We start from the raw sequence: 54,191 nt of genomic DNA, 5'->3' as shown, positions 1-54,191 counted from the left end.
CGGCCAGTACGACTGGACCGGCGATCCCAAGCTCAACGGCAACACCTACGAATGGGACATCGTTGCCACCGCCGACAACTGGCGCAAGACCCACAATTTCCGCCACCACACCTACACCAACGTGCGTGGCATGGACGATGACATCGGCTATGGCCTGCTGCGCATCTTCCCGGAACAGCGCTGGAAGCCGTTCTACCTGCTGCAGCCGATCATCGCCCCGATCTTCGCGCTGCTGTTCCAGTGGGGCGTGGCGGCGCAGGACCTGCGCCTGGGGCGCTGGTTCAAGGGCCGCATCAGCAGCCGTGCGATGTGGCTGCAGACCCGTCCGGTGGCCCGCAAGATGATCCGCCAGGTGCTGAAGGACTACGTGTTCTTCCCGCTGCTGGCCGGTCCGTTCTTCCTGCCGGTGATGCTGGGCAACATGGTGGCCAACGGCCTGCGCAACATCTGGACCTATGTGATCATCTTCTGCGGCCACTTCACCGCCGAATCGGAAACCTTCCCGAAGGAATGCCTGCGCAATGAATCGCGTGGCCACTGGTACCTGCGCCAGCTGCGCGGTTCGTCCAACATCAGCGGCGGTTTCGTGATCAACGTGCTGTCGGGCAACCTCAGCCACCAGATCGAGCACCACTTCTACCCGGACCTGCCGGCCAACCGCTATGCGGCCATCGCCAAGGAAGTGAAGGACATCTGCCGGCGCTACGGCCAGCACTACAACAACGGCTCGCTGCCGCGGCAGTTCACCCAGGTGGTCTGGCGCATCCTGCGCCACGCGTTCCCGAGCAAGCCGCGCCGCCTGCCGATGCCGGACATCATGCCGGCACCGGCGTCGGCCAACGCCGGCTGAGTCTTCAGCCGGCCTTCGCCAACAGCGCAGGTGAATCGCGATCGAGCCTGCGCAGGAACACCTGCATTTCCCTGCGGGCCTGCTGGTCGCCCTTGCTGCCGGCCACGCTGAGCCCGCGCTGCCACGCTTCGCGCGCCGCCTGCGGCTGGCCACCAGCCAGCCAGGCCTTGCCCAGCAGCTTCCACGCCGCCGAATAGTCCGGGTCCAGCACCACGCAGCGGCCCAGATGGGTGGCTGCGCGCACCGGGTCGCCGGCATCCAGCCAGCTCTTGCCCAGGCCAAAGCGCAGCAGTGCGCTGTCCTTGCCGGCGGCAAGCATCCTCTCCAGCGTTTCGATGTCCATCAGCGCACCTCCAGCAGGGTTTCCACCGGTCCCGCCTGGAAGCGGCCGCGATGGAACAGCAGTGGTGCACCGCCTGCTTCCTGCACATCGACAATGCGCCCGGCCAGCAACAGGTGATCGCCGACCGGCCACTGCGCGTGGCGGGTGCAGGTGAGATGGATCACGGCACCGGCGATACGCGGTGGCGCATCTTCGCCGTCGTCCAGCAAGGGCACATCGGTGAATCGATGGCGCACCTGCGGATCGGCGAATCGGCGCGCCAGGGCTTCCTGGCCAGCGCCGAGCACGCTGATCGCAAAGCGGGTGGCGCGCTGGAACGTGGACAGGCTCTGCGCATGCAGGGCGAGGTTCCACAGCACCAGTGGCGGCTGCAGCGAGATCGGCACGAACGAGTTGATGGTCAGCCCCTGCGGTTTTCCCTGTGCGTCGCGGGCGCAGACGATCGCCACGCCGGTAGGGAAATGGCCGAGCAACCGCCGCAGCGCACGCGGTGGCAGGCTGACCGATGGCACCGGTGCCGGAGCGGGGAACACCCCCGCCCACGGCCCGGCGTATGCACCGGAGTCCGCGTTCATGCGGCCCTGGCCTGGCGGTAGCGCCGGCCGACCTCGGCCCAGTTGATGAGGTTGAAGAACGCGCCGATGTAGTCCGGGCGACGGTTCTGGTAATGCAGGTAGTAGGCGTGTTCCCAGACATCCAGGGCAAGGATCGGGGTGTTGCCGGAGGCGCCCACCGCCGCGCCCATCAGCGGGCTGTCCTGGTTGGCGCTGCTCTCGACCTGCAGGCGGCCCTGGTGATCGACGGTGAGCCACGCCCAGCCGCTGCCGAAACGGGTCTGCGCCGCTTTGCTGAATGCCTCCTTGAAGGCGTCGTAGCCACCGAGGTCGCGATCGATGGCCGCGGCAAGCTCGTCATCGGCGGTGCCGCCATTGGCGCTGAGCACGGTCCAGAACAGGCTGTGGTTGGCGTGGCCGCCGCCGTTGTTGCGCACTGCACCGCGGATCGATTCGGGCAGGGCGTCGAGGTCGGCGATCAGGATTTCCACCGGCTGTGCCGGCAGGCCCGCCTGTTCCAGCGCGGCATTGAGGTTGTTGACGTAGGCCTGGTGATGCTTGCTGTGATGGATTTCCATCGTGCGCGCATCGAAGTGCGGCTCGAGGGCGTCGTAGGCATAGGGGAGGGCGGGAAGCGAGTACGGCATCGGGACAGTCTCCGTGGGGAAGGCCAGGGGTATGGCCGTGGGGAGACTGTTATCGCACCTCAACATTGGTTGAGGTCAAGCGGGGTGATGAAAAGAGGGCGCTGCCGGCGCGTTGACTGTCCCGGGATCGCGTGGGCGGATGGGCCCATGCAGGACGGGTCCACGCGCCGGCGCGGAGGCGACGTCAAAGGCGAGAGCAGAAGCAGCAGGGTAGTGCCGGCCAGCGGTCGGCACTACCGCCATCCGTCGAATCCTGCGTCTGGCGTCAGCTCAACCATTCCTTGCAGCCGCTATCAACCTGCTCACCACAGGCCGCCTGCATCCGCTGCTGCAGCCGCGCCAGCGTGTCCGCACCCTTGTGCTTGGCGCTCCACGCCTGCAGCTGTCCGGCCAGCCGTTCGAAGCGCTGACGCGTGCGCTGGTGGTAGCCGGACGGCTGCTTGTCCAGCTCGGCGATCAAGGCCTCGGTGGCCTGCTCGATACGCGGTGCATCATCGGGTGCCAACCGCAGCAGGCCTTCCACGTACAGCACGCCCCACTGCACGCGCGTGGCAGGGCCCTGCGCGCCTTCATAGGCACGCTTCAGCCATTCCAGGGCGCCGGCGGTATCACCACGCTGCTCGGCCAGTTCGGCCAGCTCCGGCATGTAGTAGTAAGGCTGCTCGCTGCGCTTCAGCTCTGCCAGCAGCAAGGCCTCGGCGCCTGCATCATCATCGACCTGACGCAGCGCGTAGACGGCACTGCTGATGGTGGCCTGGCGCGCGTGTGCATCGGTGGCTGCGGCATCGGCGGCGGCCACGCGCTGCTTTACGCGCTGCACCAGTGCTGCCGACAGCGGGCCTTCAGGCTGCTGCTGGCGTGCCAGCGCCAACTCGGTCAACGCACGTGACAAGGCATCGTCTGCGCGATCACCACGCGCGGCGTCGGCACGTTCCAGCGCGACCAGCAACTGCTGGCCAAGGGCATTGCTGCTGGCCGGACCAGCGCTGGCCTGCTTGACCAGCCCGGCGCCGGCATACCCCAGCAGCTCGCGGTTGCGACGTACCTCCGCCGGTTGTGCCAGCACCGCCTGCAACAGTTCGCGTACCTGGGTGGGCGCTGCCGTCGGTTTCCCGGCGGTAGCCAAGGCGAGCAGCGCGAAGCGACGCTGCAGCGCAGGCTCGGGTGCGGCCTTGGCCAGCTGCTGCAGCACGTCTTGGGCGCTGCGCTTGCCAGCCAGGCGGTTGGCATCCACCTCCCAGCCGTAATCGCCCAGTACCTGCCAGTCTTCGGCGCCAAGCGTGGCCGGCGTCGCCAGCGCGGTCGCAAGTGTTTCGGCGACAGCGCTGCGGCGGCTGGCGGCGACGGTCAGGGCCCGGGTCAGTTCGGCCGCGTCGTTGCCGCCGGCCACGCGGGTGATTTCGTTGCGCTGCGGGTCGAGCACGATCAGGGTTGGATAGCCGCGCACGCCGAAGCGTTCGCCCCATGCCTGCGCGCCTTCTTCGTCGCCGTCCAGGTAGACCGGCACGAATTTGCCGGTCAGTGCGATGAAGGCCGGATCCTTGAACAGCCCCGCCTTGAGCTGGTTGCACGGCGGGCACCACACCGCGCCCCAGTACAGCAGCACCGGCTTGCCACTCTCGGCGGCTTCGTTGAAGGCATCATCCACGTCGCCCTGGCGCCAGGCGATGGCGGAGGCCGGGGCGGTCGATGCCGCCTTCGCCGTCGGTACCGGCGCGGACGCGGGGGAGCAGGCGCTCAGGGCCGAGGCCAACAGCAACAGGGAAAGCGCGACGCGCATCGGCAGCATCTCAAAGGGCAGGGTGGTGGGCCATTGTAGGAACGGTCGGGGTGCTGGCTGATGCAGTTTGCTTATGTCGCACGCGCAGCACGGCATGTGGGCGGGGTATCAGTGCGGACCAGGGGGCGCAGCCACCGCAGCGGGCACCGCCAACACCAGCGGCTGGTAGATCAGGCCGTGGTACTCGCCGACGTCGCCATCCAGCACGAACCCATAGTGTTCGTAGGCCGGCACCGCGTTGAGCGAGGCGCGCACGGTCATCTGCGGGCCGCGTACCTGCGGCAGCACCGACTGCAGCAGGGCACGACCGATGCCTTGCCCCTGCAGCTTCGGCGCGACGAACAGCATCGCCAGGTGCTGGCCCGCCTTCAGTTCCACCACGCCGACCACACGACCCTCCTGTTCGGCCACCAGGATGTGGTTGTCACCCTGCAGGCGCTCGGCGAACGCGCTGGCTGCGGCCACGTTGCCGAAGGTGGCGATGCCCTCGGCGGTAAGCATGGGCGCAACGGCTGCAGTGAAGGCCGCCATGCACACCGCGCTGATCGCGGGCAGGTCATCGACGTGGGCGGGACGGATCCTGGGCATGCGCTGTACTTCCTGTTGTGGGACGCCATCAATGCCCCACGCTAAGCTGGCGGCATGACTGATTTCAATCCTGCCCATGCACGTCTGTTTCCAGAGCAGGGCTTGAGCCTTGGCCTGATGACGCCGGTGGCCGCACGCGGCCTGGCCGATCCGCATGAGGCGCGCCGCGTCGCGCGGCTCGCCGACGATCTGGGTTTTGCCGCGTTGTGGACCCGCGATGTGCCGTTGATGGTGCCGCAGGGGCCGGATGCGACCGCCAGTGCGCTGGATGATCCGTTCCTGTGGCTGGGGATGCTGGCCGCGGCGACCGAGCGCATCGTGATCGGCACTGCGGCCATCGTGCTGCCGTTGCGGCAACCGCTGCAGGTGGCGAAATCGGCGCTGACGCTGGACCGGATCAGCGGTGGACGCTTCGTGCTGGGGCTGGGCTCGGGTGATCGACCAGAAGAGTTCGCGGCCTTCGGCGAGGACCTACAGGGCAGGGCGGGCACCTTCCGCGAGCGCTGGTCGCTGCTGCGTGCGGCGCTGTCCCCCGAACCCTCCGAGCGCGCGCCGGTGTTGCAGGCAACCGGTGGATACGACGTACTTCCCGCGCCGGCAAGGCGCATTCCGATGCTGGTGGTCGGTACTGCGCGGCAGAGCCTGCAGTGGATCGCACGCGAGGCCGAAGGCTGGGCGACCTATCACCGCGAAGAGACCGCGCAGGAAGGGCGCATCGGTCTGTGGCAGCAGGCGCTGGCCCAGAGCGGCGGCGCGCCCAAGCCATTCGTGCAGTCGATGCTGCTGGACCTGCAGGCCGATCCAACTGCGCCGGCGGAGCCGCTGCCGCTGGGCCTGAAGGTGGGCCGCGATGGCCTGCGCGCGTACCTGCAACGCGTACACGCGCAGGGTGTGGCGCATGTGATGTTCAACCTGGTGGACAACGGCCGGCCGGTGGACGACGTACTGGGCGAGATAGGCGAGCACGTCCTGCCCGATACGCTTCGGTAGGTGTCCACCTTGGTGGACACAGCTCTACCGTTCGCCGGGCATGGCCCGGCGCCACCCTCGGTGTTCGGATCGTTCGCATCTGCGTATCATTCGCATTTGATATCCAGCGCTGGAGCCCTGCGTGACCCACCGTAACCCGCTGCACCCGACCGGGCGCCTGTTCGCCGTCGTCGCCTTCATCGAGGCCATCACCTGGGCCGGGCTGCTGGCCGGCATGTGGCTCAAGTACGGCCCGCAGGCCAACGTGGCGCTGGTGAAGCTGTTCGGGCCGCTGCATGGCGTGGCGTTCCTGGTCTACGTGGCGGTGACTCTGTTTGCGGCGCTGCGCCTGCGCTGGCCATGGTGGGCAACGGGGCTGGCCTTGCTGGCTGCGATTCCGCCGCTGGTGACCCTGCCGCTGGAGTGGTGGTTCAAGCGTCGCGGCCTGCTGTCGGTGCGCGCAGGGCAGTGATGCACCCGCAGGTGCGTGCCCGTTAAGCGAATGGGTATCAAATGCAAATGCGAGCCGTTATCATTTAAGGATGGTGTCGCCGCCTGACAGGGCGACGTCGCGCGGGGTGCGGATGCGCCCGGCGTTCCCTCCCTGGTTACGGTTGGTGTTCCATGCATGCACGTCCCGTGGTTCCCGGCTTGCCGGCGCTGGTGTTGGCTGCCCTGATCGGCACCATGGCGATGATGTCCTTCGTCGCCGTCATCGGCCCGGTGGTCCGCCTGCTGGGCCTGTCCGAATGGCATGCCGGTCTATCGGTTACGGCCGCGGGCGTGTTGTGGATGCTGGCCGCGCGCCCCTGGGGCCAGCTCAGCGACCGCATCGGCCGCAAGCGCGTGCTGATGCTGGCGATGAGTGCCTACACCGTGGTCTACATCGCGCTGGCGGTGTTCATCGATGTCGCGCTGCAGACAATACCGCCGGTGCTGGTCTCGGTGCTGGTGCTGGTCGGTGCGCGTGGCCTGATCGGCCTGTTCTACGCGGCCGTGCCGCCGACCGCTGCCGCGCTGATCGCCGACAAGGCACCCACCGGCCAACGTGCGAAATTCCTCGCCCGCCTGGGCAGCGCCAACGCGCTGGGAATGGTGCTGGGTCCGGCTGCTGCCGGATGGCTTGCCTACAAGAACCTGCCGCTGGCGCTGTACGTGGCTGCGCTGTTGCCGCTGCTCGCGCTGGGCCTGCTGGCATGGCGCCTGCCGGCCACGCCGCCGGTGGCAGCCGCACACAGCCGCAACCGCGTACCGCTGTCGCGCCTCGACCCGCGGCTGCGCCTGCCGCAGATGGCCGCGTTCGTGGCGATGGTGTCGGTGACCATCGCCCAGGTCACGGTCGGCTTCTTCGCCATTGATCGCTTCGGCCTGGATGCAGCCGAAGGTGCACGCATGGCCGGCATCGCACTGACTGCAGTCGGCGTGGGCCTGATCCTCGCGCAGGGGCTGGTGATGAAACTGGACGTTCATCCCCGGCGCTGGATCATCCTCGGCGCACTGATCGCAGGCATCGGCTTTGCGTCGGTGGCGGCGGTGCAGCAGACCTGGCAGTTGCCGGCGGCCTACGCGCTTGCAGCGTTCGGCATGGGCTTCGTGTTCCCCTCGTTCCAGGCGTTGGCCGCCGACGCGGTGCAGGCGCACGAACAGGGGGCGGCGGCCGGCACCGTCGCGGCGGCGCAGGGGCTGGGCATGGTGGCCGGGCCGATGCTCGGCACCCTGTTGTATCGCGGCGGCGCCAGCCTGCCTTACCTGCTGGTCGGCGTGCTGCTGCTGGTGCTGTGCGTGCTGGCCGCAGCGTATCGGATGAAGGAGACCCCATGAACGATTCCCTGATGCAGGGCGCGTGGCCGGAGGCTGCGTCGATGCTGCCCGAGCCCGCCGCCGAAGCGTCGCTGTTCCTGCTGCGGCAGGCCGATCAGCAGATGCACGCGCGCGGCTGCCGCGCACCCTTGCCGACCGGTGTGCTGGCGACGCTGGCCGAGCGCGTGGCGACGTTCTTCGCGCAGCAGCGCGGTGGGCCGGGCCTGCTGGTCGGCGCGGTGCCGTTCGAGCCGCGCGCCGATGATGCGTTGTACCAGCCCGAGCGCCTGCTGCCGGCGTTGCCCGTGCAGTCGCAGGCGGCGCCGGCGCTGTCCGGAGCGCTGACTGCCGAGCCCTCGGCGCAGGCGTATGCAGCGGCCGTGGCCGACGCGGTCAGCGCGATGCGCGCGCCGGACCCGGAGCTGCACAAGGTGGTACTGGCGCGCAGCCTGTTGGCGCACACGCAGCAGGCGCTGTCACCGGAAATGCTGCTGGCCCGCCTCGGCACCGATCCTTCGGTGGCGACCTACGCCGTGCCGCTGCCGATGGACGTTGGCCAGGCGCCGGCATGGCTGGTGGGGGCGACACCGGAGCTGCTGCTGCGCAAACGCGGGGCGCAGGTGCTGTCGCATCCGCTGGCCGGTTCGGCCAGGCGCAGTGCCGATCCGGTTGCGGACGAGCGCGCCGCGCAGGCGTTGCTGGCATCGGCGAAGGATCATGACGAACACCGGCATGTGGTCGATGCCATTGTCGCTGGCCTCTCGCCCTGGTGCAGCCATATCGAAGCGCAGCCACGCCCGGTGCTGCACGCCACCGCCAGCATGTGGCATCTGGGTACGCGCATCCACGCCACGCTGAAGGACGTTGCCACGTCGGCGGCGACCCTGCTGGCCGAGCTGCATCCCACCCCGGCCGTCTGCGGTACCCCGCGGCTGCAGGCACTGCAGCGCATCCGTGCGCTGGAACCGGTGCCGCGCGGCTTCTATGCCGGCGCGGTGGGCTGGCTGGATGCACAGGGGGACGGCGACTGGTATGTGGCGATCCGCTGCGCGCGCCTGCAGGGCACCCAGCTGCGCCTGTATGCCGGCGCCGGCATCGTCGCCGACTCGCAGCCCGAGGCCGAAGTGGCCGAAACCGCCGCCAAGTTTGCTGCCCTGCTCAACGCATTGGGTGTGCAGGACCCGCTGTCCCTGATCGAGGTATCCGCATGACGCCGTCCACCTTTGATTCGCGCCTGCCGCTGCAGCAGCAATGGCCTGAAGCGCTGGTCGCTCGCTATCGGGCCGCAGGTCATTGGCGTGGCGAAACCTTCCCGCGTTTCCTGCGCGAACGCGCCGAGCGCCATGCCGATGACATCGCGGTGGTGGCTGGCGATGTGCGCCTGAGCTATGCGCAGCTCTGGCATGAGGCCGGGCGCATCGGCGCCGGGCTGCTGGCGCTGGGCCTGCAACCCGGCGAGCGCGTGCTGGTGCAGCTGGGCAATACGGCCGGTTTCATCGCAACGGTCTGTGGCCTGTTCCGCGCCGGGCTGGTGCCGGTGTACGCGCTGCCCGCACATCGCATCACCGAGCTGGCCCACTTTGCACGCAAGGCCGAGGCCAGTGCCTACATCAGCACCGATGTCCATGAAGGCTTCGATCATCGTGCCCTGGCGCGCGCGCTGCAGGCAGAAGTGCCGGCGGTACGCCACGTGCTGATCGACGGCGATGCGGCCGAGTTCGTCGCGCTGGAATCGCTGCAGGGCGATCGCTGCCAGCTGCCGGCCGATCCTGATCCGCAGTCGGTGGCGTTCCTGCAGATCTCCGGCGGCAGCACCGGGCTGTCAAAGCTCATTCCGCGCACGCACGACGATTACATCTACTCGTTCCGCGCCAGCAACGAAATCTGTGGCATCGACCGCGACAGCGTGTACCTGGTTGCGCTGCCGGCAGCACACAACTTCCCGATGAGCTCGCCGGGTTTCTTCGGTGCGCTGTACGCCGGCGCCCGCGTGGTACTCAGCCCGGGCCCCGGCCCGGATGCGGCGTTTCCGTTGATCGCGCGCGAGAAGGTGACCTGCTGTGGACTGGTGCCGCCCCTGGCGCTGCTGTGGGCGCAGGCCGCGGCGACCAGCAGGCACGATCTGTCCAGCCTGCAGGTGCTGCAGGTCGGGGGAGCGAAGCTGGTGCCGGAAGCCGCGCGACGGGTCATCGATGGCCTCGGTTGCACGTTGCAGCAGGTGTTCGGCATGGCCGAAGGCCTGGTCAACTACACCCGGCTGGATGACCCGCAGGACCTGGTCGTCGCCTGCCAGGGCAGGCCGATCAGCGAGGATGATGAAGTGCGCGTGGTCGACGACCACGACCAGCCCGTTGCCGAAGGCGAGGTCGGTCATCTGCTCACGCGCGGTCCGTACACCATCCGCAGTTACCACAATGACGCGGCGGCCAACGCGCGCTCGTTCACCGACGACGGCTTCTACCGCACCGGCGACCGCGTGCAGCAGCTGCCCGGCGGCTATCTGGTGGTGCAGGGCCGTGCCGGCGACCACATCAACCGGGCGGGCGAGAAGATCTCCGCCGAGGAGATCGAAGACCATCTGCTGGCCCATCCCGGCGTGTTCGACGCCGCCGTGGTCTCCATTCCTGACGACTACCTGGGCGAGCGCAGCTGTGCCTTCGTGATCCAGCAGGGCGAGGCCATCAAGGCGCCGGCGCTGAAGGCGTGGATGCGCGGGCGTGGCCTGGCCGCGTTCAAGGTGCCCGATCAGATTGTTTTCGTGGACAGTTTCGACACCACGGCGGTTGGCAAGATCAGCCGCCGCGAACTGCGCGCGCAGCTGCGCGCGCGTCATCTGCAACAGACAGGAGGAACGCGCTGATGGCGCTGCCCCGCATTACCCCGTATTCCCTGCCGACCGCTGCGGAACTGCCGCAGGCGCGAGGCGCCTGGCGCCCCCAGCGTGATCGTGTTGCCTTGCTGGTACACGACATGCAGCGCTATTTCCTCGCCGCATTCGACGCGGGCAACGCGCCGCTGCAGCCGGCGGTGGACAACATCGCGCGCCTGCTGGGACATTGCCGTACGCACGGCATTCCGGTGTTCTACACCGCCCAGCACGGCGACCAGGACCGCCGCGACCGCGGTCTGCAGGCAGACCTGTGGGGCCCGGGCATGGGCCGGCGTGCCGACCACGAGCCGATCATCGACGCACTCGCGCCGCAGCCGGGCGAGCATGTGCTGGTCAAGCACCGCTACAGCGCGTTCCAGCGCAGCAATCTGGAAACGCTGATGCGCGTGCGCGGCCGCGACCAGCTACTGATCACCGGCGTCTACGCGCATATCGGATGCACCGCGACGGCGGTGGAGGCGTTCCAGCGTGACATCGAGACGTTCATCGCTGCCGATGCCGTGGCCGATTTCTCGCGTGCCGACCATGACCATGCGCTGCACTGGATCGCCCGCACCTGCGGCGTACCGATGACCACCGACCAGCTGCTGGAGGCAATGTGATGAACGCGACGACCGAAACCCTGACCCTGGAGCGCATGCGCGCCGACGTCGCCCGCGTGCTGGACTGCCAAGCGTCTGACATCGGCGATGATGACAACCTGATCGATCTGGATCTGGATTCGATGCGCATGCTGGGGCTGGTGCTGGCCTGGGGCAACACCGGGCTGCCACTGGAGTTCGCGCAGCTGGCTGAGCACACCACGCTGCGCCAGTGGTGGGCGGTGGTGCAGCAGCTGCAGGCTGCGCAGACGGCATGAGCGGATCGCCGCTGCCGCTGACCGAGGCGCAGGCAGGGTTGTGGTTTGCCCAGCGGCTGGCACCGCAGAATCCTGCATTCAATACCGCGCACGCGGCGTGGATCGAGGGTTCGCTGGATGTGCCGGCGTTCACCGCTGCCGCCAACCAGGCCGCCGTCGAGGCCGAGGCGCTGGCGTTGCGTTTCGCCGAGGCCGAGGACGGCCAGCCCGTGCAATGGCACGATCCCGCGCGGGTGCCATTGCTGCAGCTGCGCGATGTCGCCGCGGCCGATGATCCGCAGCAGACGGCGCGTGCGACGATGCTGGCTGACCGCTGCAGCGCGGTCGACCCGACCCGCGACCGGCTGAGCCAGCAGGTGCTGTTCGACCTGGGTGGCCAGCGCTGGGCCTGGTACCTGCGCGTGCATCACCTGGCCACCGATGGCTATGGCATGGCGCTGTTCACTGACCGCGTCTGCGCCCTGTATGCGGGCCGAACCGGTAGTGCGCTGCCAGGGTTGGCGGGCGTGCTGGCCGATGATGCCAGCTACCGCAGTGATGCGCGCCGCGACGTCGACCGGCAGTGGTGGTTGCAGGCATTGCAGGGCGCCCCGGCCTCCACCGGCCTGGCCGGCACCGCCGCGGCCAGTGACGATGCAATGCGCTGGGTGCAGCCGGTGGACCCCGCGTTGCGCGAGCGCCTGCTGCAGGTCTCGGCATCGTGGCTGCAGCCGTGGCCGGATGTGCTTGCCGCGTTGGCCGCCGAGTATGTGCGTCGCATGAGCGCGTCCGAGGAAGTCGTGCTCGGGGTGCCGTACATGGCGCGGCTTGGCAACGCGGCGGCGCGGGTGCCGGCGATGGTGATGAACGTGCTGCCGCTGCGGGTAGCGGGCGGCGAGGGCGGCGTCGAGGAATTCTGCCGGTGCATCGGGCGCCAGCTCAGCCAGAGCCGCAAGCATGGGCGCTATCGTGGCGAACAGCTGCGTCGTGACCTCGGCCTGGTCGGTGCACAGCACCGTCTGCATGGGCCGTTGATCAACGTGCAGCCGTTCTACAAGCCGCTTGCGCTGCCGGGTGTGCAGGCCTCACTGGAAGTGCTGAGCACCGGCCCGGTCGACGACCTGACACTGGGCTTCCGTGGCGATGGACAGACCCTGCTGGATCTGGAGATTGAAGCAAACCCGGCCCTGTATGGCCTGGATGACATGAAGGCGCATGCCCGGCGGCTGCTGCATTTCGTGTCGGCCGCGCTGCTGGCCGAAGACATCGCGACGGTGCCACTGGCCACGCCGGAAGAATCCAAGCAGGTCGTGCATGGCTTCAATGCCACCACGCATGCGCTGCCTGGCACCACCCTGGTCGAACTGTTGCAGCAGGGCATGGACCGCGATCCGTCGGCAGCGGCGCTGGTGTTCGGCGATACGACGCTGGACCATGCTGCGCTGGAGGCCCGCAGCTTCGCCCTGGCCGCGCAGCTGCGCTCGCTGGGCGTGGGCCCGGGCACGGTCGTTGCCGTAGCGCTGCCGCGTTCGCTGGAACTGGTGGTTGCGTTGCTGGCGGTGCTGCGTGCAGGCGGCGCGTACCTGCCACTGGACCTTGCCCATCCAGCGGAGCGCCTGGCGCGCATCCTGGCGTCGGCGCAACCGGTCTGCGTATTGGCAGAGGCCGGCGTGCAATCCCGTCTTTCAGATGTGCCGGTGCTGCCGCCGGAGCAGTGGACCGACCTGAGCTTTGCCGCACCCTGGCCGGGCCCGATGGGCGACGATGCGGCCTATGTGATCTATACCTCCGGTTCGACCGGCGAGCCCAAGGGCGTGGTGATCGAACACCGCGCCATCGTCAATCGCCTGCTGTGGATGCGCGAGCACTATGGCATTGGTGCCGACGACCGGATTCTGCAGAAGACCCCGGCAACGTTCGACGTATCGGTCTGGGAATTCTTCCTGCCACTGCTGTGCGGCGCGACGCTGGTGTTGGCGGGGCCGGACGCACACCGCGACCCGACCGAGCTGGCGCGATTGATCCGCGTCCATGGTGTCACCACCGCACATTTCGTACCGTCGATGCTGGATGCGTTCCTGGCGGCACCGGCCTCACAGGACCTGCGGCTGCGGCGCGTGTTCACCAGTGGCGAGGCGCTGGATGCCGCGCTGCGCGACCGCTTCCACGCGAGAATGCAATCCGAACTGCACAACCTGTACGGGCCGACCGAAGCGGCAGTGGATGTGAGCTGGTGGCCGGCGTCGGCCGATGACCGCTCGCGCCCGGTGCCGATCGGTTTCCCGGTCTGGAACACCCGCCTGTATGTGCTGGACGCACGGATGCAGCCCTTGCCGGTGGGCGTGGCCGGTGACCTGTACCTCGGCGGTGTGCAGTTGGCGCGCGGCTATCTCGGCCGCGACGACCTGACGGCCGAGCGCTTCCTGGCGGATCCGTTCCTGCCGGGTGAGCGCATCTACCGCACCGGCGACGTGGCACGCTGGCGGGCCGACGGTGCGGTCGACTACCTGGGGCGCAGCGACCATCAGGTAAAGCTGCGCGGCCTGCGCATCGAACTTGGCGAGATTGAAGCCGCGTTGCGCGAGCTGCCTGGAATGGACCGGGTGGAAGTACTGTTGCGCGATGATCTACCCGGCGAGGCGCGGCTGGTCGCCTATGTGCCGACGGTGCTGCTCGATGCAGCGGCGCTGCGCAGCCATCTGCTGGCGCGGGTGCCGGACTACATGGTGCCGTCTGCGTTCGTGGGCGTGGATCAGTGGCCGGTGACCGCCAATGGTAAGCTGGACCGGTCTGCGCTGCCGAAACCGCCGCAGCAGGACGTTGCGGGGCAGGCGCCGCGTACGCCGCTGGAGCAGGAACTGGCCGGGCTGTTCGCACAGGCGCTGGGGCGCGAACTGCCGGTGGCGGTTGATGTGGATTTCTTCAGCGTCGGAGGCGACTCCCTGTCGGCCGTGCACCTGCTGCTGGCCATCGAGCAGCGCTGGCGTTGCGAGCTGGGGCTGGGCGCGCTGTTCGCGCAGCCGACCGTAGCCGCGCTGGCGGCACGCATTGCCGAGCCGCCCGCACGCGCCGATCACGCGCTGGGGCCGGTGATTGCGCTGTCGGCATCCGACGAGGCAACCGCAGCCCCCCTGTTCGTGCTGCACCCGGCAGGCGGCATTGCCTGGAACTATCGCGCACTGGCCCGGGCGCTGCAGCCAACGCGCGCGGTGTACGGGCTTCAGTCGCCCGCGCTCGATGCCACGCAATCGCTGCCAGGCAGCATCGAGGCCATGGCCAATGACTATGTGCAGCGGGTGATCACGCTGCAGCCACAGGGGCCGATCCATCTGCTCGGCTGGTCGGTGGGGGGCATCCTCGCCCAGGCGATGGCCGTGCGCCTGCACGAGATCGGTCGCGAGGTCGGCGAACTGGTGCTGCTCGATGCCTATCCCAGCGAATGCTGGCGTGCCGAACCGGAGCCCGACCCGATCGCGGCGCTGCGGGCGCTGTTGGCCATCGCCGGGCATGACCCGGACGCGCATCCGGAACTGGACGATCGCGAGCGCATCCTCGCCTTCCTGCGGCGCGGCGGCAGCGCGCTGGGCAGCCTGCCCGAGGTGGTGCTCGACGGCGTGGTACGGGCGGTGACCGGAACCAATCGACTGATCCGCGAACACCAGCACCGACCCTTCGTCGGAACGCTGGCGCATGTGCGGGCCGGACGCGATCATCAGGCACGGCCGCAGTTGCAGTCCGCGCTATGGAAGGCACATGCGCTGCAGGTGGATGCCATCGAGCTGCCGTTCCTGCACGCCGAACTGACCGGGCGTGATGCGGTGGCGCAGCTGGCACCGTGGTTGTCGGCGCGGCTGCAGCAGTGGGACAGGCAACAGGAGAGCGCAACATGCAGCTGACGGGTTTTGAAGGAAATGTGGCGCTGGTGACCGGCGCAGCCGGCGGTATCGGTGCGGCGCTGGTCGGGCAACTGCTGGACGCGGGGTGCCGGGTCGTGGCAACCGATCGCGAGCGACCTGCGCTGGCAGCCGACGATGGTCGCGTGCAGGCTTTCGCACTGGACGTCACCGACGGCGCGGCCGTGGACGCGCTGGTAAACGAGGTGGAAGCCACGGTGGGACCGATCATGTTGGCGGCCAGCGTGGCGGGCGTGCTGCATGTCGGCGAGGTCGTGGACACTCGTGACGCGGATTGGCGCAGGGTGTTCGCGGTCAATGCCGATGGTGTGTTCCATGTGGGCCGCGCACTGGCACGAGTGATGTCGCCGCGCCGGCAAGGTGCCATCGTGACCGTCAGTTCCAACGCGGCGGGCGTGCCACGGCATGGCATGGCCGCCTATGCCGCGTCGAAGGCGGCGGCGACGATGTTCACCCGTTGCCTGGGCCTGGAGCTGGCACCGTTGGGCATCCGCTGCAACATCGTTGCGCCGGGCTCCACGCTGACCCCGATGCAGACCGGCATGTGGGAAGACGAGCAGGGCGCGGCACGGGTGATCGCCGGCAATCCGGCCACCTACAAGGCGGGCATCCCCTTGCGCAAGCTGGCCACGCCGGAGGACATCGCACAGGCAGTGATGTTCCTGCTGTCCGAGCAGGCCGGGCACGTGGCGATGAGTGACCTGTATGTGGACGGTGGCGCTACGCTGCGCGGGTGACGGGGCCGGGCGCCGCCGGGCGGGGTTCATGGGTTGCCGGCCAGCGGCCGGCACTACCAAGGGGAGTTCCTTGTCCGGTAGTGCCGGCCGCTGGCCGGCAACCCCAGCAGACTGTCAGCAACATCCTCATGCAATGCTGCGCTGTTCCCCGACAGCCAGCGATGTCTGCCTGATCCACGATGGGCCATGAGCAGCGATCTCCTGCGCCACGGGCGGCGCTCCATCATCGGTCAGGTATATGTGCTGGCCACGACAACATGCCAGCGCCGCCGACGCTTTGAATGCGGCGCTACGGCAGGTTGCGTCTCCAGCCAGTTTGAGGAACTGGAGCGACAAGGCCTGGTCCAGTCACTGGCATGGGTGGTGATGCCGGATCATGTGCATTGGATGTTGCAATTGCATGCGTCGGAGCTGTCGGGCATCGCCCGTCGGTTCAAGTCATCCAGCGCGTTGGCGTTGAATCGGCTGACCGGTCATCGTGGCGCGGTCTGGCAGTCCGGGTACTTCGATCATGCGGTCAGGGCAGAGGAATCGTTGCATCGCCAGGCTCTGTATATCCTGGGAAATTCCATTCGAGCGGGCCTGGCCAGGGCGATTGGCCAGTATCCCTATGCGTGGTCGATCTGGTAGTGCCGGCCGCTGGCCGGCAACCAGGCGGTGTTTCCGGAGATTCATGAGGCTGCCGGCCAGCGGCCGGCACTACCACCGGTCGGGGTTTGTGAAGTTGCCGGCCAGCGGCCGGCACTACGGCAGGGTGAGCCGATACACCAGCACCCGGTTGTCGTTGTCGTACGCACTGTCGCAGTGCTCGCCCTGCATGCGGCAGTTGCGGGCGGTGAAGTCGTTGTCGTTGCCGATCAGCAGTAGTACGTCGTTCGGGTGCTCTGGATCAAGCGCCGGCAACACGTCCATTGCTTCCCACTTCTCCGACAGCAATCCCGGGTGAGGGCCACGTCCTGTATCCATGTCCAGCCCGGCCCGGGCCAGCTGCGGCCGGTCGAGCAGATTCAGCACCTCTTTGACGTTGGCGGGCACGATGCCGGTTTTCAACATGGCGTCAGCCGGATCGGCCAGCACCGATGCCGTGCCGGTCTCATAGGCCGTGTCCACCAGATTGGAGGCCTGCGCCACGTTCACCAGCAGCACCGATTTATAGACGATCGGGTCGTCGCCATCCTTGCCCAGGCCATTGCCATCGCGCGCCAGCATCAGGAAACGCTCGTTGTCCAGTGCACGCAGCTCGCTCTGCGCAGCGGTACGGTCGAGCTTGCCTTTGCCGTCGTGGGCGTAGGCAGGCAGGATCATCACATGGTGGCCTACCGGTTGCGTCGGCGTCGGGTTGCTGGACACGTCGTAGACCAGCACGCGGGTGTTGATGCGGCCGGCGGCATTGCCTGCCGCGCTGTCCTGCATCAGCGCGCTCTGCAGGGCAACGAACAGCCGTGTGCCGTCGGGCGACAGGCCCATGCCTTCCACGCCCTGGTTGTTGCGGCGCCCGGTCTGCGGCGGAGCCAATGATCCAAAGGCAGGCTTGCCATCACGTTGTGGCTGGATCGCCTGCGGCGGCACGATCACGCCCTGCAGCTGCCCCTGTGCGTCGAAGTAGTAGACATTGGCGGTGTACTCGTCGCCGATGTAGAAGTGACCGTCTGCGGTGAACTGCAGCGATTCGGCATCAAGTGCGACCTTGCCGGCCCCCGCGCCCACGGCCGGCGAGGGCAGCACCACGCCACGCTGGATGATGGTGTGGTCACCGGGGTCGGCACCGGTGAATGGCTGGCCGTTGTAGTCCTTCAGCACCAGCCCCTTTTCCGGCTTCATCGTCAGCGTGCCGAAGCTCTCTGGCTTGTCCGCCGGCCAGTCGATGCGCAGCTGCATGCGCTCCAGGCGGCCGGCGTAGTCGTAGAACAGGCCGGCCTCCGGATCGTTGCGACCGCGGTCGGGCAGGGTCCACAGCACCCCTTCATAGCCACGCGCGGTACGCCGCCACGTGCCCGGCTGTACCGCCAACGACGAGAACGAGCCCAGCGTATCGCCGAGGAAGTCCACGGTGCCGGCCGGCAATCGTCCGGCGGCGACCAATCCCTTGTCCACGTAGGCAAAGCCGGCCACCTGTACGATGCGGGGCGGTGCACCGGTAGCTTCATGCGGTGCGTTGTAGCCGCTGGCCGAGAGCGCGGCCAACAGCAGGGCAGTAACGGACATCAATGGACTCCTCGGCCGGCGATCAGAAGCGGACGTCGATGGTACCGAACACCTGGCGCGGTGCCGACGCATGGAACACATACAGTTTGCCGGCCGGGTCGCTGGGGGCGAACACGCTCGAGTCCAGGTTGCTGGCGTAGCGCTTGTCACCCACGTTGGTCACGTTCAGCGACAGGCGCATGCCCTTGGCGAAGCCAACCTGACCGAAATCGTAGCCACCGGCCAGGTCGAACACGGTGAAGCCACCAAAGCCCTGGTCGTTGGTATAGGTGTAGAAGCGTTCGCCGGTGTACTTGCCGCGCAGGCTGGCGAACCAGCCGTTGTCGCGCCAGGTGATTTCGGTGGCCAGCAGCTGCTTGGGCGTGTCGGTCTGGATCTTGCCCTTGATCTGCTGCTCGACGCCGGCCTGGGTGTAGTTGGAGGCATACGTCGAGCGGTTCAGCGACGCCGAGGTGTACCAGCTGAAGTGCTCGTTCGGTGTCCACAGCACGGTCAGTTCGGCACCGCGGCTGTCGACGCCGCCGACATTGTAGAAACGGTTGCCGCAGGTGGGGCCGACCGGCTGCCGGGAATCGCAGGGGTTGTACTGCAGCAGGCGATTGTCAAAGCGCACGCTGTAGGCAGCGACCGATGCCTGCAACGTATCGGTGACGAAGCGATAGCCCGCCTCCAGCGAGCGTGATTCTTCCGGCTTCAGGTTGCCCTGCGCGTTCCAGGTGGCCTGGCTGACCGCCTGCGGGCCGAGTTTGAAGCCGCCCTGGAACATGGCGATGTTCTCGGCGTAGCTGGCGAACACTTCGTGATGCTCGCTGAGGCGGAAGTTGGCGCCCACGCTGGGCAGGAAATTCCTGCTGGCCTTCAGCGATCCGGTGGCGAACTGGTTGTTCGAGCTCGGCAGGATCGGTGTCTTCGCATCGCCCGGCAGCGCCTGTGCATCGGAGGTGGCGTGCGGGCTCTTGGCGCCGAACTCCAGGGTCAGGCGGTCATCGAGCAGGCGCCAGGTGTCCTTCAGGAAGAACTGGTGGGTCTTCCAGCGCGTACGCTGGGCGAACACGCCCACATCCGAGGGCAGGGTGTTCATGCCGCTCAGGTCGCGTGGACCGTCCACCGCCGTCTGGTAGCGTTCGGCGCTGCTGGTGTTGCGTTCGTACCAGAGGCCACCTTCGAGGCGGTGTGCGCCCAGCTCCCAATCGAAGGACAGCGTGCCGCCATCGCGGTCGATGGTGTAGATGGTGTTGCGGAAGATGATCGGGATTTCCTGCGCGGTGCCTTTGTTGGACCACGCACCGCTGTTCCAGTTGTGGCCTTCGCCGCGGTCATCGTGGTGGTAGGCCAGTGCCCGCAGGCTGAAGCCATCGGCCAGGAAGAAATCACCGGCCAGGTAGTACAGGTTGTCATCGCGCAGGATCTGCCCGGCGGTGAATGCGCCGTCGGCGTCCTTGTCCGGACCGCTGTTGTCGCACTTCTTCGCGTTGAGGCTGGCGGTGTTGCAGTAGGCCTTGGCCACGGCCTTGTTCCAGTCCGGTGCGTAGCCGCCCCAGTCCCAGCCCAGGCCGCGGGACATCTCGTCCTTGGACAGGTAGAAGTAGTCTGCCTGGCTGGTCCGCGAGGTGTCGACGAAACCTGTGATCTGGCCGCTGCCGAAGTTCCACACGCCCTTGGCGTTGAACTGCTTGGTAGTGGATGTGTTGTACGCGGTCTGGTCGTTCCACAGGTCCGAGACCGCGTTCATGCCCGATACGTAGCCGGAGAATCCGTTGTACTCGCCGCTGTCCACGCGCACGAAGGTGCGACGGTTGGCATCGCTGCCGAAGGTCTGTACCACGCGGCCGCCCAGTTCCTGCGCCGGGCGGTCGGAGGTATAGGAAATGGTGCCGCCGAGGTTGCTGGTGGACGGCGTGCCGAGGCTGCCGATGCCCACCGCCAGTTCGGCGCCCGCCATGTTCTCGCTGATCAGCGCACGGTTGATGGTCAGGCCGTTGTAGTTGTTGTACGCACCATCGCCCAGCGGCACGCCGTCCAGCGTGTAGCCCAGGCGGGTGGAGTTGAAACCGCGCAGGCTCAGGGTCATCGACTGTTCGTTGGTGCCCAGCGCGTCGGCCGACTGCGCGTTGACGCCGGGCAGCAGGTTGAGCGTCTTCTGCAGGCTGGTACCCGGCGGCAGGATGTCCAGGTTCTCGCGGGTGATGCGCTGCACTTGGCGCGCCTCGCCACTGCCGATGACTGACACCGCATCGAGTTCGGTGGCCGACGGCGCCTGCTGCGCCCACGCGGTCGATGCAAGGGCCAAGGACAACGCAGAAGCCAACAGGGTCTTGGTCATGGAACAGGCACTCAGGCAGGCGCGAGCCGCCGCATGGAAGCGGAGCTCAGGCAGATGAAAGGGGAAGCACGCGATGCGATCACGGGCGCGTTGGGCGCCGCGCGATCAACGTGAAAATGGTGCGCTAGACAGATGACTGTCTGGTGACATGGTCAACTGCGGACATCACGCGCGGGTAGTGCCGGCCGCTGGCCGGCAGCTGCGGGATGCTGCGGAGGGTTCATGAGGCTGCCGGCCAGCGGCCGGCACTACCGCTATCCGTCAACCTGCGTTGCGCGGCTTGCGTGTGCGTTTGGGCTTGGCTGCATCACCGCTGCTGGCGGCACCATCCTGCAACGCCTGCAGCCACGACAGCGTATCGACATAGTCGATGAAGTGGCGCAGATACCCGGGGCTGGTCGCCTGCATCGTGTCCAGCATGCGCTGCACCAGCACCGCCGAGTTCAGCGGGCCACCATCCGCCGGGGCTTCGGTGCGCAGCGAGCGGCGCACCTGAAGTTCGCTGCGCAGCTCGGACCACTCGTGCCGCACATCCTCCAGCATCGGTATCTGCGGGTAGTGCGGCAGCGCGCGCGAGCCAGCATCCAGATCGCGCACCAGGGCACGCAATCCCTCCAAAGGCGCGGACTCAGCTGCCATTGCCGTTCTTCTCGCCCGGCGCAGCAGCCTTGGGCTTGGGAATAGGCGCGATCTCAACGCGGCGGTTGCGCGCGCGGCCATCTTCGCTGGCATTGGAGCTGACCGGCTGCTCGCTGCCGAACGCCGCGGCGAACACCGCATCGGCCGGTACGCCGTCGGCGATCAGGGTACGGGTCACCGTCAGCGACCGCTGTGCGGACAGCTCCCAGTTGTCGGCGAAGCGGCGGTTGCCTTCCCGCACCGGTGCGTCATCGGTGAAACCGCTGACCATCAGGATCTCTTCGCGCGTGCCGAGATAGGCCGCCAGCGGCGCGGCCAGGCTGCGCAGCAGTTCCTGGCCTTCCGGCTGCAGCTGGTCGGAGTTCAGCGCGAACAGAACGCTGCCGCTGATGCCGATGCGGCCATTCACCAGCGTCACCCGGCCGGCGGCGAGCGGGCCGGCCAGCGCCTGCTCCAGTGTCTGCAGGCGCTTGGCTTCGGCCTGGCGCTGCTTGACCTCCTGGTCCAGGCGCTGCGACAGCTCCAGCTGCACGGCGACCACGCCGACCAGGATCAGCACGAACGCGCCCAGCAGCACTGACATCAGATCGCCGAATGCCGCCCAGATCGGGGCGTGTGAGCCGCCGTTGACCTCCAGCTCGTCGCTCATGCGCTGCCGGCCTTGCCGCGGCGCGCGGCCAGCTGCTGCAGTTCTTCCATCACCTGCTTCTGCGACAGCAGGCTGAGGTCGACCACCTCGCGCGCCTGCGCCACGTAATACGCCAACTGCTCATCGCTGCGCGCCAGCGAGGCGTCCAGCGCACCGCCAATCTGCTCCAGGCGCCCGGAGAGCTCTGCTGAAGCGGTGCCGAACTGCGCGACGGCAGAACCGAAGGTGCCGGCCAGCTGGCCCACTTCACCGGCACTGCCATTGAGCAACGTGGCGATTCCATCGAGCTTGCCGGTCTCGGCCGCGATATGGTCGCTGAAACGGTTACCGACGCGTTCCAGCAGTTCGGCCGAGCCTCCGACCAGTGCATCTACAGCGGTGCGCTGCTCGTGCGAGGCGTGGTTGATCGCGTCCAGCAGGGTCTGCACGGTGGCCAGCAGGTGGCCGCGTTCTTCCAGCATCTTGTTGTCGCGCACCAGGCTTTCGGACAGGGTGCTGCGCAGTTCGTTGATGACCTCGGCGGCGGCCTTCGGTGCCGCGGCCGCAGTCTGCAGCAGGGTGGACACTTCGGCCAGCGTGGCGCTGGCCTGGGCACGGCCGTTCTCGCCGATCTGCTGCGCGGTCTGTGCCAACGTGTCGCAGACCTGCTGCTGCTGTTCGGCAAGGCGCTGGCCATTGGCCTGCAGGCGCTCGGCCAGATCGGCCGAAACGCTCTGCAACGCATCGCTCCAGCGCTGCAGGCGCTGTTCATCGCCTGCCAGCAGCTGGGCCTGCAACGCCGCGTGCGCCTGCTGCAGCTCGGTACTTACCGCGTCCCAACGCAGCTGGCGCTGCTGTTCGCGTGCATCCAGGCCCGCCAGCAGTTCGGCATGCGCCGTGGCGGTGGCGGCCTGTGCGGCCTGCCAATCCTGCAAGCGCTGTTGCTCGTGTTCCTGCAGCAGCGACTGGCCGGCGGCGTGGCGTTCATCCAGTGCCTGCAGCAGCGCCTGCGCACGATCATCCAGGTGGCTGCTGGCATGCTGCAGCGCCTGCTGCTGGCGCTCGACAAGTTCACTGTTCAATGCATGCTGCTGTTCGGCAGCAGCGCGCCAGGCCTCGGCGTTGCTGCTGGCATCGGCCTGCAGGCGCTCGCCGATGCGTGCCACCAGGGCTTCGCCCTGCGTGCTCTGGCCTTCGCTGAAGGACTGCAGATGCTGGCGCAGTTCGGCAACCAGCGCCTGCTGCGCGCCGGTCTGCTCGGCCACTACCTTGGCCCAGCTCGCTTCGGTCGCCACGCGGCTGCGCTCGAAGCCCTCGGCCAGACCATTCAACTGCTGCTGCACTGCCTGTTCGACGCGCGAATGCAGCGCCTGGCCGTGGCTGGCCAGACCGGCCAAGGTGGTTTCGGCCATCGGTTGCAGCGCGCCACCAATGGCCGCGGCACTGGCTTCTGCACCTTCGCGCAACGACTGCTGCAGCGAGGTGGCCAGGCGTTCCTGCAACGCCTGGCTCTGCGTCAGGAACTCAGCCTGACCGGCCAGCAGGCGCTCATTGGCGGCCGCGCTGTGCTGTTCGAAGGTGCTGGTCATCGCCTGCAGGCGATCGATCAGCGTAGGCAGCGCCGCAGACTGCGACTGCAGCAGGCGCAGCGACTCGGCACGCTGCCAGGCTTGCGAATACGGATGCAGGTCAGTGGCGATGGCGCGGTCCAGCTGCTGCACCACCTGCAGGCGGTCGCGGCGCAGCAGTGCCGACAGCAGGCCCAGCATGGCCGAGCTGGCCACGCCGGCGATGGACGTGCCGAAGGCCACCGCCAGGCCCTGCACCGGCGAGGCCAGCGAGCCGCGGATGGCTGCCATGTCAGTAGCGCTCTGCAGCGCCAGGCCGGTGCCGCGCAGGGTGTCCATCATGCCCAGCAGCGTGCCGAGCATGCCCAGCAGCACCAGCAGGCCTACCAGATAGGGCGTCAGCACCGGCGAGGGCAGGGCGGTGCGTTCGCCTTCCACGCGCAGGCGCACGGCATTGCGCAGGCCCAGCGGCACACGCTCCAGCCACGGTGCCAGGCTTTCCTTGGCCAGCGAAAGGTCAGCCAGTGCGGCGCGCAGGCCATTGCTGGCCTGCCGGTAGCGGTACAGCTCCACGCCACCGGCGATGTAGCAGGCTGCGATGATCGCTGCCACGGCTGCACCCAGCGGGTGCACCGAGACATAGCCGACGCCGATCCAGCACACGGCCAGCAGGCCAGCAAGGAAGACAAGGACGTGGAAAACAGTTCTGGACATGGTGTTCCGGTCAGTGTGAGCGCAGGGCGGCAAGCAGCCCCTGGATCGGGTGGAAGCGCAGTTGCAGCTCGGCGAGCAGCAGCGTGCGCATGTCGTGGCGGAAGGACGCGCGCCAGCCGGGCTGGCCGTGCACGCGTTCGAATCGGGCACCCAGCACCGCCGGGGCGGTGGCAAGCAGGCTGTGTTCGCGCGGGCTCAAGGTCTGTTCCATCACCGCATCGACCTCGGCCAGCCGCGCCAGCTCCGGTGACGCCTGCACCAGCTGGTCGCGCAGGCGGCCGCGCAGGCGGCCGGTAGCGGTCTGGATGGCCTGCTGCAGCACCCGGTAGCGCTGCCGCAACGAAGCGAAGTTCGGCGCGGCGGCGGCCTCGGCCAGGTCCAGCAGACGCTCGGCCTCGGCATCCTCGCTCAGCGAGGCCAACAGGCTCGCTTCGGCCTGGGCGCAATCGGCCAGCAGGTCATCCAGCGCTTCGGCGGCCTCGGCCGGTTCAGCCAGGCGGCCATCCAGCGCCCCGGCAAGGGCCACGGCACGGCTCCAGTCCACCCACTGGCCGAGGCGATCGGTCAGGGCGGGACTGGAGGCCGGCATCGCGCCGTCGCTGAGACGGGCGAGCAGACGGAGGAAGTCCGGTCCATCCACGACCGGCTGCGCTGCGTTCGCCATCAAGAGAGTGGGGGCCAAAAACCGTTGATTTTACAACCAGATGAGGCCGGCCGTATGAAGGCGGGGGCGAGGGGCAGCACCGATCGGGCCACAAGGCTTAAAATGGTCGGCTGTACCACCGCACCCCGACTTCTGGAGCTTGAGATGACCGTTGCGCAGTTCTACCCGATCGGCACCCCCGGACAGCCCTGGGGCGATGCCGAACGCGCGCAGTGGCGGGCCCGCCAGCAGCGGCAGCGCAGCTACCACGAAGACGTGGTGACCGCGCTGGAACGGCTGGACGAGCGCTTCGACGTGGTGCAGTACGGCCAGTTGGACTACGCCCCGGACCACTACCCGCTGTTTGCGGTGGTGAACCACGACTGGAACCCGGCCCTGCCGACCGCGCTGGTCACCGGCGGCGTGCATGGCTACGAAACCAGCGGCGTGCATGGCGCCCTGCAGTTCCTGGAGCAGCACGCCGAGCGCTACCTGGGCCGCTTCAACCTGATCGTGGCCCCGTGCGTGAGCCCGTGGGGCTATGAGCGCATCCAGCGCTGGAACCCCAACGCCATCGATCCCAACCGCAGTTTCCGTGACGGCGGCCTGATCGAAGAAGCCGCCTCGTTGATGCGCTGGGTGGCCGAACGCAAGGCCAACATCCGGGTACATCTGGACCTGCACGAGACCACCGACAGCGATCTGCACGAGTTCGACCCGGCCCGCTGCGCCCGCGACGGCAAGCCGTTCGAGCGCGACACCATTCCCGATGGCTTCTATGTGATCGGCAACAGCGAAGACCCGCAGCACGAATTCCAGAAGGCGCTGATCGCCGCCGTGGCTCCGATCACCCACATTGCCCCGGCCGACGCCGAAGGCAATCTGGTGGGCATGCCGCTGCAGTCGCTTGGCGTGGTGTGGGGCGAGTCGCGTTCCATTGGCGCATGCGCTGGCTTCACCGATGCGCTGTATGCCACCACCACCGAGGTGTACCCGGACAGCCCGCGCACCAACCCGCAGGAATGCAACGACGCCCAGGTGGCAGCGGTGTGCGCGGGGTTGGATTTCGCCCTGGCCAACTGATCGGGTGTCGCATTGCGGCGCCGAGCCTTTGCTCGGCCGCTGCGGTGCGCAGCCGGGCCAGTCAGTTCCTTCTGCCCGCCGACGACGGCTGTTGGGCGCGTCGACCAAGCCGGGCGCCGACGGCAGCCGGCCATCGCGCACAGGTGCCGTCTTCGCCACGAGCATGGCTTCACGGCCCGCGAGCGATGCAATCGCGATGATGTTCTCTCCAGCGAAGCTGCGTGAGACACCATCGGGAATGCTCCAGAATCTGCTTCACCTTGCACCTCTGATCACCGCTGCCATGACCTGCGTAACGGCGCTGATCTGGGTGGTCTATCTGAGCGTGTTCCTGCGCAGCTACCGCCGCCAGCAACGGCCATCCATTCTGATCACCTCCGGTGCGGGCAAGCATCTGGATGCGCACTGTTTTGTGACCAACCTTGGGTTGGAGCCGGTGTATCTGCTGGATGTGGTCATCGATCTGATCGAGCCTGGCGGCAAGGTCGTCCGCGCAGTCATTCCCGAGCGCACTGAACATTGGAACAACGCTGTCCCCGGAGAGGAGGAGGACATCCGGCGCGCCACCAACGTGGGGCCCCTCAGCAGCGGCGGAGAACGCGACCTGGGTCGCTTCCGCACGCTCATCGACCGTGCCGGCACTGAGAACCCGGACATCAAGGCGGATATCGCCTTCACCAGCCTGGAGGTGACCGTGGTCATCGTGACCGCCAGCCAGGCTGAGCTCTGTGGCGCCTCGCGCTGCTACCGCATCGACCACGCTGTGGAAGGCGCGCCCTGTCTCATGGCCAAGACCATCAAGGCCAAGCAGCTGCAGGGGTGGTTGGCACGCAGGACCCTGACGCGTCTGTTGAGTGCCCAGCTCAGGGCCAGCGGCGAAAGCTGAAGCGCCGCCCGTCCACCTGGAGGCCCGATCGCGGCAACTCTCCGCCGTTCAGTGCATCACGATCCCGTGAACATCCTCGCGACGCGGCACGCACCTTGTTGAACCGTTCACTGCCCCAGCGCCAGGCGATGCATCCGGTCATCGGCTTGCGGCGTATGTCCTCATGCACGCAACGCTGTTGCCCTGCTGCTACCGATGCCCTGCATTCCCGCATGGCTGCAAGGCGGTGCAGTGACGGCAGCGAACGTTGCGCACTTCCCAGCCCGGTTGGGCTATCAACGAGGACACGAACATGCGTACCCAGATCCAGCGCCTGACCCTTGCCGCCACCGTCGCGGTTGCCTGCGCAACTGCTCCGGCCGCCTTTGCCGCCGACAACCCGATGGTCGGTGGCGTGCCGATGTACGCGAACAAGACCATTGTTGAAAACGCCTCCACCGCCCAGAACCTGAGCACCCTGGTGACTGCGGTGAAGGCGGCCGGGCTCGTTGACACGCTCAGCGGCAAGGGCCCGTTCACCGTATTTGCTCCCGACAACCAGGCCTTCGCCAAGCTGCCCGCAGGCACCGTGGAAACGCTGCTGAAGCCTGAGAACAAGGCCAAGCTGACCCAGGTCCTGACCTATCACGTGGTGCCGGGCACCTACACTTCCACCCAGCTGACCGCCGCAGCGCGCAGCCACGGCGGCAGCAGCACGCTGAAAACTGTGCAGGGTGAAGCGCTGACGGTGAAGCTGCAGGATGGCAAAGTCTGGGTGGTCGACGCCAAAGGCGGCAAGTCTGCAGTAACCACCGCCGACGTGAGGCAGTCCAACGGCGTGGTGCATGTGGTCGATTCGGTGCTGATGCCGAAGTAAGCCCAGGGCCACAGCATCGATGGCAGTGCGGGAGCGGCTGGTTTCACAGGCCAGCCGCTCACGATGCCGGCGCGGCATCGGCGTTGTGCCCGCCTGGATCCACCCGTGGCGGGGTTGCGCGGCGGTCCGGCCACGATACGTGTCAGCAGCGGACCGAGAGATGCGCTGACACGGTCGTTGCTCAACAGCTGCTTGAATGAACCTGCTTGGTGGATGTTTGGTGGCACAGCAACGCGCGTCCGTTGCAGTTCTGTACGCCTGGGTGCCGGTGATGGCGGACTACCACTTCAGATAGTGCATCAGCGACGGCGATGGCGAAATGTCCTTCGGCGCAGGCGGCTTCGATGCAGGTGGCACGGCGGGTTGGGTCAGGTTGCAGGTGTTCCTGTGCCGATACATCGCCAGGATCGGCCGTATCGCAGCGATGCGATAGAACGGCAGGCATTCCTGTGGGTAGGCCGGTCCCATGTCATCGAACCAGACCGCAATGCGGCCGTCGCGGGTGCGTGCATTGGGCACATAGGTGTGGCCAGCCACGGTGTCTATCGTGACCTCCAGCCTGGCGACCTTCATGCTGGATGTCAGCATTCCCATCTCCGAACCGGCGCGCAGTTCGGAGGTCGCCTGCACGCTAAAGGTATGCTGCCCCGGTGGCAGGTGGTAGCTGGGCGTGCGCAATCCGTTCACCGACGTACCATCGATGGTGAAGACATTCAGCGCCAACTCGCGTTCGGGGTAGATTCCCTGCCCAGAGATGACCACCTGTTGTTCGGCCGGAAGCCGCGCGCTCCCCAACATTGCCGGATTCTTCAACGTGCAGCCGGTGGCACCGAAGACCATGATGGCTGCGGCCACGCACAGAGGAACGGTACGGCCTTGCTTGGCGTACATCATTCAAGTGATCCCTGGTTGTGCCCAGCGCTCCCCGCCAGGTCCGCGCCACTCTACCGCAGGCAATGGAAATGCGGCAGTGTTCTATGGCGCGACAAGCGTGGTCGATTCCGGGGCGGCAGCCGGTCCCGCCCAGCCCCCACCCAGCGCCAGGAACAGATCCACCTGACGGTCCCCCAGCTGCGCGCGCGATGCTGCCAGCGCAGACTCTGCATCGGCCAGCGCGGCCTCGGCAGACAGCACGTCGATGAAGTCGATCCTGCCGAACCGGTACAACTGCCCGGCCTGGTCGCTCGCATGTGCCGCGTCGTCGCGGGCGAGGGCAAGGCTGTGCTCGCGATCGATCTCCTGCGCGTAGGCCGACAGCACGGTTTCGGTCTGCCGCAGCGCGTCCAGCACCACGCCATCGAACGATGCCAGCGTGGCATCGGCGTTGGCGCCGGCCGCATCGATCCGCGCCCGGGTTGCGCGACGGTTCGGCCAGCGCCACGACAGCAGCGGCCCGATGGACGCGCCGACGCTGTCGCTGCTAAGCAGCTGCTTGAATGAACCTGCCGTGCCGGCGGACGCGCCGATGCTCACCTGTGGGTACAGGGCTGCCGTTTCCACGCCGATCATCGCGGTGGCCGCCGCGAGGCTGCGCTCGGCCGCGCGGATATCCGGGCGGCGCTGGATCAGCTGGCCACCATCGCCGACCGGGACCGGTTGCTGCAGGCGCGGCGGCTGTTGGCAATTGGCGACGTCCTGCGGATAGTCGGCCGGTACGCGTCCCATCAGCGCCGCCAGCGCGAACAGGGCCGCCTGCCGTTCGGCAACCAGATGCGGCACCGCCGCCGCACTGCGGTTGGCCGCCGCGCTTGCCCGGCTGACGTCGAACTCGGTTCCGCGTCCGCCGGCCGCCAAGCGGGTGGTGGCGTCCAGCGTAGCGCGCTGCGTAGCGAGCACCCGCTGCGTCGCCGCCAGGGTGAGGTTGGTCGAACAGATGCCGACATAAGCGCGGGTGACGGCGGCGGCGACCACCACCCGCACCTGGTCACGTGCCGCAGCGACGGCCTCTGCATCGGCGCTGGCTGCTTCGATACCGCGGCGGATGCCACCCGCCAGGTCCAAGGGGTAGGACAGATGGATGCCGAGCGAATATACCTGCGGTGGCGAGGTGGGCGAGGTGTATCCCCCGGCATGGTCCAGCGTGGCCGATGCATCTGCGTCGGTGCTTGCCGAGCCCTCGGCCCGGTACTGCAGCACCATCGCCGTGGCGCGGCGCAGGTTGGCATCAGCCGCGCGCAGATCGGTGTTGGCTCGCAGTGCTTCGCTGACGTAGGCATCAAGCCGTGGATCGTCATACAGCTGCCACCAGCGGTCCGGCAGCTCGGCCTGTGCGTAGGCCGCCTGGTGGCTCGATACGAATGCGCGGCGGGCTGCCGGGGCGGCGGCAACCGCGTTGGCCGGCAGCGTGTAGTCCGGGCCGGACACGCAGCCGGCCAGCGACAGCGCACAGGCGAGCACGCTCACGCGTGATGCGGTGCCGATCACTTGCAGGCTCCCTGCGCGCGCGGCGTGATGGTCACGCTGGCGGTCCTGCCGACGATCAGGCGCGTATCCGGTGCCACGTCGTCCAAGTGGATGCGCACCGGGATCCGCTGCGCCAGCCGCACCCAGGTATACGTTGACGCAACCGATGGCAGCAGGTTGTGGGTGCTCGCGCGCTGGTCGTCGGCAATGCCGGCGGCGATGCTCTCCACATGCCCATGCACGTCGCGGCCATCGCCCATCAGGCGGGCGACAGCGGCATCGCCTTCATTGATGCAGTTGAGCTTGGTTTCTTCGAAATAGCCTTCGACCCGGAGGCTGGCGCCGTCGATCAGCGCCAGCGCTTGGGCACCTGGCTGCAGGAAGTCGCCCGGGTGCAGGTCCAGGTTGGTGACGATGCCATCGGCGCTGGCGCGCACTTCGGTGCGCTGCACGTTCAGCAGCGCCACCCGCCGCTCCGCTCGGGCCTGTGCAAGACCGGCCACTTCGGTATCGACCTTGGCGGCATTGCGTTCCCGCGTTTCCGAAGCCACCAGGTTGCCCAGCGCGATGTCCCGCTTCGATTCACGGCGGGCAAGGGCAAGCGTGGCCTGCGCGCTGTTCACTGCGGCATCGGCCTTGTCCAGCGCGGCGGCGTAGCGTGGCTGGTCCAGCACCAGCAGCAGCTGCCCGGCTTTCACCCGCTGGTTATCCTGCACCAGCACTTGTGTGACCAGCCCGCCCATGTCCGACGCCACGCGGATCACATCGGCGCGCACGCGGCCGTCGCGCGTCCACGGCTGCGCTTCGTAGCGGCTCCACAGGGACAGCGCCGCGATGACGGCAACGGCGAACAGGCAGAGCGTTGCGCTCCAGCGGCCAATGACACTCAACAGGTGCTTCATTTCAGTTTCTCAAGCAGGGGCGCGAGCTGGATCAGCAGCTCCGCCAGGATCACGAACAGCGAAAGGCCCACCAGCGGGCGATAGGCGAACATCCGGTACAGGCCGAGGCTTGCCAGCAGCCGCGAGGCCACCATCGACAGCGCCAGCGCGACGAGCGCCACCGCCAGCAGGCCGGGAACGAATACGCCGTCAATGGAGATATCGGAGAACATCGACTCAGTCCCCATGTACGATCAACGGAGCGATCAGGTCGCGGCGCAGGCCGCAGAGCAGCGGAAGAACACGTTCGGATGCGCCGTTGTTGCCAGCGATGATCACCTCGCGTGTGCGCTCGAGTGATTCCAGCAGCGGCGTATCCACTGTGCGGCATGTGGAGGCACGGATACGGAAGTGGGCGGACGCGCTGTGCAGCAACTGGGCCAGGCAGTCGTGGCTGCGGCGATCATTCAACGCCCCGCCAATTACGCGCAGTTCGGCCACGGCACTGGCCGCGCGCATGTCCGCAAACAGCGTCCGCAACGTGGGGGCTGCGTCCGGATGGCCGCGCAGGCGAGGGGCAAGCAGCGCAAGCCGATCCACCATGCGGCTTGTCCAGTCGCTGGCATTTCGCACCTGCCCGGCGGCGCGGCGTGCGATGTCCCGCCGGATGACATCCTGCAGGCGCGCGCGGCTGCGATTGCTGTCCAGCGTCTGCAACAGCGACATGCTGCACAGCGCCGCCGCCGTGCCCACGAACAGCGCTACGCTGCTGTTGAGCGCGCCCGCGATGTGGGTGGCATTGGTGGCGCCCAACCCGGCGATGAGGGGGAAGGTGAGCACTACCCCCAATGCGCCCATGATGAACGGCGGGCGGGCGAGGAACGAGCCGCACACCAGCAGTGCCGGCGCCAGTGCCACGGCCAGGCCGACGAAATCGGACAGACCCGGAAAGATAACCAGCGCGTAGAACAGCCCGATGACCACGCCGATGGTCGACCCGATCAGATAGCGCATGACATGCCCGGCAGGTGCCTCGGTGGTCCCGAACAACACGCAGGCCGTGCCGATGATGGAGACGGCGGTTGCACCATCGGACCACGCGGTAATGATCCACAGCGCGCAGGCCAGTACGATGCCAACGAAGGCACCCAAGGCGCTGCGCAGGGCGATCCGGTGGTCACGATGCAGCACATGACCGCTCGCCTTCCTGGCAAGGTGCGCGGGCACATGCCGGCGCCAGTCCGGGCGGGCAGCGTGCAGCTGCTCTTCCAGCAGCCGGCAGTCGTGATGCGCAGCATCGAGTTCGGCCTGACGTGCGCAGAGATCTGCACGCATCAGTTCCTGCCATGTGGTGTGCGCTGTGCCAGCGGGCTGCGCGCGCAACTGGGCCAGTGATTCGTCCACGGCGCTGGACAGCATCAGCACATCGAGCATCCGGTCATGCAGTGCGCGCAGGATCTGCACCTGGGCGACGCCGTGCACACTGTCGAACGGCAGGTGGATGGACAGCGTGTGCAGGTCGAGGAGGTCCGCGGCTACCTTGGAGCGATCCGCAGCCAGTACCGTTTCGTTTGCGCCAGCGCGCATGTCCCGCGTCCAGCGCTCCGCATCGGCGAGGATCGATGCCACGCGCGCGTGCACGCGCGGCGAGACCCGGCGTGGCCACAGCAGGCCATGGACCAGCGTCGCCGCAAGAATGCCGATGGAGATTTCCTGCACGCGGGTGATGGCGATGGTGAAGACGTCATCGGGCACCATCACCGCCGGGAAACCAATCAGGCTGGTGGTGTACCCGGCAAGCAGGAAGGCGTACGCACGCGGTGTGCGGTCGAGCATGGCCAGGTACAGGCACAGGCCCATCCAGGCGGCCAGTACCACGCTCAACACCATCGGCGCGTTCGCGAACCGCGGCACCAGCAGCACCGTAGCAACCGCACCGCCGACCGTTCCCAGCAGGCGGAACAGGCCACGGCTGAGTGTCGCGCCGGACATCGGCTGCGACACCAGGTAGACAGTGCCGATCACCCAGAACGGGCGGGTCAGGCCGATGCGCAGCGAGACATACAGCCCGAGGATCGCGGCGAGCAGGCATTTGAGCGAGAACAGCAACGCTTCGCCGTCGCCCTTCAATGCGGGCGACATCAACAGCGCGATGGGGCGCGAAAGCCAAGGGCGGGTAGGGACGGGGATGTGCATGCCGCCATCGTATTCAGCGAGCCCCGCCGCCGAATTTCGCTATAATGTCAGTCTATCGCTGAATCCGGTCATTGAGAATGACTCGCATTTCACTGCCTGGCTTTGATCTGGACCCGGACGCGACGGATCGGCCGGCAGTGGCCAGCCGCCTGCAGGTGGCCGACCACGATGCCGAGATTCCAGTGCATGACCACCGCAAGGGACAGCTGATCCTGGCACTTCATGGCGCGGTGACCTGCGAGGTGGCCAATGCGCTGTGGATCGTGCCGCCGCAGTGCGGCGTGTGGATTCCTGGCAGCATGCCGCACAGCAACCGGGCCACCGCCAACGCCCGCCTGTGCTATCTGTTCGTCGAGCCGGGCGTTGTCGACCTGCCACTGCACTGCGTGACGCTGTCGATCTCGCCGATGGTGCGCGAGATGATCCTGCACCTGGCCGATGCGCCGCAGGACTACCCGCGCGGCGGGCACACCGATCGCCTGGCGCGAGTGCTGCTGGACGAACTGGTGCAGATGCCGGCCGAGCGGTTGTACCTGCCGGTGAGCGACCACCCCAAGATCCGTGCGCTGGCTGCGGCGCTGTCAGCCAATCCGGCCGATCGCAGCACCATCAGTGAATGGGCCAAACGCCTGGCGTTGGGTGAGCGCACGTTGACGCGGCTGATTGATCGGGAAACCGGTCTGTCGTTCGGGCGCTGGCGGCAGCAGCTGCATCTGCTGGTTGCGATTCGCGAGCTTGCCGGCGGCGCGGCGGTGCAGCGGGTTTCTGAAACCCTGGGCTATGAATCGGTGACGGCGTTCATCACGATGTTCAAGAAAGCGCTGGGGCAATCGCCTACGCGGTATTTTGCGGCGCGGTTGCGGAATCAGGATTCAGCTGCGCGTGGTGGTTGACGTTGACTGGCTGACGTTGACTGGCTGAAAGGAAGTATCAGCTCTCCGCAGAACTGCGTTTGTCACGTATCGAATAGATCACTGAAAAGATCTTCCAGCCCCGCTCGGTGCGGACCAGCTGCCACATTTCCCTGCCCCAGTTTGCCTTCACGCCGTTGGCGTGGAAGCTGTAGTCGAACGACACCGATGCCACATCGCCATCTGAATCGATTTTCGTGTTGAAGAACTTCTCCTCACGTGGCTCTGCCGTGGCCACCGCCTGATCGATGAGCGAGATGAAGTTGTTCGACGGAATATTGCGTGCCTTGATTGCATCAGGCTTGGTCCTGTGGATGTCCGCCAATCGCCGGTCCTCGGACACGAACTGCCAGCCGATGTCTTCCGGCTTGTCCGAAAAGAACAAGCTCATGTAGGTCGGTTTGTCCTTGTTGATCAGCGAGGTGCGGAAGGACTCGATCACCTGTTCGATCGCTTCCACATCGGCAGGCGTGTTTTGTTCTGCGTAGACCGGAAGGCTGGGCAACAGGCAAAGGGCGAGGGTGGTGACGATCGTTCGTGGAGTGAGCATCTGTAGTGTCGGGTTGCAGGGGAGGGCGGGCATGCGCATCAGCGAGCGTACGTGCGCCAGAAGAGCACATGATCGCCGGTCCTGCTTGTTGCGACGAATACCGACTTGTCGAACTCGGGCTCGCAACGGAAAAAGGTGTAGGCGCGCTTCAGAGCGGCCTCACTCGGCCACCAGCTCCGACTGAACAGTGCCGGCTGGACAGCGCTGTGGTTGACGGGCCGGCAACCCGACGGCAACAACAGCTGCTTGCTGCGTGGCTTGCTGAAGGCAAGCGCGCTCACGTTTGAATCGAGGTCGTGCACCTCACGCAGGTCGATCGCCTCCTGGGGCACCCACGCGGGAATCCAGCCCTTGGCAATCATCTCGGCGTCGACGGCTTCCTGCTTCGTGGCGTAGGAGCTGTCCATCACCAGATCCAGATCGCAGGAGATGAGTATCAAGCAGAGTGCGAAGAGGATGGGCAGCCTCATGATGGTGATTGGCCCTTCGTGGAGGGACCAGCCGAACGGCTCAGTTCATCAGTCACTCGCCTCAGTGGCCATTCGGATGTCCTGAAGCGTCTGGAACCGCGGCTTGTCGAGATATGGCTCTGGTCTGCTGCTGCCATCGGGATAGTAAAAGATGGTTTCACTGCCCTTGCGTTTCATCTTGGGTTGCACTGAGTGGGTCAGAAATCCGGGATGAAAAATGGGTTCGAAGTGGATGGCGCGTGCGTTAGGTGCGCGATATTTGATGTATATATCTGCATCCGTTGTCAGGTTGATTCGCTTTCGATGTCCGCCGATAAACCGTTCCGTTAGCCATGGATAATAGTCCTCTTTACTGAAAGGATGCCTTCAGCGCTCACGCTGGGTTCGGTGTAGGGGCCTCCATGTGTGGAATCGTTCTCATCAAACATTACAATGACGTTGCCTCCCATGCCAAACCTCACTTCATCTCCAAATCTAGATGGATCTCCGTACTTGACTCCAAAGGTTACGTTGCTGAGTTTCCAGCGGCACGCGCCGCCGCCATTGACTGCCACTGTGGCCTCGTAAACATCCGTTCCTGGGCGGCGCACAGGCTGAAGCTCAAGTCCCGCATAGTTGTCTCGTGTACGTTTTCCCCAGTCCAGCGTGGACCGATACGTCGTGGTGCATTTCGTCGAGCGGTAGATCACCTGCATGTCTTTGGCCGCAAGCTCCTCGGGGACCTTGATGGTCACTTTGACTGTGCCTGCCTCCGGCTTGGGTGACAGTGCTTGATTCCGGGTAAGGTGGCAGCCGCTCAGAAGCAGGAGGGCGAGGATTGCTGCTGGCATTGGAAGACTCATCTGCTTGAGTCGGGGCATGCTGACTCCTTCTGAATGCTGACGGTGCCATCGGCATCCTCTTTCAAGCAGAATGTGGTCTCATAGATTCCGGTCTGAAATATCGCCATGAATCGGCCAGCTCGGTACAGGCTGAATCGATAGGATTTGTTCGTTTCAAAGCTGAAATAATGCGCATCTTTTTTGTGTGGGCCGAGCTGGTAGCCCCTGGGTATCGAGCCGTATGAAATGCACTTGCCAGGCCTGAGTTTCATTGGCCTCGCGTCATCTTTGAGTGTTATCAACCACCTGTCTTTGCGGTGTGTATAGTTGCGGTGTGTATAGGGCTCCATCACGAGAAGGCTGCTCACCTGGTACGCCCCCCACGACCTTGATGGGATGCAGATTGCAGGGATGCCGTCTATCAGCTTGATGTCTGCCTCTTCTTTTATCAGTACATGCGCGTGCGTTTTGCTCGATGCCATGTAGAAGCCGGCTGCGACGAGCAATGCAAAAGCGCTCTTGACAATCTTCATTGGTTTTTCGATGTCTCCATCTGCACAACTCTGAGAGGGCGGGTGATTCAATTGCCCTGATCGCCCTTGCCGGTATTGTCGTGCCGCCGGTAATGATGGGCGCGCGCGCCAGTCTGGAGCGGCCATCGCACGGCGAGTAATGAGAAGGGCGTTGCATTTGTGTGGGCGAACGCCGGGCCGAAAAGAGGGCATAGACGACATCGAAAGATGCTATTGCTCGCTCACCTGCAATCGCCCCACAGCCTGCGCACTCAACGCCAGGCACGCCAGCATCAGCCCCTCCATCACCCGGTCGCCCACATAGTCCTCGGGCTCGCCGTTCTGCCGGGCCCGCTCTGCTGCCAGCAGCACTTCCTGTACCACCCGCAAGCCGGCCAATGCGCAATCGGCATCGGCCAGCGCCATGCAGCGCCCGGGCAACTGATGCCGCTCCGGCCAGGGCTGCCCGTCGGCGGCGGCGCCTTTGCCGATGCGCTTCAGGTTGGCAATCAGGGTGTTCGTACCCGCAGTGGGCACAGCCTCTGCCAGGTCATCGGCGTTGGCCGGGTCACTGTAGGCGTGCAGATGGGGCAGGTCAGATCCGTTCATGGCATGGCTCCGTGCAAGGCAATCGGTAGCCGCCACACAGAGGTGGCGGACGGTACGTGGTTCGAATCCCGGAGCTCTACGCATACACCGGCGGGCATCAAGCCCCCACGCACCGCCCGCCATAGCCGGCAGACGGATTGCCAGCCGGCGCCACGCAAGGTGACGCCGGCTGGCAAGCGTAAACAACGCATAGAGCATCACGGGGATTCGAAGCCCGGCCACCCGTTTTCGGTGGCACGCCATCTGAGCCCGCGTCGCTGTGCAATGCCAATCAGAAGAGTTGCAAATAGCTCACGATTGGAGACGCTTTCGGCATTGAACCACGCTGTTAAGTACCGGCACTGCTGGCTGCCGCGATGACCCACCGCGACCAGGTAATCTGCGACAGGTGTCGTGGTTGGGTGAAGAAGCGGGACGTAGCGGCCGGTTCGAAAACGACAGGGTTGAAGGCCGTACCCCCAGCGCCACCGCAGTCGAGCGCCGGGTTGACGCTTTCAGCGCCCCGGCGCACTCTGAGGGCTCGGGTCGACAACCTGTTCAGGCGCCCAGCGGCATGGTGGGGTCAGGAGTGAAACAGCCATGAGCCAACTCACCGACGGGTTCGGACGCCGCTTCCCGTATCTGCGTCTGTCATTGACCGAGGCCTGCAACTTCCGTTGCAGCTACTGCCTGCCCGATGGCTATCAGGCCGACGGCCGCCCGCGCTTCCTGGCGGTGGACGAGATCGCGCGCCTCGTGCGCGCGTTTGCCATGCTGGGGATGAGCAAGATCCGCCTTACCGGTGGCGAGCCCAGCCTGCGCAAGGACCTGGACGAGATCATCGCCACGGTGGCGGCCGTGCCGGGCATCCGCAAGGTGGCCATCACCACCAATGGCACGCTGCTGCCGCGTCGCCTGCCGGGCTGGCACCGGGCCGGCCTGACCGCGCTGAACGTAAGCATGGACAGCCTGCAGCGCGAGCGCTTCAGGACCATCACCGGCCACGACCGCCTGCCGGACATCCAGCAGGGGCTGGAGATGGCGCAGGCACTGGGCCTGCCGGCCATCAAGCTCAACGCGGTGCTGCTGCGCGGCCTGAACGACGACGAGTTGCCGCAGTGGATGGACTTCCTGCGCGATCGTCCCTTCAGCGTGCGCTTCATCGAACTGATGCGTACCGGCGACAACGAAGCCTATTTCCAGCGCCACCATCTGCGTGCCGATGTGGTGATCGAACAGCTGCTGGCCGCTGGCTGGCACGAGCGCCCGCGCGCGGACGACGCCGGCCCCGCGCGCGAGTTCAGCCACCCGCAGCATCGTGGCACGGTGGGCATCATCGCCCCGTACTCGCGTGACTTCTGCAAGGGCTGCAACCGCCTGCGGGTGACCGCCAAGGGTGACCTGCGGCTGTGCCTGTTCGGCGAATTCGGCGTGCCGCTGCGCCCGCTGCTGCAGAGCGACGACGACCAGGACGCGCTGCTGGCACGCATCACCACACAGCTTGGCCTGAAAGCGGCCGGGCACGGATTGCACCAGGGCCAGACCGGATTGATTCCGCACCTGGCTTCGATTGGAGGATGAGGAACACGATGCCGGGTGATCTGAAGGCGGCCTTCCACATGGCCGATGTGCGCGACAAGCGTATTACCCGCCGCCGCGCGGTAGCGGTGGGCGAACTGCATGCCGGCCCGGTGGCCTACCCGCTGATTGTCGAGCGCCGGTTGCCCAAGGGCGATGCGCTGGTGATGGCCGAGATTGCCGGGCTGCAGGGCGCCAAGATGGCCTCGATGCTGATGCCGCTGTGCCACCCGTTGCCGCTGGAACTGGTGCAGGTGTACTGCGCGCCGGTGCCGGAGCGGCAGGCGATACGTGTGTGGTGCGAGTGCGCCAGCGAGGCCCGCACCGGTGTGGAGATGGAGGCGCTTGCCGGCGTCAACGCGGCACTGCTGACCCTGTACGACCTGAGCAAGCCGGTGGAGCCGGCGCTGCGCATCGAGGGCATCCGCCTGTTGTTCAAGGAGGGCGGCAAGCGCGGCCTGTGGCTGCACCCTGAAGGCATGGACGAGGGTGAGCGCGAGCGCTTCAGGCCACGCCCGCCGAAGCGCCTGAACGGTGCGGCCTGCGCGGTGATCACCCTGAGCGATCGCGCCAGCGAGGGTAGCTATGCCGATGAGTCCGGCCCGAAGCTGGTGAGCGGGCTGCAGGCGCTCGGTGGCGAGGTGGTGGCTGTCGAGGTGTTGCCCGATGGTGTCGAACCGCTTGCGGGTCGCCTGCGTGCGCTGGCGGGCGAGGGCGTGCGCCTGTGCCTGTGTACCGGCGGGACCGGGCTTGGCCCGCGTGACCTGACCCCGGAGGCGCTGCGTTCGTTGAGTGCGCGACCGGTGCACGGCTTGGCGCAGATGGTGCGCGCGTTGAGTGCGCAGCACACGCCGATGGCCTGGCTCAGCCGGGCCGAGGTGGTGCAGCTGGATGACATGCTGGTGTTTGCGCTGCCGGGCAGCCCGCGTGCGGCCGCGCAATGCCTGGACATTCTGGCGCCGGTGCTGGGCCACGCGCTGGCGATGGTCGATGGCGGTGGCCACGCATGATTGCCTACAGCGAAGCGCTGCAGCACCTGATGGAAGCGGCTGCACCGCTGCCGGCCGAGCGGCTGGCATTGCATGAGGCTGCGGGTCGCATCCTGGCCACTGACATCATCAGTGGGCAGTCGTTGCCGCCGTTCGACAATTCGGCGATGGACGGCTTCGCGCTGTTCGCCGATGGCGCCCCGCTGGAAAGCGATACCGAATTTGTGGTGCAGGGCTGGCAGGCGGCGGGCGACGCCGGTACCGAGGGCGGCGACGGTGCATGGGAAATCATGACTGGCGCGCGCATGCCGGTTGGGCTGGATACGGTGGTGCCGATCGAGAACGTGGAGATCCTTGCCAGCGAGCAGGGTCGCCCGACCCGCATTGCGTTGAAGAGCGGGGTGAAACCTGGCCAGCACGTGCGCCTGCGCGGACAGGACGTGGAAGAAGGCGAGCGCGTGCTGCAGGCCGGGCAGGCCTTGGACATCAATGCACGCACTCTGCTGCACGCCATCGGCGTGGCCGAGGTGGCGGTGGTGGCACGGCCGAAGGTCGCGGTCATTGCCACTGGCAAGGAGCTGGTGACCGAAGCGGCGCAGGCGCTGGACTCCGGACAGATCCGTGACAGCAACCGGCCCTACCTGATCGGCCGCCTGCAGGCCGCCGGTGCCGAGGTGGTGTGGCAGGGCACGGTGGGCGATGACGTGGCTGCCTTCGATGCGGTGCTGGACGACGCGCTGGCTGCGGGTGCGAAGGTGCTGATCAGCACCGGGGCGGTGTCGGCCGGCCGCTACGACTTCATTCCCGATGCGCTGCGCGCCCGCGGCGCCCGCATCGTGTTCCACAAGGTGGCGATCCGCCCGGGCAAGCCGCTGCTGTTTGCAGTACTGCCCGATGGCGCGCTGTATTTTGGCCTGCCGGGCAATCCGGTGTCGGCGGCGGTGGGGCAGCGTTTCTTCGTTGAACCGGTGCTGCGTCGCCTGCTGGGCCTGGCCGCAGAGCCGCTGCTGCAGCTTCCGTTGCAGGCCGACGTGCGCAAGCCACCGGGCCTGCGCTTCCACGCGCGTGCGCGGGTGGACGTGGACGCGCAGGGGCGCTTGAGCGCGCGCGTGCTGTCCGGGCAGGAGTCGTTCCGTTTGAAATCCATGCTGCAGGCCAACGCCTGGGTGGTGCTGGAGGGCGAGGGTGACCTCGTCGCGGCCGGCACGCTGGTGCGCGTGCAGGGCTGGGGCCACCAGGACCCGCTGCAGCTGGCAACCCAGGAGTCATGATGAAGCAGGTGAATCTGCAGTTGTTCGGTGCGTTTTCCGATCTGGATGCCAGCCGCGAGATCGCGCTGGAGGTGGCCGGTGGCACGGTGGCCGATCTGCGCCAGGCGCTGCGTGAGCTGTTGCCAGTGCGCTTTCCCGGTTTCCGCGCCGGGTTGCTGGACTATTCTGCCTTTGCCGACCAGCAGCGCGTGCTGCGTGACCACGAGGCGCTGCCTGCCGATGGCAAGGTGGCGATTCTGCCGCCGGTGAGCGGGGGCTGAGCCATGAGCAGCAACGTGACCGCAAAGGTGGTGGACCGTGCGCAGCACGCCATCGACCCGGCCGAAGGCATCGCGGCGGTGTCCGCCCCGGCATTCGGCGGCATCGATGTGTTCATCGGCAAGGTGCGCGACTTCAATGTGGGGCGGCCGGTGACCGGCATCACCTATGACCTGTTCGAACCGCTGGTGCTGAACGAGATCCAGCGCGTGGCGGTGGAGATCGAGGCGACGTTCGGGCCGAGGCTGAAGCTGTATGTGGCGCATGCCAAGGGCCGCCTGGGCATTGGCGATGTGGCGGTGGTGGTGGCTGCGGGCAGCCCGCACCGTGATGAAGCGTTCCGCGCGTGCCGGCAGTTGATCGAGGCGGTGAAACACCAGTGCCCGATCTGGAAGCAGGAACATTACGAGGACGGCGACAGCGAGTGGAGCGAAGGCTGCACGCTGTGCCACGCCGATGGTGAACCCGCGCATGATCACCTGTGACGCCAGTAGATCCACGCCATGCGTGGATGGCGCCATCCCCTCGCGCCCGGCAGGAGCAGCCACGCACGGCGTGGTCGGGTTTCCCGCGTGAAAACGCCCATTGCCGGCATCGTGCTGGCCGGCGGCCTGTCCAGCCGGATGGGCCGCGACAAGGCGATGCTGCCCTGGCAGGGGCGCACCCTGTTGGAGCACATGCGCGGCATCTTGCGGCTGGCCGGGGCAGACCGGGTCTGGGTGAGTGGACGCTATCCGGCGTTCGGCGGTGTGCCGGACCAGATCACGCGCTGCGGGCCACTGGGTGGCCTGTACAGCGTGGCGATGCAGATGCCTGACGGCCCGGCCTGGGTGGTGCCGGTGGATACACCCCGGTTGACCCCGGAGCTATTGCAGCAGCTGCGTGAGCGCCATCGCGGCGCTTGCACGATCTTTGACGGGCATCCGCTTCCGATGCTGTTTAATGTAGGCAATGAAAGCCGCACGATCCTCGAAACCATGATCCACGACCCCCTCGGCCCGCGCTCCCTGCAGGCCCTGCAACACCGGCTGGACGCGCAGACCCTGCGCCTGGCCCATGCCGATGAAGGCGTCCTGGTCAACTGCAATACCCCCACCCAATGGGAGGACGTTGCCTCATGAAGGTGCAGTTGCAGGACCAGACAATGCGCTTGCGCCTGGACGAGGCCGAGCTGGCCACGCTGCTGGCCGGTGAAACGGTGGAGAACCTGACCCGATTCGGTGGCAGCGGCGGTTGGGGCACGGCCGTTTCGTTGCACGGCGGCGAAAGCGCTGTGCTGCTCGACAGCGGCACCGATTGCCGCCTGGTATTGCCCCGGTCTTCCGTGGAGGACCTGGCTGGGCGCCTGCCATGCCGCGATGGCCTGGCCTTTGCGCTGTATCTGGACGACGGCACCACGCTGCAACTGCAGTTCGATGTGGATGTGCGCGACAGCGTGCGCCAGCGCGGCGCAGGCCGGCGCGGCACGTCACCAGCGGCGTGACCCGTGCAGTGCACGGAAGGCGATGGGGCCGTGCCGTATGATGGAGGCTTCCGTTCGAGCGTTGCCGTGATGTCTTCGATTCCGTCCCCTCAGCCGCGCCCCGGCCGGGCCACGCCGAATCCTGCCGCCGCCGATGATGGCGACGCGCTGCATTTCTGCAGCACCTGTGCCTTCTCCGATGCCTGCATGTCGCAGGGCTATGACAAGACGGCGCTGGGCGAACTGCATGTGCTGGTCGACCACGTCGGGCCGTTCCATGCGGGGGAATACATCTTCCGTGCGGGTGAGGCCTTCGATTCCATCGCCGCTGTGCGCGCAGGCATGGTCAAGACCTTCGTCGACGACAGCCAGGGCAACGAGCAGGTGCTGGGTTTTGCTCTGCCGGGCGAGGTGATCGGGCTCAACGCGATTCACGGTTCGCGCTTCCCCTGCAATGCGGTGGCACTGGATACGGTGCACCTGTGCCGCATTTCGTTCCCCAAGCTGAGCCTGCTGGCCACCCGCATGCCGGGGCTGCAGGCCAAGCTGTTCAGCCTGCTCAGCGCGGAGATCGGCAAGGTCGCCACGCTGGCGGCCAACCACCGCACCGAGGAGCGGATGGCGGCGTTCCTGCTGGATATGTCGGCGCGTTATGCGCGGCGTGGTTTTTCCGCGACCCGCTTCAACCTGACGATGGCCCGCACCGAGATCGCCAACTACCTGCGGATGGCGCCGGAGACGGTCAGCCGGGTGCTGCGGCGGCTGAGCCATGAGGGTGTCATCGCAGTCAACCAACGTGAGATGCTGCTGCTGCAACCCGAGCGGCTGGCGGCGCTGGCCGTGGCCAGGGATTCCGAACCGGATTGAACACGGCCAAGGAGCCGATATGAAGACGCTGGGCGTGTTGTTGCTGGGGATGGTGGCTGCGCTGCCAGCGTGGTCGGCCGAACTTACGGTGTCGGCGGCATCGAGCCTTACCGAAAGCTTCCGCGAGCTGGGCGCAGCCTATGAGAAGGCGAACCCGGGCAGCAGGGTCGACTTCAACTTTGCCGCTTCCGGCGTACTGCTGCAGCAGATCGCGCGCGGCGCACCGGTGGATGTGTTCGCTTCGGCCGATGAGGCAACGATGGACCAGGCTGCGCAGCAGAAGCTGCTGGCGGCTGGTACGCGTGAGGTCTTCGCGGTGAACGCGTTGTGGGTGGTCGTGCCACCGCAGGCGAAGGCGCCGCCGCGCGCACTGGCCGATCTGGCGGGTGCCGGCGTGCAGCGCATTGCACTGGGCAACCCGGACAGCGTACCGGTGGGCCGCTACGCGCAGGGCGCGCTGCAGGCTGCCAAGCTGTGGCCGGCCGTGCAGGGCAAGGTGATCAGTACGCAGAACGTGCGGCAGTCGCTGGATTACGTGGCGCGGGGCGAGGTGGATGCGGGGTTTGTCTACGCCACCGACGCGCAGGCCATGCCTGATCGCGTGCGGCGCGCGTTCCAGGTTCCGGTTGCTGGACGCATCGCCTATCCGCTGGCGGTGGTGCAGGCCAGCACGCAGCCGGTGGAAGCCAGGCGCTTCGCGGCGTTCGTGCGCTCGGCGCAGGGCCAGGCGATCCTGCACAAGCACGGGTTTGGCAAGCCCTGACGGATGGACCTGGACTGGAGCGCACTGGGATTGTCGTTGAAGGTGGCCGGCTGGGCCACGGCGATCAATCTTGTTGCCGGCGTGGCACTTGGCGCGCTGCTGGCGCGACGGCGCTTTCCCGGTCGGGAACTGCTGGATTCGATACTGACCCTGCCGATGGTGCTGCCGCCGACGGTGCTGGGCTATTACCTGCTGGTGTTGATCGGGCGCAATGGCCCGATCGGCGCCTGGTTGCAGTCGTGGTTTGGCATCAACCTGGTATTTACCTGGCAGGCGGCGGTGATCGCTGCTGCGGTGGCGTCGTTTCCGCTGGTGTTCAAGCCAGCACGCGCTGCATTCGAGGAAGTGGATGGCCAGTTGGAGCAGGCCGCGCGCACGCTGGGCGTGTCCGAAGCGGCGGTGTTCTTCCGCATCACCCTGCCGCTGGCATGGCGCGGGATTCTGGCGGGCCTGCTGCTGGCGTTCGCACGGGCGATGGGTGAGTTCGGCGCCACGCTGATGGTGGCCGGCAGCATTCCGGGCCGCACGCAGACCTTGTCGATCGCCATCTATGAAGCGGTGCAGGCTGGGCAGGATGGCAAGGCCAATGCGCTGGTGATCCTGACGTCGGTGGTGTGCATCGTGATCCTGCTGCTGGCCGCGCGGCTGGTGGGGGGGCGCCGTCGGGAGCTGCGCGATGTGGCTTGACCTGCAGGTGCGGCGGCGATTGCAGGCGTCCGGCCAGACGTTCGAGCTGGACGTTGCACTGCAGTGCACGCAGCGGCAGGTGGTGCTGTTCGGGCCTTCCGGTGCCGGCAAGAGCCTGACGCTGAAAGCGGTGGCCGGTCTGCTGCGCCCGGAGCATGGGCATGTGCGCCTGCACGGGCAGACACTGTTCGATGCGGGAGCGGGGGTCGATCTGCCACCGCAGCGTCGTCGACTGGGTTACGTGTTCCAGGACTACGCGCTGTTTCCGCACCTGAGCGTGCGCCAGAACGTGGCGTTCGGGCTGCAGCGGGGCTGGTTGAATCCACCGCGCGTCACCCGTATCGAGGCAGTGGAGCAGTGGCTGCAGGCATTCCGGATCGAGCACGTGGCGGATCTGCTGCCGTCGCAGGTATCGGGCGGACAGCGCCAGCGCACGGCGTTGGCGCGTGCACTGGTGACCCGGCCGCAGGCGTTGCTGCTGGACGAACCGTTCGCAGCGCTCGACCACGACCTGCGCCAGCACCTGCGCCAGGAACTGGAAACCGTGCTGGATGAAACCGGTATTCCGCTGCTGCTGATCAGCCACGATCCGCAGGATGTGGCGGTGTTCGGCCAGCAGGTAGCGCGGGTGGTGGACGGGCGCGTCGTCGGCGGATGACGCGCGGCGGTCATGCCGGGCCATGCCCGGCGGACACCGGCACGCTGTGCATCCACGTGGGTAGTGCCGGCCGCTGGCCGGCAGCGTCGTAGCGCCAACAGCAGCCGGCCAGCGGCCGGCTCTACCCGAAGGACGGTTCAATACAGCTCGCAGTGGGTGCGGCCCTCTCCGCGCAGGGCATCCCAATGACCCTCACCGCCGATCGCGTCGATGGCTTCGCGCACCGCACTTTCCAGGTGGCTCTTGTTGCCACACAGGTAGATGTGGCCGCTACGGGCCAGCACATCCCGCAGCTGCGTGGCCTGCTGCTGCAGCACATGCTGCACGTAGACCTTCTGCGCAGCATCGCGCGAGAACGCCGTGTGCAGACCAGCCAGTACGCCACGCGCCTGCCAGTCCTGCAGCTGCTCGCGGTACAGGAAGTCATGCTCGCGGTGCTTCTCGCCGAACACCAGATGGACCTCCCGCGCGTCGCCGGTGGCCTGCAGTTCCTGCATCAGGCCCATCAGCGGCGCGATGCCGGTACCGGTGCCGACCAGCAGCAGGGGCGCGTCGCCGCCTTCGGGCAGGTGGAAGCCCGGATTGGAGCGGCAGTACACACGCGCCGTGTCGCCGCCGTGCAGCAGGCTGCCAGTGGCGGTGCCGAAGCGTTCGCGGCCACGCAGGGTGTAGCGCACTTCGCGTACACACAGGCTCAGCTGGTCATCGCGCGGATGCGAGGCAATCGAGTAGGCGCGCGGCAGGCAGGGTGAGAGCAGCTCGCGCAATCGCGCCAGCGGAACCGACTGCGGGGTGGCGTGGTCCTGCAGCACGTCCAGCAGGTCCAGGCCATGCAGGTAGGCGTCCAGTTCGCGTTTCTGGCTGATCTTCAGCAGGCTTTTCAGTGCGTCGCTACCCCCCAGCCTGGCAAGTTCGCGCAGTACACCCTTGCTGAGCAGGCGCAGTTCGCGGTCGCGCAGCGCGTCAGCGGCGCTGGAATCGGCATACCAGCTGGCCAGGGCCTGCAGCAACGCAGGATCGTTTTCCGGAACCAGATGCAGGGTATCGCCGGCCCGGTAGGCCATGCCGCTGCCCGCGATGTCCAGCTGCAGGTGCCAGGCGGCCGGGGTGCTGTGACTCAGTCGGCGCCGTTCGACAATGCCGGCGGCGAACGCGTTGTCTTCGCCGTAGGCCGTCACCTGCAGGCGCAGGTCCCGGCCCGCGGTCGCATCACCGCCCAGTACCTGGCCCAGCACCGGCCGCCACTGCTGGAAGAACTGTTCGTAGCCGAGGTCGGCGTCGACACGGTGCAGCAGTGGCTGCGCCTGACGATCACTCAACGCTGCATCCAGCGCCTTGGTGAAACCGCAGAAGCTGGGGTAGCCGGTATCCCCCAGGCCGAACACCGCGTAGCGCAGTCCGGGCAGGGCGGGCGCCTGTCGCAGCGACTCGAAGAAGCGCTCGCCATTGGCCGGTGGCTCGCCGTCGCCGAACGAGCTGGAGATGGCCAGCAGCACATCGCCGTGGCCGAGGCCGGCCACATCGATGTCATTGAACGGCAGGACCTGCGGTCCATGCGGCTGCAGTTCCGGGTCCGCACCCAGGCGTTGGGCCAGGGCGCGGGCGTTGCCCGACTCGGAGGCGAAACCCACCAGCAGCCGGCTGATGGGCCTGCGTGTGGGAATGGCGTTCACGCAGCCTCGTAGAAGTCGTCGAACTTTTCCTTGCTGAACTCGACCAGGTCGTAGTTCTGCATCAGGTCGTTCACCACGCGGCGGATGCTGATGTACGAGGTGATGTTGCCATCGGCGTCGAACAGTGGCTGCACGGTGGTGTCGACCACGTAGAGCACGCCGCCCTTGCCAAGGTTGGGGACGATGCCGGTCCAGGTCTTGCCGGCCTTGATGGTGTCCCACATGTCCTTGTAGACGGCCTTGGGTACGTCCGGATGGCGCACGATGCTGTGCGGCTGGCCGATCAGTTCCTCGCGCGCGAACCCGGTGAGCGTGCAGAACAGGTCGTTGGCATAGGTGATGTTGCCCTGCAGGTCGGTGGTGGAGATCACCATCACGTTCTGCATGGCGTTGAGCAGCTGGGCGTTGTCGGGGGTGTAGTAGCTCATCGCAGGTCCTTTGGATGCCGGTGACGCCGGCGTATTGGGTTCCTGCATAGAGATACGCGCCCGTGGCGTGGGGCGGATTGATATAGGTCAAGCGTGCGCCCGGAGGGGGCTGCGACCGGCTGTCGCAGGGAGGGGCGGCGCTAGTGGGCGATGGCGGGGAACCCGATGGTGTGGTAGCAGTGCCGTAGCAGTGCGCGCCCTTCTTCGTCATCGCGTTGGATACGATCCCTGCTGAAGAATGCCTGCAACGACTGGCCCATCGTGTTGCCGGCATTTCCAGAGCGCCGTGCTGCCGCCGGCAGCAGGCTGTCAGCGCGGGGATCATGGCGGCCGGGTAGCTGCTCGCGCCGAAGCTCACCTTCAATTGCCAGCAGCGCACATGCCCCGGCGAGGTAGGCCTCCGGTTCCCGGTGCGCTCCCCATCGACGCTGGCCTGCCATCGCCGTGGCGATATGGTGGAACTCGTGTGCGGTGGTGGAGACTACGCGCGCACGCAGTGCAGCAGCGTCGTCGCCAGCGGGAAACCAGAACGCCACCACCAGTTCTGGTCGGACTGGCCTGGCAGGTTGTTGCCAGATGCTGCCGCCGTCGCTGACGATCGTGACCTGGTAACGGACCGGTGTATCGTTCAGGCCTGCGGCATGGAGCGGTTGTCTCGCGGCGTGCGCGGCGGCAGTGCATAGATTCACTGCCTGGTCAGTGGATAGGCTGGGTTCAACCCAGCGCACCATCACGTCGATTGTTTCCCATTGGCAAGTGAGCGAGTGTGTCGTCTGCTCGGAACTCTCCTGGCCGCGCAGTACCGATGCGGTGCCAACGCTCAGCTGCGAGGGCGCTCCGCGCAGGCGCGTGGCAAACCCTCCGTCCGCGCCGACACTATCGCGCGTGGGAATATCGAGGGTATTGCACGCACTGGCGCAGAGCAGCAGCGCTGCTGCGCCCGTGGCGTGCCGCAACCAGGATTCCATCTACAGGAGATCACCCTTCCAAGGCGGTGGATGCATCCTTGCAGACGCCCCGGCGCACGCACAATCAGACGTGTTGCATAGGGAAGCCGACGGTCGGCGCCGGTTGTCCTCTGGCGCTCACCCCATCACATACCGCAGCACAGCCGCCGATACCACGCCGATCAGCACCGTCGGCAGCATCGACAGCCGTGTGGCCGCAAGCAACGTGATCGCCAGTGCAGCCAGGTCGGCCGGCTTGTCGGCCACGAAGTCCGGAGCGATCACCGAGATCAGCACGCAGCCCGGGGCGGCTTCCATCACCGTCACCGCGCGCTTGCCCAGGGTGCGGTTGCGCAGCGCGAGGAAACCGATGATGCGGGTGAGATAGGTGGCGGCGGCCATCAGGATGATGGTCAGCACCGAGGTCCAGTGGATCAGGCCGTTGAAGATCATGCGGCGTCCTCGGCCAGCAGCCACGCAGCGGCCAGACCGGCCAGCGCGCCGCTGGCGACGTACCAGGCGCCGGGCACCAGCAGGTAGGTGCCCGCTGCCACCACCAGGCTGACCAGCCATGGCCGGGCGGCGCGCATGCCTTGCCACATGCCACGCAGCAACACCAGGAACACGGCGGGGAAGGCCATGTCGAAGCCATAGGCGTGGATGTCACCGAGCAGTGGGCCGACGATCGCGCCCAGCGCGGTGCACAGTACCCACACGGTGTACAGGCCGGCCGACACGCCAAGGTAGTAGGACAGGCTGAAGCCCAGTGCGCGACGGCGCGCATCGGCCACGCCCAGTGCCCAGCTTTCATCGCACATGAAGAACAGCGCCGGCAGCACGCGACGGCGCGGCAGGTGCTGCAGCAACGGCGCCAGGCTGGCACCCATCAACAGGTGGCGGCTGTTGACCAGCGCGGTGATCGCTACGATCAGCGCGATGTGTGGCGGCGAAGTCCACAGTTCGACCGCGGCGAATTCAGACCCACCGGCAAAGTTGAGGCCGGTCATCAGCGGCACTTCCAGCGCCGACAGGCCCTTCTGGGCGGCTTGGGCACCGAGCACCAGGGCGAAAGGAATGAAGCCGATCATCACCGGCACGGCGGCGCGCAGGCCGCGCAGGAATTCGGCGCGCGGTGCGGTGTCGCACGCGGGATCAGGCAGGGGCAGGGTGGTTCGTGCGTCCATGGATCAACAACGGGTGCGGGTGGCCCATGCTAACGGTCCGATCACGAAATCGGGTTGCGTTGATGCCATTGAGTCGACGGAATGTGGAATATCATGCGGTCATAGGCCTGATGGGTGAAATTTCATGCAGTACCAGCTCGACAACCTGGATCGCCGCATCCTCGACGCCCTGCAGCGCGATGGTCGCCTGCAGAACCTGGAGCTTTCGCGACAGGTGGGGCTGTCGCCGTCCGCCTGCCTGCGCCGGGTCCGCCTGCTGGAAGAGGGCGGCTACATCGATCGCTACGTGGCCCTGCTCAACGCGGCCAGGATCGGGCGTGGGTTCACGGTGTTCGTCCGCGTATGGCTGCGCGGCCAGGATGAAGACACCACCAACCACTTCATCAACAGCATCAAGTCCTTCCCGGAAGTGCTTGAATGCCATCTGATGGCGGGCGACTGCGACTTCCTGCTGCGGGTGGCCGTGGCCGACCTTGATGCGTACCGGCAGTTCCAGATACAGCACCTCAACCGGATCGCCGGGGTGCAGAACACCAAGACCGAAATCCCCATGCAGCGGATCAAGCAGACCACTGAACTGCCGGTCTGAACGGCCCGGCGCGTCCCCTGCGCGCCGCCGTCATCGCAATGACACGTGACGCCGCTACGGTTTGACCCGCTTGCCGGCCGTGCGCAGGTCGACCCGCCTGGTCGCACCGCGCTGCGCCGCTGCAGCTGATGTCGCTGCCGAGGGTCATGTGTTCTACGTCAGGGGGCTGAATGGACAGCATGCGATCAGACGTTGGAGGGTGGCGGCCGCCGCCGGGTTGCTGTTCGCCTTCGCTGCCGCCGCACAGGACGACATCCGCGCCTATGACATTCCCGCGCAGCCGCTGGAACAGGCGGTCGAGCGCTTCAGCGTCGTCAGCGGCTGGTCGGTGATGTATCCCGGCGACCTCGGCACGGGACGCAGCAGCCATCCGCTGCAGGCCAGCCTGCCGCCACTGCAGGCGCTGCAGGTGGTGCTGCAGGATACCGGTGTCGAGGCCGAGCTGATCGGCGCGCAGCGCGTGGTCCTGCGCCGCGCCGCACGCGCCGCTGCCGAGGCCTCTGCGACCGGTGTGGCCAGCGACGTTGGGCTGCGTCGCCGTTTCGGCGACCTGCAGCAACGGCTGCGCACTGCGTTCTGTGGCGACCCTGACCTTGCGCCTGGCGCCTATGCGGCGACGCTGCGCTTCCGCATTGCCAACGACGGCCAGGTGCAGGAACCCGAGCTGCTTGCCGGCAGCGGCAGCACCCGCCGCAATGCGCGTCTTCTGAAGACGATGCAGGCGCTGCGACTGGACGCCGATGCTGCCGCGCTGCCGCAGCCGGTGACCCTGCAGATCCGTCCTTCCAGCGCGGGCCACGACTGTGGCCGGCGCCCGCCCCAACCATGACGTCAAGGAATCGAACATGAGCAACAGCACGGCTGGGGCGGTGGACCTGATGGACCATCTGCTGGGCGCGTACGACGAACTGAAGCGCCGCCTGGTGCGCAAGCTGGGCTCGGAAGAGCTGGCCGGCGACGCGCTGCAGGACACCTGGATGCGCCTGAGCACGCGTCGCGATCGCCTGGACCCGGTACAGAACCCCGCCGCGTACCTGCTGCGCATGGCGATGAACACCGTGATCGACCGACAGCGCGCCGACCATCGCCTGCTGAGCCTGGAAGAAGTGGATACGTTGATGGACATGGCCGATCCCGGCCCGGGGCCGGCACAGGCGGCCGAGCAGGAGATGGCGCTGGAAGACATGGTCGGCCTGCTGCAGCGGATGCCCGAGCGCCGCCGCCGGATACTGCTGGCGATCCGCGTGGACGGCCTGCAGCAGCGCGATGTGGCCGAGCACCTGGGCGTGTCGTTGCGGCTGGTGCAGCGTGAGCTGAAAGCCGCACAGGATTACCTGGCCGAACGCAGCGGGCAGGGACGGCAGGTGCGGTTCTGAGGCACGGCATCCGTCTACACTTTGACGCCGAGCAGAACCCCGCAGCGTGCGGGGACGGCAAGAGCCCTCATGGACGCTGACGATCAACCGCACCGCCCGCTCGACGCCGTGGAGCGCCAGGCCCACGCGTGGGTGGTACGGTTGACCTCGGGCGAAGCCACTGCGGCCGATGCCAGGAAATTCCGCCAATGGTGCGAGGCCGATCCCGGCCATCGGCACGCCTTTGCGCGCGCGAAACGGCAATGGGAACAGGTACGCCTGGCCGGTGAGCAGCTGCCTGCCGCTGCGCGCCAGCCGCAGCCTGCAACCCCGGCACAACGCTGGAGCCGGCGCGCATTCCTGGGTGCGGCCGTGGCGGCACCTGCGAGCCTGGCCGTGGTGGCTGCGCTGCACCCGCCACTGGGCCTGTGGCCTTCGGTGACGGCGATGACCGCCGATTTCCATACCGGTACCGGCGAGCGGCTGCAGATTGCGCCGACGCCGCACCTGAAGATCGAACTGGATACGCAGAGCAGCCTGCGCCGGCGCAGTGATGCCCAGGGTGAAGGCTTCGAGCTGGTGCAGGGACAGGCGGCGATTGAGGCCGCTGCGGGAGCGCGCCTGGCGCTGTTCGCCGGGCCGGGTTGCCTGGTGGCCGACGAGGGCGCAGCACGCCTGGATGTGCGCAACACCGACGGCCAGGTGCGCGTGACCTGCCTGCACGGCAGCGTGCGCATCGAGCATCCGCAAGGTCGCCTGCAGCTGCAGGCCGGCCAGCAGACGGTGTATGACGAGCGCCTCAGTGGTGTGGTGGCCGAAGCCGTGACGGCCGAAGTCAGCGCCTGGACCGAAGGCATGCTGGTATTCCGCCGCGCGCCACTGCGTGAGGTGGTGGCCGAGATCAACCGCTACCGGCGCGGCAAGGTGCTGCTGGGCGAATCCGCATTGGCGCGGGCGCCGGTCAGTGGTCGCTTCCGCATTGATGATCCGGATGCCGCACTGGAGCAGCTCGGGCAGACGCTGTCACTCGGCCTGCGTCGCTTTCCCGGTGGAATTGCCGTCTTGGGGTAAGACCCTGGCTGCGCGCGACGCGCACGCCCGATGCATGCATGGAGAAGCCAAGGATGCGCAACGAGACCATCGGTGTGTTGGATCTGCGCCGCAATCTGTCGGCGCTGCTGGAAACCACCCAGCGGCGGCCGCTGATGGTGCACCGCTATGGCGCGCCGTGGGTATGCGTGGTGTCCGACCCGCAGTGGCGGCAGCAGGCGGTGCTGCTGGAGTTCGAGCCACAGGACCATCCGTTGGCGATGCTGCTGCGGTTGCAGCGGCAGGCGCTGCCACTTTCGGAATCGGGAATGTTGCCTGCCGCTGCACTGGCACGTGCCTTGTTGCTGATGGCCATGCACGGCATCGAGGGTCTGGCGGCACTTCACGATCACGTGCGCTACCACCGGTTGTGGCACTGGTTCGTGGCCGCCAGCGATGCACAGATGGAGGGATGGCAGCTGCCACTGCTGCAGGCGACGACGGCGGCGCTGCTGGATGACGCGGACGCAATGCATGCGCTGGCGGCATTCGCGCAGCGCAGCGACGTTGTCGTGCTGGCCCGGCGGTGTGGCGGAGAGGCGCCGCGCCTGGACCTGCAAGCCTGCAGGCGGATGACGTTGCGGTGACATTCCCGCGATGCTGCCACGCACTGCTCAACATCGCATTCGTGCTGTCGCTTCGGCTGCCTTGCTGACGTCTTCTGCAGAGTACGACGCTCCCGCGTCGCGGAGCGCAGGCGACGCCGATGAACGACAGTCGCAGGATCAGCATGCTGGAGCTGGACCGCCACCTGAGCCAGTCGTTGGAGCAGGCACGGCATGCGCCAGTGAATGTGCAGCGCTATGGGCAGCCGTGGGTGTGGATGCTGTCCAGCGATGCCTGGGCCGATGCGGCAAGGTGGTCAGCGCTGGATGTCAGCGGCCATCCGTTGATGCTGCTGCGGCAGGCGCTGGACGCATGCCTGCAACCGTGGCCTGAAGCGGCCCTGGCCACGCTTGCGCAGGAGAGCGCGGAGGTGCGCATGGTGCAGCGTGCGGTGCTGCTGATCGCACTGTGCGCCCCTGGCAGCGTGCAGCGCCTGCACGACGATCTGCGCTATCACCAGGTGTACCGGCAATTCATCGGCTTCGATCATGGCATGGCCTGGTCGCCCCTGCAGTGCATGCGCCTGCTGCAGGCGTGTGCCGCGCCACTGCTGCAGCACTGCGTGGAGGAAACGCTTGCGCGCGTTCCGTCGTCGCTGCTGGACGCTGCCTGCGTGGCGAATGCGCGCGGTGTGGGTGATCGGCTGCAGGAACGGCCGATTTCCGCAGGATGTTTATCGTACTGACACATGCGCCGCTGACCATGGGGCGGCGGTCTCTTCCAGGATGATGAGGGCGGAACAATGGCAACGCAGATGGGTGGTCGCAGGGCTCGGCAGCAGGGCTTCAGCCTGATCGAGATCATGGTGGTGGTGGTCATCATCGGCATTCTGGCTGCACTGATCGTGCCCCGGCTGATGGATCGCCCTGACCAGGCCCGCGTGGTGGCGGCACGCCAGGACATCGCCGCACTGATGCAGGCCATGAAGCTGTACCGGCTGGACAATGGGCGTTACCCCAGTGCCGGGCAGGGGCTGCAGGCGCTGCTGAAACCGCCGCAG

At 66.9% G+C, this 54,191-nt stretch carries 59 protein-coding genes (2 of these 59 cut by a window edge); 33 read left to right on the top strand and 26 right to left on the bottom strand.

The window, feature by feature from the left end; genetic code table 11:
- On the top strand, positions 1-850 hold the 3' portion of the coding sequence (locus tag ACUXVE_RS01315) for a fatty acid desaturase family protein (RefSeq protein WP_100465628.1). 299 nt of this gene lie to the left of the window's left edge; the window shows 850 of its 1,149 coding nt (coding positions 300-1,149); its start codon lies beyond the left edge, outside the window; the stop codon is at positions 848-850.
- Positions 851-854: 4 nt separating this feature from the next.
- Here ACUXVE_RS01315 and ACUXVE_RS01310 read toward each other — a convergent pair whose 3' ends face one another.
- From ACUXVE_RS01310 to ACUXVE_RS01290, 5 genes are all read right to left on the bottom strand, one after another.
- Positions 855-1,193, bottom strand: a complete 339-nt coding sequence (locus ACUXVE_RS01310; RefSeq protein WP_222389223.1) for a tetratricopeptide repeat protein — start codon at positions 1,191-1,193, stop codon at positions 855-857.
- Positions 1,193-1,768 carry a flavin reductase family protein gene (locus tag ACUXVE_RS01305; RefSeq protein ID WP_025878578.1) on the bottom strand — a complete coding sequence of 192 codons (576 nt, stop codon included), beginning with the start codon at positions 1,766-1,768 and terminating at the stop codon, positions 1,193-1,195. The genes ACUXVE_RS01310 and ACUXVE_RS01305 overlap by 1 nt, the downstream gene beginning before the upstream one ends.
- Positions 1,765-2,394, bottom strand: coding sequence for a superoxide dismutase (locus ACUXVE_RS01300; protein WP_222389226.1), 630 nt, complete (start codon positions 2,392-2,394; stop codon positions 1,765-1,767). Before ACUXVE_RS01300 ends, ACUXVE_RS01305 begins: the two co-directional genes overlap by 4 nt.
- A 265-nt stretch (positions 2,395-2,659) precedes the next feature.
- Positions 2,660-4,183: a thioredoxin family protein gene (locus ACUXVE_RS01295; RefSeq protein WP_445513660.1), complete on the bottom strand. Its 1,524-nt coding sequence runs from the start codon at positions 4,181-4,183 to the stop codon at positions 2,660-2,662.
- A 99-nt stretch (positions 4,184-4,282) separates the two neighbouring features.
- Entirely contained in the window at positions 4,283-4,762 is a 480-nt protein-coding gene (locus ACUXVE_RS01290) for a GNAT family N-acetyltransferase (protein ID WP_222389229.1), read from the bottom strand.
- Positions 4,763-4,816: 54 nt separating this feature from the next.
- On the opposite strand from ACUXVE_RS01290, the gene ACUXVE_RS01285 reads away from it, so the two are divergent.
- The 10 genes from ACUXVE_RS01285 to ACUXVE_RS01240 all read left to right on the top strand — a co-directional run bounded on the left by ACUXVE_RS01285 (position 4,817) and on the right by ACUXVE_RS01240 (position 16,540).
- Positions 4,817-5,752, top strand: coding sequence for a TIGR03571 family LLM class oxidoreductase (locus tag ACUXVE_RS01285; protein ID WP_445513659.1), 936 nt, complete (start codon positions 4,817-4,819; stop codon positions 5,750-5,752).
- A gap of 121 nt (positions 5,753-5,873) precedes the next feature.
- Positions 5,874-6,203 (top strand): DUF3817 domain-containing protein, encoded by a 330-nt coding sequence (locus ACUXVE_RS01280; protein WP_223485807.1) that lies wholly within the window; start codon positions 5,874-5,876, stop codon positions 6,201-6,203.
- A gap of 152 nt (positions 6,204-6,355) precedes the next feature.
- Entirely contained in the window at positions 6,356-7,552 is a 1,197-nt protein-coding gene (locus tag ACUXVE_RS01275) for an MFS transporter (RefSeq protein WP_222389231.1), read from the top strand.
- Positions 7,549-8,742, top strand: coding sequence for an isochorismate synthase (locus tag ACUXVE_RS01270; protein ID WP_445513658.1), 1,194 nt, complete (start codon positions 7,549-7,551; stop codon positions 8,740-8,742). Before ACUXVE_RS01275 ends, ACUXVE_RS01270 begins: the two co-directional genes overlap by 4 nt.
- Positions 8,739-10,391 carry a (2,3-dihydroxybenzoyl)adenylate synthase gene (locus ACUXVE_RS01265; RefSeq protein WP_445513657.1) on the top strand — a complete coding sequence of 551 codons (1,653 nt, stop codon included), beginning with the start codon at positions 8,739-8,741 and terminating at the stop codon, positions 10,389-10,391. Before ACUXVE_RS01270 ends, ACUXVE_RS01265 begins: the two co-directional genes overlap by 4 nt.
- Positions 10,391-11,023 carry an isochorismatase family protein gene (locus ACUXVE_RS01260; protein ID WP_093818525.1) on the top strand — a complete coding sequence of 211 codons (633 nt, stop codon included), beginning with the start codon at positions 10,391-10,393 and terminating at the stop codon, positions 11,021-11,023. Before ACUXVE_RS01265 ends, ACUXVE_RS01260 begins: the two co-directional genes overlap by 1 nt.
- Positions 11,023-11,280 (top strand): phosphopantetheine-binding protein, encoded by a 258-nt coding sequence (locus ACUXVE_RS01255; protein ID WP_445513656.1) that lies wholly within the window; start codon positions 11,023-11,025, stop codon positions 11,278-11,280. Before ACUXVE_RS01260 ends, ACUXVE_RS01255 begins: the two co-directional genes overlap by 1 nt.
- Positions 11,277-15,155 carry an amino acid adenylation domain-containing protein gene (locus ACUXVE_RS01250; RefSeq protein ID WP_445513655.1) on the top strand — a complete coding sequence of 1,293 codons (3,879 nt, stop codon included), beginning with the start codon at positions 11,277-11,279 and terminating at the stop codon, positions 15,153-15,155. Before ACUXVE_RS01255 ends, ACUXVE_RS01250 begins: the two co-directional genes overlap by 4 nt.
- Positions 15,146-15,910 (top strand): 2,3-dihydro-2,3-dihydroxybenzoate dehydrogenase, encoded by a 765-nt coding sequence (locus ACUXVE_RS01245; protein ID WP_445513654.1) that lies wholly within the window; start codon positions 15,146-15,148, stop codon positions 15,908-15,910. Before ACUXVE_RS01250 ends, ACUXVE_RS01245 begins: the two co-directional genes overlap by 10 nt.
- 186 nt (positions 15,911-16,096) lie before the next feature.
- Positions 16,097-16,540: an REP-associated tyrosine transposase gene (locus tag ACUXVE_RS01240; protein ID WP_445513653.1), complete on the top strand. Its 444-nt coding sequence runs from the start codon at positions 16,097-16,099 to the stop codon at positions 16,538-16,540.
- A 114-nt stretch (positions 16,541-16,654) separates the two neighbouring features.
- Here ACUXVE_RS01240 and ACUXVE_RS01235 read toward each other — a convergent pair whose 3' ends face one another.
- The 6 genes from ACUXVE_RS01235 to ACUXVE_RS01210 all read right to left on the bottom strand — a co-directional run bounded on the left by ACUXVE_RS01235 (position 16,655) and on the right by ACUXVE_RS01210 (position 24,651).
- On the bottom strand, positions 16,655-18,115 hold the full coding sequence (locus ACUXVE_RS01235; RefSeq protein ID WP_445513652.1) for an esterase-like activity of phytase family protein: 1,461 nt from the start codon (positions 18,113-18,115) through the stop codon (positions 16,655-16,657).
- Positions 18,116-18,137: 22 nt separating this feature from the next.
- Positions 18,138-20,438, bottom strand: a complete 2,301-nt coding sequence (locus ACUXVE_RS01230) for a TonB-dependent receptor (protein WP_445513651.1) — start codon at positions 20,436-20,438, stop codon at positions 18,138-18,140.
- A 261-nt stretch (positions 20,439-20,699) separates the two neighbouring features.
- Positions 20,700-21,158, bottom strand: coding sequence for a DUF2894 domain-containing protein (locus tag ACUXVE_RS01225; protein WP_093818518.1), 459 nt, complete (start codon positions 21,156-21,158; stop codon positions 20,700-20,702).
- The gene (locus tag ACUXVE_RS01220) at positions 21,067-21,726 is read right to left on the bottom strand and encodes an OmpA family protein (RefSeq protein ID WP_445513650.1); all 660 of its coding nucleotides are present in this window, start codon (positions 21,724-21,726) and stop codon (positions 21,067-21,069) included. The genes ACUXVE_RS01225 and ACUXVE_RS01220 overlap by 92 nt, the downstream gene beginning before the upstream one ends.
- The gene (locus ACUXVE_RS01215) at positions 21,723-23,987 is read right to left on the bottom strand and encodes a DUF802 domain-containing protein (RefSeq protein WP_445513649.1); all 2,265 of its coding nucleotides are present in this window, start codon (positions 23,985-23,987) and stop codon (positions 21,723-21,725) included. Before ACUXVE_RS01215 ends, ACUXVE_RS01220 begins: the two co-directional genes overlap by 4 nt.
- Positions 23,988-23,997: 10 nt before the next feature.
- Positions 23,998-24,651 (bottom strand): DUF3348 family protein, encoded by a 654-nt coding sequence (locus ACUXVE_RS01210; protein WP_032975341.1) that lies wholly within the window; start codon positions 24,649-24,651, stop codon positions 23,998-24,000.
- 144 nt (positions 24,652-24,795) lie between these two features.
- Here ACUXVE_RS01210 and ACUXVE_RS01205 point away from each other — a divergent pair, with 144 nt between their 5' ends.
- The 3 genes from ACUXVE_RS01205 to ACUXVE_RS01195 all read left to right on the top strand — a co-directional run bounded on the left by ACUXVE_RS01205 (position 24,796) and on the right by ACUXVE_RS01195 (position 27,455).
- On the top strand, positions 24,796-25,713 hold the full coding sequence (locus ACUXVE_RS01205; RefSeq protein ID WP_025874316.1) for a M14 family metallopeptidase: 918 nt from the start codon (positions 24,796-24,798) through the stop codon (positions 25,711-25,713).
- Between the two features lie 91 nt (positions 25,714-25,804).
- Entirely contained in the window at positions 25,805-26,599 is a 795-nt protein-coding gene (locus ACUXVE_RS01200; protein ID WP_222389257.1) for a hypothetical protein, read from the top strand.
- 292 nt (positions 26,600-26,891) lie between these two features.
- Positions 26,892-27,455, top strand: a complete 564-nt coding sequence (locus ACUXVE_RS01195; RefSeq protein ID WP_025874323.1) for a fasciclin domain-containing protein — start codon at positions 26,892-26,894, stop codon at positions 27,453-27,455.
- A 279-nt stretch (positions 27,456-27,734) separates the two neighbouring features.
- On the opposite strand, the gene ACUXVE_RS01190 is transcribed toward ACUXVE_RS01195, so the two are convergent.
- The 5 genes from ACUXVE_RS01190 to ACUXVE_RS01170 all read right to left on the bottom strand — a co-directional run bounded on the left by ACUXVE_RS01190 (position 27,735) and on the right by ACUXVE_RS01170 (position 32,935).
- The gene (locus ACUXVE_RS01190) at positions 27,735-28,349 is read right to left on the bottom strand and encodes a hypothetical protein (protein WP_445513648.1); all 615 of its coding nucleotides are present in this window, start codon (positions 28,347-28,349) and stop codon (positions 27,735-27,737) included.
- Between the two features lie 81 nt (positions 28,350-28,430).
- Positions 28,431-29,879, bottom strand: coding sequence for an efflux transporter outer membrane subunit (locus ACUXVE_RS01185; RefSeq protein ID WP_445513647.1), 1,449 nt, complete (start codon positions 29,877-29,879; stop codon positions 28,431-28,433).
- Positions 29,876-30,760, bottom strand: coding sequence for an HlyD family efflux transporter periplasmic adaptor subunit (locus ACUXVE_RS01180; RefSeq protein ID WP_445513646.1), 885 nt, complete (start codon positions 30,758-30,760; stop codon positions 29,876-29,878). Before ACUXVE_RS01180 ends, ACUXVE_RS01185 begins: the two co-directional genes overlap by 4 nt.
- Positions 30,757-30,972, bottom strand: coding sequence for a DUF1656 domain-containing protein (locus tag ACUXVE_RS01175; protein ID WP_445513645.1), 216 nt, complete (start codon positions 30,970-30,972; stop codon positions 30,757-30,759). The genes ACUXVE_RS01180 and ACUXVE_RS01175 overlap by 4 nt, the downstream gene beginning before the upstream one ends.
- Before the next feature lie 4 nt (positions 30,973-30,976).
- Positions 30,977-32,935, bottom strand: a complete 1,959-nt coding sequence (locus tag ACUXVE_RS01170; RefSeq protein ID WP_445513644.1) for an FUSC family protein — start codon at positions 32,933-32,935, stop codon at positions 30,977-30,979.
- Positions 32,936-33,012: 77 nt separating this feature from the next.
- Between ACUXVE_RS01170 and ACUXVE_RS01165 the strand changes: the two genes are divergently transcribed.
- Positions 33,013-33,828 (top strand): AraC family transcriptional regulator, encoded by an 816-nt coding sequence (locus ACUXVE_RS01165; protein WP_059064369.1) that lies wholly within the window; start codon positions 33,013-33,015, stop codon positions 33,826-33,828.
- Between the two features lie 37 nt (positions 33,829-33,865).
- Here the strand turns inward: ACUXVE_RS01165 and ACUXVE_RS01160 are convergent, their stop codons facing one another.
- From ACUXVE_RS01160 to ACUXVE_RS01140, 5 genes are all read right to left on the bottom strand, one after another.
- Entirely contained in the window at positions 33,866-34,429 is a 564-nt protein-coding gene (locus ACUXVE_RS01160; protein WP_445513683.1) for a nuclear transport factor 2 family protein, read from the bottom strand.
- Between the two features lie 5 nt (positions 34,430-34,434).
- A complete protein-coding gene (locus ACUXVE_RS01155; RefSeq protein ID WP_445513643.1) occupies positions 34,435-34,803 on the bottom strand; it encodes a hypothetical protein in 369 nt (122 codons plus the stop codon).
- Between the two features lie 389 nt (positions 34,804-35,192).
- Entirely contained in the window at positions 35,193-35,726 is a 534-nt protein-coding gene (locus ACUXVE_RS01150) for a hypothetical protein (protein WP_445513642.1), read from the bottom strand.
- Positions 35,705-36,220 carry a hypothetical protein gene (locus ACUXVE_RS01145; protein WP_445513641.1) on the bottom strand — a complete coding sequence of 172 codons (516 nt, stop codon included), beginning with the start codon at positions 36,218-36,220 and terminating at the stop codon, positions 35,705-35,707. The genes ACUXVE_RS01150 and ACUXVE_RS01145 overlap by 22 nt, the downstream gene beginning before the upstream one ends.
- 210 nt (positions 36,221-36,430) lie before the next feature.
- Positions 36,431-36,808, bottom strand: coding sequence for a hypothetical protein (locus tag ACUXVE_RS01140; RefSeq protein WP_445513640.1), 378 nt, complete (start codon positions 36,806-36,808; stop codon positions 36,431-36,433).
- Positions 36,809-37,387: 579 nt separating this feature from the next.
- Between ACUXVE_RS01140 and moaA the strand changes: the two genes are divergently transcribed.
- The 11 genes from moaA (at position 37,388) to ACUXVE_RS01085 (ending at position 45,320) form a co-directional block, all read left to right on the top strand.
- Positions 37,388-38,368, top strand: coding sequence for a GTP 3',8-cyclase MoaA (moaA, locus tag ACUXVE_RS01135; RefSeq protein WP_445513639.1), 981 nt, complete (start codon positions 37,388-37,390; stop codon positions 38,366-38,368).
- 8 nt (positions 38,369-38,376) lie between these two features.
- On the top strand, positions 38,377-39,375 hold the full coding sequence (gene moaCB / locus ACUXVE_RS01130; RefSeq protein WP_222390918.1) for a bifunctional molybdenum cofactor biosynthesis protein MoaC/MoaB: 999 nt from the start codon (positions 38,377-38,379) through the stop codon (positions 39,373-39,375).
- The gene (locus tag ACUXVE_RS01125; protein WP_445513638.1) at positions 39,372-40,625 is read left to right on the top strand and encodes a molybdopterin molybdotransferase MoeA; all 1,254 of its coding nucleotides are present in this window, start codon (positions 39,372-39,374) and stop codon (positions 40,623-40,625) included. Before moaCB ends, ACUXVE_RS01125 begins: the two co-directional genes overlap by 4 nt.
- Positions 40,625-40,885 carry a MoaD/ThiS family protein gene (locus tag ACUXVE_RS01120; RefSeq protein WP_049463966.1) on the top strand — a complete coding sequence of 87 codons (261 nt, stop codon included), beginning with the start codon at positions 40,625-40,627 and terminating at the stop codon, positions 40,883-40,885. The genes ACUXVE_RS01125 and ACUXVE_RS01120 overlap by 1 nt, the downstream gene beginning before the upstream one ends.
- A gap of 3 nt (positions 40,886-40,888) precedes the next feature.
- Positions 40,889-41,368, top strand: coding sequence for a molybdenum cofactor biosynthesis protein MoaE (locus ACUXVE_RS01115; RefSeq protein WP_222389281.1), 480 nt, complete (start codon positions 40,889-40,891; stop codon positions 41,366-41,368).
- A 138-nt stretch (positions 41,369-41,506) separates the two neighbouring features.
- The gene (mobA, locus tag ACUXVE_RS01110) at positions 41,507-42,004 is read left to right on the top strand and encodes a molybdenum cofactor guanylyltransferase (protein ID WP_445513682.1); all 498 of its coding nucleotides are present in this window, start codon (positions 41,507-41,509) and stop codon (positions 42,002-42,004) included.
- Positions 42,001-42,366: a hypothetical protein gene (locus ACUXVE_RS01105; RefSeq protein ID WP_093818503.1), complete on the top strand. Its 366-nt coding sequence runs from the start codon at positions 42,001-42,003 to the stop codon at positions 42,364-42,366. The genes mobA and ACUXVE_RS01105 overlap by 4 nt, the downstream gene beginning before the upstream one ends.
- A gap of 69 nt (positions 42,367-42,435) precedes the next feature.
- Positions 42,436-43,212, top strand: a complete 777-nt coding sequence (locus tag ACUXVE_RS01100; protein ID WP_445513637.1) for a helix-turn-helix domain-containing protein — start codon at positions 42,436-42,438, stop codon at positions 43,210-43,212.
- Positions 43,213-43,231: 19 nt separating this feature from the next.
- Entirely contained in the window at positions 43,232-43,975 is a 744-nt protein-coding gene (gene modA, locus ACUXVE_RS01095; protein WP_222389283.1) for a molybdate ABC transporter substrate-binding protein, read from the top strand.
- A gap of 3 nt (positions 43,976-43,978) precedes the next feature.
- Positions 43,979-44,662, top strand: a complete 684-nt coding sequence (modB, locus tag ACUXVE_RS01090; RefSeq protein WP_025874355.1) for a molybdate ABC transporter permease subunit — start codon at positions 43,979-43,981, stop codon at positions 44,660-44,662.
- Entirely contained in the window at positions 44,652-45,320 is a 669-nt protein-coding gene (locus ACUXVE_RS01085; RefSeq protein WP_445513636.1) for an ATP-binding cassette domain-containing protein, read from the top strand. Before modB ends, ACUXVE_RS01085 begins: the two co-directional genes overlap by 11 nt.
- 137 nt (positions 45,321-45,457) lie before the next feature.
- Here ACUXVE_RS01085 and ACUXVE_RS01080 read toward each other — a convergent pair whose 3' ends face one another.
- The 5 genes from ACUXVE_RS01080 to ACUXVE_RS01060 form a co-directional block, all read right to left on the bottom strand.
- Entirely contained in the window at positions 45,458-46,993 is a 1,536-nt protein-coding gene (locus tag ACUXVE_RS01080) for a diflavin oxidoreductase (RefSeq protein WP_445513635.1), read from the bottom strand.
- Positions 46,990-47,421, bottom strand: coding sequence for a PAS domain-containing protein (locus tag ACUXVE_RS01075; RefSeq protein ID WP_445513634.1), 432 nt, complete (start codon positions 47,419-47,421; stop codon positions 46,990-46,992). Before ACUXVE_RS01075 ends, ACUXVE_RS01080 begins: the two co-directional genes overlap by 4 nt.
- A gap of 140 nt (positions 47,422-47,561) precedes the next feature.
- Positions 47,562-48,389 (bottom strand): hypothetical protein, encoded by an 828-nt coding sequence (locus ACUXVE_RS01070; RefSeq protein WP_445513633.1) that lies wholly within the window; start codon positions 48,387-48,389, stop codon positions 47,562-47,564.
- 117 nt (positions 48,390-48,506) lie between these two features.
- Positions 48,507-48,821, bottom strand: a complete 315-nt coding sequence (locus tag ACUXVE_RS01065) for an AzlD family protein (protein ID WP_445513632.1) — start codon at positions 48,819-48,821, stop codon at positions 48,507-48,509.
- Positions 48,818-49,552, bottom strand: a complete 735-nt coding sequence (locus tag ACUXVE_RS01060) for an AzlC family ABC transporter permease (RefSeq protein ID WP_033831262.1) — start codon at positions 49,550-49,552, stop codon at positions 48,818-48,820. Before ACUXVE_RS01060 ends, ACUXVE_RS01065 begins: the two co-directional genes overlap by 4 nt.
- A 124-nt stretch (positions 49,553-49,676) precedes the next feature.
- Between ACUXVE_RS01060 and ACUXVE_RS01055 the strand changes: the two genes are divergently transcribed.
- From ACUXVE_RS01055 to gspG, 7 genes are all read left to right on the top strand, one after another.
- Positions 49,677-50,141 carry an Lrp/AsnC family transcriptional regulator gene (locus tag ACUXVE_RS01055; protein WP_025874361.1) on the top strand — a complete coding sequence of 155 codons (465 nt, stop codon included), beginning with the start codon at positions 49,677-49,679 and terminating at the stop codon, positions 50,139-50,141.
- Between the two features lie 148 nt (positions 50,142-50,289).
- Positions 50,290-50,970, top strand: a complete 681-nt coding sequence (locus tag ACUXVE_RS01050) for an STN domain-containing protein (protein WP_445513681.1) — start codon at positions 50,290-50,292, stop codon at positions 50,968-50,970.
- Positions 50,971-50,986: 16 nt separating this feature from the next.
- Complete coding sequence (locus tag ACUXVE_RS01045) at positions 50,987-51,517, top strand: RNA polymerase sigma factor (protein ID WP_025874363.1); 531 nt, start codon at positions 50,987-50,989, stop codon at positions 51,515-51,517.
- Positions 51,518-51,586: 69 nt separating this feature from the next.
- Positions 51,587-52,567, top strand: coding sequence for a FecR family protein (locus tag ACUXVE_RS01040; protein WP_445513631.1), 981 nt, complete (start codon positions 51,587-51,589; stop codon positions 52,565-52,567).
- 53 nt (positions 52,568-52,620) lie between these two features.
- Positions 52,621-53,172: a hypothetical protein gene (locus tag ACUXVE_RS01035; protein ID WP_301869290.1), complete on the top strand. Its 552-nt coding sequence runs from the start codon at positions 52,621-52,623 to the stop codon at positions 53,170-53,172.
- A 119-nt stretch (positions 53,173-53,291) separates the two neighbouring features.
- The gene (locus tag ACUXVE_RS01030; RefSeq protein WP_032951661.1) at positions 53,292-53,876 is read left to right on the top strand and encodes a hypothetical protein; all 585 of its coding nucleotides are present in this window, start codon (positions 53,292-53,294) and stop codon (positions 53,874-53,876) included.
- Between the two features lie 57 nt (positions 53,877-53,933).
- Positions 53,934-54,191, top strand: the 5' portion of a protein-coding gene (gene gspG / locus ACUXVE_RS01025) for a type II secretion system major pseudopilin GspG (RefSeq protein WP_025874367.1). Its footprint extends 180 nt past the window's final position; only the first 258 of its 438 coding nucleotides appear in the window; it begins with the start codon at positions 53,934-53,936; its stop codon lies off the right edge, out of view.

The organism is Stenotrophomonas sp. 3(2025) (assembly GCF_052665395.1).
This window is presented reverse-complemented; position numbering and strand designations above follow the sequence as displayed.

Bases quoted from the DNA above. Each gene is read 5' to 3' on its own strand.
- ACUXVE_RS01310 (WP_222389223.1), bottom strand. From the start codon at position 1,193: ATGGACATCGAAACGCTGGAGAGGATGCTTGCCGCCGGCAAGGACAGC.
- ACUXVE_RS01305 (WP_025878578.1), bottom strand. From the start codon at position 1,768: ATGAACGCGGACTCCGGTGCATACGCCGGGCCGTGGGCGGGGGTGTTC.
- ACUXVE_RS01300 (WP_222389226.1), bottom strand. From the start codon at position 2,394: ATGCCGTACTCGCTTCCCGCCCTCCCCTATGCCTACGACGCCCTCGAG.
- ACUXVE_RS01295 (WP_445513660.1), bottom strand. From the start codon at position 4,183: ATGCTGCCGATGCGCGTCGCGCTTTCCCTGTTGCTGTTGGCCTCGGCC.
- ACUXVE_RS01290 (WP_222389229.1), bottom strand. From the start codon at position 4,762: ATGCCCAGGATCCGTCCCGCCCACGTCGATGACCTGCCCGCGATCAGC.
- ACUXVE_RS01285 (WP_445513659.1), top strand. From the start codon at position 4,817: ATGACTGATTTCAATCCTGCCCATGCACGTCTGTTTCCAGAGCAGGGC.
- ACUXVE_RS01275 (WP_222389231.1), top strand. From the start codon at position 6,356: ATGCATGCACGTCCCGTGGTTCCCGGCTTGCCGGCGCTGGTGTTGGCT.
- ACUXVE_RS01270 (WP_445513658.1), top strand. From the start codon at position 7,549: ATGAACGATTCCCTGATGCAGGGCGCGTGGCCGGAGGCTGCGTCGATG.
- ACUXVE_RS01265 (WP_445513657.1), top strand. From the start codon at position 8,739: ATGACGCCGTCCACCTTTGATTCGCGCCTGCCGCTGCAGCAGCAATGG.
- ACUXVE_RS01260 (WP_093818525.1), top strand. From the start codon at position 10,391: ATGGCGCTGCCCCGCATTACCCCGTATTCCCTGCCGACCGCTGCGGAA.
- ACUXVE_RS01255 (WP_445513656.1), top strand. From the start codon at position 11,023: ATGAACGCGACGACCGAAACCCTGACCCTGGAGCGCATGCGCGCCGAC.
- ACUXVE_RS01250 (WP_445513655.1), top strand. From the start codon at position 11,277: ATGAGCGGATCGCCGCTGCCGCTGACCGAGGCGCAGGCAGGGTTGTGG.
- ACUXVE_RS01245 (WP_445513654.1), top strand. From the start codon at position 15,146: ATGCAGCTGACGGGTTTTGAAGGAAATGTGGCGCTGGTGACCGGCGCA.
- ACUXVE_RS01240 (WP_445513653.1), top strand. From the start codon at position 16,097: ATGAGCAGCGATCTCCTGCGCCACGGGCGGCGCTCCATCATCGGTCAG.
- ACUXVE_RS01235 (WP_445513652.1), bottom strand. From the start codon at position 18,115: ATGTCCGTTACTGCCCTGCTGTTGGCCGCGCTCTCGGCCAGCGGCTAC.
- ACUXVE_RS01230 (WP_445513651.1), bottom strand. From the start codon at position 20,438: ATGACCAAGACCCTGTTGGCTTCTGCGTTGTCCTTGGCCCTTGCATCG.
- ACUXVE_RS01225 (WP_093818518.1), bottom strand. From the start codon at position 21,158: ATGGCCGCGCGCGCAACCGCCGCGTTGAGATCGCGCCTATTCCCAAGC.
- ACUXVE_RS01220 (WP_445513650.1), bottom strand. From the start codon at position 21,726: ATGAGCGACGAGCTGGAGGTCAACGGCGGCTCACACGCCCCGATCTGG.
- ACUXVE_RS01215 (WP_445513649.1), bottom strand. From the start codon at position 23,987: ATGTCCAGAACTGTTTTCCACGTCCTTGTCTTCCTTGCTGGCCTGCTG.
- ACUXVE_RS01210 (WP_032975341.1), bottom strand. From the start codon at position 24,651: ATGGCGAACGCAGCGCAGCCGGTCGTGGATGGACCGGACTTCCTCCGT.
- ACUXVE_RS01205 (WP_025874316.1), top strand. From the start codon at position 24,796: ATGACCGTTGCGCAGTTCTACCCGATCGGCACCCCCGGACAGCCCTGG.
- ACUXVE_RS01195 (WP_025874323.1), top strand. From the start codon at position 26,892: ATGCGTACCCAGATCCAGCGCCTGACCCTTGCCGCCACCGTCGCGGTT.
- ACUXVE_RS01190 (WP_445513648.1), bottom strand. From the start codon at position 28,349: ATGATGTACGCCAAGCAAGGCCGTACCGTTCCTCTGTGCGTGGCCGCA.
- ACUXVE_RS01180 (WP_445513646.1), bottom strand. From the start codon at position 30,760: ATGAAGCACCTGTTGAGTGTCATTGGCCGCTGGAGCGCAACGCTCTGC.
- ACUXVE_RS01175 (WP_445513645.1), bottom strand. From the start codon at position 30,972: ATGTTCTCCGATATCTCCATTGACGGCGTATTCGTTCCCGGCCTGCTG.
- ACUXVE_RS01170 (WP_445513644.1), bottom strand. From the start codon at position 32,935: ATGCACATCCCCGTCCCTACCCGCCCTTGGCTTTCGCGCCCCATCGCG.
- ACUXVE_RS01165 (WP_059064369.1), top strand. From the start codon at position 33,013: ATGACTCGCATTTCACTGCCTGGCTTTGATCTGGACCCGGACGCGACG.
- ACUXVE_RS01160 (WP_445513683.1), bottom strand. From the start codon at position 34,429: ATGCCCGCCCTCCCCTGCAACCCGACACTACAGATGCTCACTCCACGA.
- ACUXVE_RS01155 (WP_445513643.1), bottom strand. From the start codon at position 34,803: ATGGACAGCTCCTACGCCACGAAGCAGGAAGCCGTCGACGCCGAGATG.
- ACUXVE_RS01150 (WP_445513642.1), bottom strand. From the start codon at position 35,726: ATGCCCCGACTCAAGCAGATGAGTCTTCCAATGCCAGCAGCAATCCTC.
- ACUXVE_RS01145 (WP_445513641.1), bottom strand. From the start codon at position 36,220: ATGAAGATTGTCAAGAGCGCTTTTGCATTGCTCGTCGCAGCCGGCTTC.
- ACUXVE_RS01140 (WP_445513640.1), bottom strand. From the start codon at position 36,808: ATGAACGGATCTGACCTGCCCCATCTGCACGCCTACAGTGACCCGGCC.
- moaA (WP_445513639.1), top strand. From the start codon at position 37,388: ATGAGCCAACTCACCGACGGGTTCGGACGCCGCTTCCCGTATCTGCGT.
- moaCB (WP_222390918.1), top strand. From the start codon at position 38,377: ATGCCGGGTGATCTGAAGGCGGCCTTCCACATGGCCGATGTGCGCGAC.
- ACUXVE_RS01125 (WP_445513638.1), top strand. From the start codon at position 39,372: ATGATTGCCTACAGCGAAGCGCTGCAGCACCTGATGGAAGCGGCTGCA.
- ACUXVE_RS01120 (WP_049463966.1), top strand. From the start codon at position 40,625: ATGAAGCAGGTGAATCTGCAGTTGTTCGGTGCGTTTTCCGATCTGGAT.
- ACUXVE_RS01115 (WP_222389281.1), top strand. From the start codon at position 40,889: ATGAGCAGCAACGTGACCGCAAAGGTGGTGGACCGTGCGCAGCACGCC.
- mobA (WP_445513682.1), top strand. From the start codon at position 41,507: ATGGGCCGCGACAAGGCGATGCTGCCCTGGCAGGGGCGCACCCTGTTG.
- ACUXVE_RS01105 (WP_093818503.1), top strand. From the start codon at position 42,001: ATGAAGGTGCAGTTGCAGGACCAGACAATGCGCTTGCGCCTGGACGAG.
- ACUXVE_RS01100 (WP_445513637.1), top strand. From the start codon at position 42,436: ATGTCTTCGATTCCGTCCCCTCAGCCGCGCCCCGGCCGGGCCACGCCG.
- modA (WP_222389283.1), top strand. From the start codon at position 43,232: ATGAAGACGCTGGGCGTGTTGTTGCTGGGGATGGTGGCTGCGCTGCCA.
- modB (WP_025874355.1), top strand. From the start codon at position 43,979: ATGGACCTGGACTGGAGCGCACTGGGATTGTCGTTGAAGGTGGCCGGC.
- ACUXVE_RS01085 (WP_445513636.1), top strand. From the start codon at position 44,652: ATGTGGCTTGACCTGCAGGTGCGGCGGCGATTGCAGGCGTCCGGCCAG.
- ACUXVE_RS01075 (WP_445513634.1), bottom strand. From the start codon at position 47,421: ATGAGCTACTACACCCCCGACAACGCCCAGCTGCTCAACGCCATGCAG.
- ACUXVE_RS01070 (WP_445513633.1), bottom strand. From the start codon at position 48,389: ATGGAATCCTGGTTGCGGCACGCCACGGGCGCAGCAGCGCTGCTGCTC.
- ACUXVE_RS01065 (WP_445513632.1), bottom strand. From the start codon at position 48,821: ATGATCTTCAACGGCCTGATCCACTGGACCTCGGTGCTGACCATCATC.
- ACUXVE_RS01060 (WP_033831262.1), bottom strand. From the start codon at position 49,552: ATGGACGCACGAACCACCCTGCCCCTGCCTGATCCCGCGTGCGACACC.
- ACUXVE_RS01055 (WP_025874361.1), top strand. From the start codon at position 49,677: ATGCAGTACCAGCTCGACAACCTGGATCGCCGCATCCTCGACGCCCTG.
- ACUXVE_RS01045 (WP_025874363.1), top strand. From the start codon at position 50,987: ATGAGCAACAGCACGGCTGGGGCGGTGGACCTGATGGACCATCTGCTG.
- ACUXVE_RS01040 (WP_445513631.1), top strand. From the start codon at position 51,587: ATGGACGCTGACGATCAACCGCACCGCCCGCTCGACGCCGTGGAGCGC.
- ACUXVE_RS01035 (WP_301869290.1), top strand. From the start codon at position 52,621: ATGCGCAACGAGACCATCGGTGTGTTGGATCTGCGCCGCAATCTGTCG.
- ACUXVE_RS01030 (WP_032951661.1), top strand. From the start codon at position 53,292: ATGAACGACAGTCGCAGGATCAGCATGCTGGAGCTGGACCGCCACCTG.